Genomic DNA, 57,671 nt, shown 5'->3' on the forward strand with positions numbered 1-57,671 from the left:
CAGCCGGGCATTACGGTGGGACACGAAGACCTCCGTGCGGTGCAGTCCTAGACAGCTCCACCACACCGGAGGTCTTCGCCATGATCAAGCACCGGGACATGTCAACAACGCTCGTGATCAATACAGCTAGGGCGGCGGATCGCGGCGGGCCCGGCAACCGCGCAGGTCCGGACAGCGGACCGCGCGGGTCCGGTTCGGCTCCCGGGCCTGTGCGCGGGCGGGTGGCGACGTACGATCAGCGGATGGCTGACATGACCGAAACCACGCCCGGCTGGCTGGCTCCCGACGAACTGGAGCTGACGCGCGCACGTATGCCGATCCTGTATGTCGACGCCGTGCCGGTGCGGGTGGACGACAGCGGGGAAGTCACCCACATCGGGCTGCTGCTGCGCATCGGGCCCGACGGGACGATCAGCCGCACGCTGGTGTCGGGCCGGGTGCTGCACCACGAGCGGGTCCGCGACGCGCTGCTGCGGCATCTGGAGAAGGACCTCGGCCCGGTGGCGCTGCCCCGGATCCCGGCCTCCCCGCAGCCGTTCACCGTCGCCGAGTACTTCCCGACCGAGGGGGTCACCGCGTACCACGACCCCCGGCAGCACGCGGTGTCCCTCGCCTACGTCGTACCGGTCGCGGGCGACTGCCGCCCGCGCCAGGACGCGCTCGACCTGGTGTGGTTCACCCCGCAGGAGGCGTCCTCGCCGCAGCTCCAGCAGGAGATGCCGGGCGGTCGCGGTGTCCTGCTCCGGCAGGCCCTGGCGAGCGTCGGCTGCCTGTCCTGACGGTCCGGTCCCGGCCCGCCGCCCTGTCATCTGTCAGGAGCGGCGGGCCGTTCCCCTTTCCTACGGTGCTGGTGGCGGCCTCGAAGGGCCGGTTCCGCGAGGAGAGGGAGAGCGACATGGGCAAGGTCATGCGGGGCGTGGCGGCGCTGGCACTTTCGGTGGCGGCCGTCGGCACGGTCGGCGCGGTGCGGGCCGACGCGGCGGGCGGCACGGTCCACGGCTGCCCGTACGGCGCCGTCTGCGTCTACCCGAACGACACGGACTGGGGCAACGACCACCCCAGCTTCGTGTACTGGAGCTACGGCGCCCACAACCTGAGCAATCAGTACGGGTGGCACGACGTGCTCAACAACCAGTCCGGGGGCGCCCGGGCGAGGCTGTGGACGGGCTACAACGGCACCGGCCAGGTCGTCGACGACCTGGTGGCGGGCGGCGCCTGGCACTACGACCTCGGCCCGGTCAACTCCATCACCCTGGAACGCCCCTGACAGTCCGTCAATTTGCTGACCGGGCCGCCGGGCACGTTCACAGTCCGCACCAGCCGGTCGAGGTCGGTGTACGCAGTCCGCGCACCGGAGACCGTACCGGACGTCGCACCGGAGGCCGTACGGGACGTCGTATCGGCGGCTGTGCCCGTGGCGTAGGTGTCGGTGTACGGGTGCGACCGGCCGCTGGCCGCCGCTTGGCCGTGTGCTTGCGCCAGCGCCTGGGGGCCACGGCGCCGAGGTAGGAGCGGGCCCGTGCCTGCCGCTTCTGACAGGTGACAGGGGTCGCCTGTACGGCGGCAGGGCGCGGCACGGGCCAACGGCCGGTCGTGCCGGGATTCCGGGTCGTGACGGCCCCCCGGAGCGGGCGGGGGGGCGCCCGCTGAACGGCTGCTGGGGCGGCGGCGGTCCTCAGAGCCGGTCGGCGTCCGCGATCACTTCCATGACGAACGCGCCGGTCAGCCGGAGCCGCCGCGCCCGGTCGGCGAGGTCCGGGTCGCGGGCGAGCCCGGCCGGAAGCGGCTCCGCGCGGCGATGGGCGAGGGCCGTGCGGATCAGCGGGTGCCAGCACGGCGCGAAGGTGTCCAGGGCGTACTCCCCCGCGCCCTCCTTGGAGACGATGTCCCCGGTGGCGACCGTGCGGTGCAGCCGGGACACCCCGAGCGCGCCCCAGGTGGTGAGCGAGCGTCCCGCCGAGCGCGCCGCGACCAGCGGCTTGCCGGGCGTCTTCCCGGCCAGCGCCTTCTCGGCCCAGGGGTGCCAGTAGCCGTGCAGATTTTCCAGATTCCACGCGCGCAGGCGTTCCGGTTCCGGGTCGAGCCCGAGGGTGCCGGGGGCCGGGCCGCGCAGCGGGATGCCGCGTTCACGCAGCACCTTCCACACCACAGGGTTGACGTCGAAGGCACGGCCGCGCGCGAAGGAGTTCCCGGTGTGCGAGGCCAGCGGGCGGATGGCCGTCACCGGTCGGCGGAGGTCGGCGGCCGACACGTAGACCGCGTTCACCGTGCCGGGGACCGTCACCCGCGCCCGCAGCAGCGCCCGTACGACGGGGGTGGCGTTGCCGACCGGGTGCAGCACCCGCAGCCGCCGGAGGTCCCCCGCCGTGAAGCCGCCGTCCACCGCCACGACGACGTCGATGTCGCTGCCGCCCGCGCGCCACGCCCCGAGCGCGGCCGAGCCGACCACGTAGAAGTGGGTGATCCGGCCCGGCAGCAGCCGGTCGGCGACGGACAGATAGCGGCGGGTGAGGCGGGCGGCGTCGGGATGGAGCATTCGGGGAGTCTGCCACGGGCGCCCCTGGGGCCGCGGTGCGCTGCCGGCCCGGCGTCCGGTACGAGGACGGCGGGCGGGCGGTCAGCAGGCGGTCGGTCAGCGGGCGGTCGATCGGTCGGGCGGTCGGTCAGCGGGCGTCCCGCCCGGCGGCGCGCCACTCCGGTGCGAGGATCGACCAGACCTCGGCGTCCTGCCGTACGCCCCGGTAGAGGTAGGTGGCGCGCAGCAGTCCTTCGCGGGTCATGCCGAGCCGCTTCGCGACGTTGACGCTCGGCGTGTTCTTGGGCGACACCATCCACTCCACCCGGTGGATACCGCGTTCGTACACCGCCCAGTCGATGATGACGCGGGCCGCCCGCGTGACCAACCCCCGTCCGGCGGCGGCCGGTTCGAGCCAGCAGCCCACCTCGCAGTTGCCCGCCGCCGCGTCGAAGACCTTGAACAGGACACCGCCGACGAGCAGTCCGTCGAGCCAGATGCCGTAGAGGCGGCCCGCGTCGGCCGCCGTCTTGTCGGCGTACGACTGGAGCCAGTTCCGCGCCGAGTCCAGGTCGGCGGTGGCGTCGGCCAGGCCGATGTGCTGTCCGACGTACTCGCGCCCGCGGTCCATGTGGGCCAGGAACTCCTCGGCCCGCCACGGCTCCAGCGGGCGCAGCTCGGCGTCGTCTCCCAGGGAAATCGCGAACATCTCGTCCTCCACGTCGGCATCGCACAGCGGCGCCGCTCCACGGCACGCGCCCCCGCAGACCTACCGCAAAGGGAGCCGCCGCGACCAGCGGTTTTCGCCCGGAGCGGGTCCGTACCCCTTCGGACGTACGGGGTCAGCGGTCGGCGCGGGCGCGCCAGGCGAGGAACGGGACCAGGGGCGACTGGCCGTCCAGGTAGATCCAGGGCATCTCGGTGGCCCGGTCCCCGAGGACCTGGAACAGCGGACGCGCGAGGCGGAGGTCCCCGGCGAGCGCGAAGGTCATCGCGAAGGTGTTGAAGGCCAGCGGCCAGTCCCGGCGGCGTACGAAGTCCGGGTGGTAGACCGAGCGCGCGGCGGCCTCGTTCACGGCGCGGACCACGTCGGCGTCGGCCAGATACGGCGACTCCGCGTCGCCGCCGAGTGCCAGCCACTCCTCCAGGTGGGCCTGGGCGACGAGGTGGCCCATCGGGCTACCGGCGGGGGCCGCCAGCATCGACTCGCGGGCGAAGGCGTGCGTCCGGGCCCACGAGCCGCCCCACTTCGGGCAGAGCTGCTGCACGTGCTGCCGGTGGGCGGCGACATGGCCGGGCGAGCGGCGGCAGGTCGCCGCGAAGCGGCGCTCCGCGACATCGGATCCGACGCCGAGACCGCGCCCGGTGATCTGGAGGAAGTACCAGGGCGCCGCCCAGGTCGGCTCGCGCTCGGCCGCCTCCAGCAGGTGGTCCTCGGCGACGGTCAGCCGGGTCCGGAAGAGCTCCCACTGCTCGTCCGACACGTATCGCGCCGCGAAACCCGTACGGGCGTGCCAGGCCCAGGCGACATGCCGGGCGCCGGAGACCAGCAGCGGCAGCGCGTCGTCCGGCTCGGCGGCGATCACGTCGCCGATCCACCGCTCCACCCCGGCGACGCTCTGCACGCCCTCCAGCAGGAAGGTCAGGTCCTCGCCGTCCGTCGCGGCGGCCAGTCGCGCGCGGATCAGCGGCCACTGCTCGACGCCCTCGCGCGCCGCCGCCCGGATCTCGGCGAGCCGCGCGTCACCGTAGGACAGGTCGATGCCGGGGACCCGCTTGCGGCGCAGCAGGAAGGTCTCCCCCTCCGCGCGGCGCACCCTCAAGAGGCTGGTCCAGGACATACGACGCAGAATACGCCGGGCGCCCGATCGTCGCCGGTCCGGTGGCCGCCTCCCGCCGGTACGGTGGCCGCCTCTCGCCGGTACGTGGCCCGTCCCTCGCCGGTACGTCGCCGGTACGGTGGCCGCCCTCGCACGCTCCTCGCCCGGTGCGGCCCGCACGGCTCATCCGGCCCCTGGACGTACGGCGTCCCCGGCCGGTCCGGCACGGCGCGGCCCCAGTCCGGGACCCGCGGACCGCGCCCGCGCCACCGGCGGATGCGGGTTGTCGGCGCGCCGGACCAGCGAGTGCGGGTCCGTCGCGGCCTGCTGGAACCTTCCCGCGTCGCTGACGGCGACGAAGGTGCGTACGGCGTCGAGATCCACGCCGACCGACGCTGCTCGCGGGGTACGACGCTCCCGCTCCCCGGCGGACGGCCGCCGCCGGAACCCGGTTGCCCCCGTCCCGAGGCCGCTGCCACAGTCGTCGCCATGACCGCCGACTCCACCGCGACCGCCACGGCCGCCACGAGTTCTTTCACCGCGCCCGACGGGACCCGGCTCGCGTACCACGCTCTCGGCGAGGGGCCGCCGCTGATCTGCCTGCCCGGGGGTCCGATGCAGGACAGCGCGTATCTCGGGGATCTCGGCGGTCTCGCCGCGCACCGGCGGTTGATCCTGCTGGACCCGCGGGGCACCGGCGGCTCGGCGGTCCCCCAGGACACCGGCTCCTACCGCTGCGACCGGCTCGTGGACGACGTGGAAGCCCTCCGCGTCCATCTGGGCCTTGACCGGGCGGATCTGCTCGGGCACTCCGCCGGTACGAATCTGGCCGTGCTGTATGTCGCCCGGCATCCCGAACGCGTCGGGCGGCTCGCGCTGATCACGCCGAGCGTCCGGGCGGTCGATGTCCCGGTCACCGGGGACACGCGGCGCGGGACGGCGCTGCTGCGCGAGGGCGAGCCGTGGTTCCCGGCCGCTTTCGCCGCGCTGGAGGCGGTCGTCGCGGGCAAGGGCGACGCCGGGACGTTCCGGGCCGTCGACCCCTTCTTCTACGGGCGTTGGGACGACGCGGCCCGCGCGCACCGGGACGCGGGCGAGGCGCGCAGGAACGCGGAAGCCGGGGAGGTCTTCGGTTCCGAGGGCGCCTTCGACCCGGCCGCCACCCGCGCGGCCCTGGCGCGTTTCACCTCCCCCGTCCTCGTACTGGCCGGGGAGGTCGACCTCAACACCCCGCCCTCCGCCGCGGCCGAGGTCGCCGGTCTGTTCCCGCGCGCCGAGTCGGCCGTCCAGCCCGCCGCCGGTCACTTCCCCTGGCTCGACGACCCGGCGCGTTTCGTGTCGACCGTGGCGGCCTTCCTGCGCTGACGAGCACGCGGCCGAAGGCGGCCGTCAGGCAGCGGACGTGATCGCCTCGTCGAGTACGTCCCTGAACGGCGTCGGCGGGCGGCCGATCAAGGTGGCGAGCGCCGGGTCGACCGCGGTGAACTCGCCCTGCCTGCCGGCCGCGAACATCCCGAGGAGCAGTTCCGCCTGCGCGGGTGAGGCGCCGTGCCCGACGAGGAGGTCCCGGTACTCGTCGTCGCCGATGACGACGCGCTTGACCGGGCGCCCGGACAGTTCGGCGGCGGTCTCCGCGACGTCGGCGAGATCGAGCGCTTCGGAGCCGGTGAGCGGCGCGGTCGGACCCGACGGGCGTACGGACCGGTCGTCGGCGGTCAGCACGCGCGCGGTGGCCTCGGCGAGGTCGGCGTGGGCCGTCCAGGAGATGGGGCCGTCCTCCGGCGCGGCCAGCTCGCCCGTACGCACGGCGGCGCCGAGCAGCATGATCGCCGAGCTGGCGTAGTAGCCGTTGCGCAGGGAGGTCCACGGCACGCCCGAGTCGCGCAGCGCCGCCTCGGTGGCGGCGTGGTCGGGCATGGGCGCGAAGAGGGAGGTCGGGCTCGCGCCCATGTGGCTGGTGTAGAGGATGCGGCCGGCCCCGGCTGTTTTGGCTCCGTCGATCGCGGCGTGGTGCATGGCGAGGGCGGGCTCTCCGGTGACGTCGGCCGAGACGATCAGCACCTGCGCGGCGCCCTCGAAGGCGTGCGCGAGGGTCGCCGGGTCCGTGAAGTCGCCCCGCCGTACGCGGACGCCCTTCTCCGCCAGGTCCCGCGCCTTGTCGGGGTCGCGGACGCTGACGCCGATCTCCTCGGCGGGGACGCGGGTGAGCAGCCGGTCGACGACGGCCCGGCCGAGTTTTCCGGTGGCTCCGGTGACGATGATCATGAGGTGTCTCCAGGTGGGTGAGGGTTTGCGCGGCCTCGGCGCACGGGCGACGCGCGGTCGACAGATCGACATGCCGATAGATGTCGCCGTACCGGTGGCGGCACAAGCAGCGCCGAATCACCGCTAACGACCTACACGCTAGCACCGATACTGAATCACCGCTAACGCGATTCCTGTTACCGTCGACACCATGAGCGTCGGAGACATCGCCCCTGAGGACAGTCCGCGCGAGCGCATCCTCGCCGCCACCGCCAAGCTGCTCGCCGAGGGCGGCCGGGAGGCCGTGTCGACCCGGGCGGTGGGCGCGGCGGCCGGAGTGCAGGCACCGACGATCTACCGGCTCTTCGGCGACAAGCAGGGTCTGCTCGACGCGGTCGCGGCCGACGGCTTCGCGGCCTACCTGGCCAGCAAGACGGACCTGGAGCCCGGCGCGGACCCGGTGGCGGACCTGCGGACCGGCTGGGACCTGCACGTCGGCTTCGGCCTCGCCAACCCGGCGCTCTACCAGGTCATGTACGAGCGGACCAGGGGCTCGGTGCTTCCGACGCCCGCCGAGGTCGCGGGCGTGGCGGTGCTGGCCGGGCACATCCGCCGGATCGCCGAGGCGGGCCGACTGCGCGTGAGCGAGGAACGCGCCTCGCTGCTCGTCCAGGCCGCGGGCCAGGGCATCACCAACACGCTGATCTCCCTGCCGCCCGACCGCCGCGACCCGGAACTGGCCGCCCTGGCCCGCGAAGCGGTCATCGCCGCGATCACCACCGACGCCCCGGCCGCCACCGACCCCGCCTCCGGTCCCGTCACCGCCGCCGTGGCCCTGCGCGCCGTCCTCCCCCGGACCTCCGCCCTCACCGCCACCGAACAAGCCCTCCTGCGCGACTGGCTCGACCGCATCGCCACCGCGAAGCCGCAGCCGTAGGCCGTAGGCCGTCCGCGCCCCGAAGGCCCGCCGTGGCTGGCGGCTGGCGGCTGGCGATCAACCCAGCCCTGAGTGTTCCGGTCGGGCGGTCCGGTGGTCGACGGCGGGGCGCAGCCAGGGCGTGAGTTGGACGATTCCCCAGGTGGCCTCGGCGGCGAGGAACAGCCACAGGATCCGCGAGGCGCCTTGGGCCAGCGCGTACGCCATCCACGCGGAGAACAGGGTGCGCGCGACGCCGTCGAGCAGGCCGTGTTCGGGCAGGGTCCGTACGATGCGGAGGGCGGCCCAGACGACCACCACAGAGCCCATCAGATTCGCGAACAGGGTCTGCCACACGTCGAGTTCGGGCAGGACGCCCCAGCCGAGCGCGTCGCCCGCCGAGGACAGCGCGTCGTGCACCCGCGCGTAGGTCCACGGTGTGACGAACCCCACGGTGACCGCGAGGTCGTACCAGGCACTCGCGCGTACGACGCGGAGATAGGCGGGGCGTGCGGGGGCGTGGAAACGGATCACGGGGAGGCTCCGGCCGGTTGGGGGGCTCAGCGACGGCCTCACGCTAAACAGTGGAGTACGGTCCAAGGTCAAGCTCATCGGCCGAGGGGGGAGACGCGGCATGCGTATCGGAGAGCTGGCCGCTCAGACCGGGATGACCAGGGACGCGATCCGGTTCTACGAGAAGGTCGGCCTCGTCACGGGCCGACGCCTCACCAACGGCTACCGCGACTTCCCGCCCGAGTCGGTGGCCTGGCTGCACTACGTCCGCACCGCGCAGACGCTCGGATTCTCCCTGGCCGAAATCGCCAGGACCAGCGAGGAGTTGCGCGCGGCGCCGGACCCCGCCGTAGCGCTCTCCGCGCTGTTCGAGGAGAAGATCCGCCTCCTCGACGCCCGCATGGCCGAACTCGCCACCCTGCGCGCCGAACTCACCGACCGCGTCGGCACAGGGTGCCCCCTCCGGGCGGTCGAACCGGACGGCGACGGTGCCACGCGCGTGACGGCCCGCCCCCTGGCTCACGCCATCCGGCCAGTCGTCTGAAGGACCGAGTGACACGGTGCCGGTGCCGGTGCCGGTGCCGATACGGCGGCAGGGCCCAACCCGGCCGCGACGAGCGTCTGTTCCGCGCCCGCGCCGTCATCGCCGCCGCCCCGTGCGTACCGTCCGCATCGGGGGACACGCGTAGGCGGGGAATCGGCGAGGCATATGCCCCTGGCTGTCCGGCAAAGGGGGGTGCGGGGGCGGGATGAGGGCCGCCCCGATCTCCCCTTGGTGCCCGGCCACCAGTACCCTCTTGATCCTCACGGCACCTCCTCCACGGTTCCCGGGCGAACCCCGGTCCCCTGTCGGCGTCTTCGGCGCTCGGCCCTCCCGTGGAAGGGGCAGTTCGGGCGGACAGCCGTGACCCCCGGCAGATCGGCCCGGCTGGCGGTGGGAAATCCGAGTACGGAACAGGGCGTCGAGGTGCCGCGCAGAGCGGCTCCTCCTCAAGGGGCAGCGCGAGGGGCGGAATCAGGTGGACGACGACAACGGCACGGGCATACCCGGCGAGGACGGCGCGACGGCCGGGGACGGCAAGCCGGCCGGACAGCGGCAGCCGGGCCCGAGGCCCATGGCCCGGGCGCGGAAGGCTGCGGCGCAGCCCCGTAAGCGCGCCCAGGCTCCCGCCCGGGCGGAAGCGGAGACGCCAGCGGACACGGCAGGGGGCACGGCAGGGGACACGGAGACGGTGGCGGACGCGCAGCCCGAGGGCGGCGCTCAGGAAGCCGCCCCGTCCAAGGCGGCGCCAAAGCCCGCGAAGCCCACGAAGGCCGCGCCGAAGCGCGCTGCCGCAAAGCCCGCCGAGAAGACCGTGGCGGCCGAAGTACCCGCCACCGCAAGCAAGGTGACGGAGCCTCAGAAACAGCCCGAGGCCGCCCCCATGGCAGCCGCGGCGGCGAAGGCGGCGCAGAAGCAGGTGGCGGAGAAGCCCGCCGTGAAGGCCGCCAAGACCGCGAAGACGGCGGCCAAGGCACCGGCCGGGACTCCGGCGAAGGCGCCCGCGAAGGCACCCGCGAGAACCGCGGCCAAGACGGCGCAGACACGGAAGACCGCGGCGGCGGCCCCGCCCGCGGGCGCGGCGAAGAAGGCGGCGGGGACCAGGCCCCCGGCGAAGGGGCGGAAGACGGCACCGGCCGCTTCGAAGGCGGCGCCGTCCCAGGCCGTGGCCGAGGCCCCGGAGCCCCAGGAGCCCGCGGCGGGGACGTCGAATCCGGTCAGCAGCACCGGACTTGTCGCTCTCCTCCAGGAGAAGGGCGCGCTCGCGCCCGAGGCGGCGCTCGTCGTCCTCAAGGGCTCGCTGGTCGCGCTCGCCGCAGCCCACGAGGCCGGTGGCGCCCACGGCGACATCGCGCCCGAGAACGTCCTGCTCACCCCCGAAGGCACGGTCCAGCTCACCGACGCCGAACCGGCGGCTCCCGCCCCGGATCAGCCGGAGGCGAACGCCGAGCCGGACGCCGTACCCCCCGGCACCCCCTACAGCGCCCCCGAACGGTGGGCGGGCGCACCGGCGACCGCGGCCTCCGACGTCTACGCGGCGACGGCCGTCTTCCACCAGAGCCTCACCGGCGCGCCGCCGTACGCGGGTGCCACGGCGGCGGAACCGGCGGCCCAGCACGCCGAGGCGCCGGTCCCGGCCGAGCAGGCCCCGGAGCCCGTACGGCCGCTGCTCGCACGCGGGTTGGCGAAGAACCCGGCGGAACGGCCGCAGAGCGCGGCCGAGTTCGCCGCCGAGGTCGAGACGGTCGCCGTCGCCGCCTACGGCGAGGACTGGGAGGAGCGCGGGCGCGGTGAACTCGCCGCGCTGGTCGTCCTGTTGGCGGCGCCGTCCGGCGATGCGGCGGCGGAAGCGGCCCAGCAGCCGCAGGCCGCCGCCGTACCGGTCGCCGTGGCCGCGTCCGCCGCGTCCGGGGCTGGCGCGCCGCCCGTACCGCCCAAGCACGCGCCCCACCACGCCCCCGCGGGCGGCCCCGAGGCTCCCGCACCCCGCTTCAGCCGACGCGCGAAGGTCCTCGCCGTCGTCGCGGCGGCCGTGATCATCGCGGGCGCGGTGACCGTCACGGCGGTGGCGACCGGCAACAAGAGCGACGACACCCCCGTGGCGGGCCCGACGCCGACCGCCGTCACGTCGCTGACCGCCACGACGCCGACCACCGCGCCCGCCAACCCGTCCCCCACCGTCAGCCTGTCGGCGTCGCCCACGGTCAACGTCTCGCCGACCGGCACACCGACGACGGCGGTCACGCCCAGCAGGACCGTGTCGAGCACGCCCACCGGCACGCCGAGCACGCCGCCCACCACCGCGCCGACCACCCCTTCGGCCGACCCGACGACGACCGGGAAGCCCGCGGCCGGGCCGCACGTGGCGTCCATCGCCGTCACCGGTTTCGACTGTCCGACCGGCAAGCGCCGCACGGCGACCGCCACGGTGTACGTGACCTACGACGGCACCGAGGCGGGCACCTTGCACCTGACGTGGTGGCACAGCGCCACGGGCAAGCCGCAGGGCGCCGTCACGCTGGCCCGGCAGACCGCCCAGTTCCCCAAGGGCGCGCAGAGCTACACCTTCACGGACCGGTACACGTTCACCCCGGACCGCGATCACCCGTACGTCGGGCTGTCCGTCTCCAGCGACCCGGCCGCCGACTCCGGCAACGGCACCTACGGAGTGGGCTGCCGCTGACCCTCCGGTACGTGTCCGGCACCGCGCGGAAGGCGTCGCGCGGTGCCGGACACGTGTCAGTGCGGGCGCCAGGACAGCGCAGGATCAGGACAGCGCAGGTCTCAGGACGTTGCAGGCGTCAGGCAGGCTTCAGGACAGGCGCCAGGGCAAGTGCCGTGCGCTCACCGCGTGAAGATTCCGGCGACGAGGTTGATGGCGGTCGCGAGAATGCTCGTACCGAACAGATACGACAGCAGTGTGTGCCGCAGGACGACCGCGCGGATCGTCGAACTGGAGACGTCGGTGTCGGAGACCTGGTAGGTCATGCCGAGGTTGTAGCTGAAGTAGAAGAAATCGCGGTAGGCCGGGGCCTCGTCCTCGGAGTTGAAATCGATCCCGCCCTCGGACTCCTCGTAATACAGATACGCGTACCGTGCCGCGTACATCAGATGCAGTGCGGCCCAGGCCATGAAGACGCCGATGAGCGCGGTCGCGGCGTGGGCGGTGTCGGAGTTGCCGAGCAGGAACACGACGATGCCGATGAGGCCGCAGAGCGCGACCGCGACGACCACGATCTCCTCGGCGAGCGGTCGCAGGTCCTCGCGCCGCGAATTGCGGCGGGTCGCGGCGGCGTCCATCGGCCACAGCACGCACCAGCCGACCACGACGAAGAACGACTCGGTGGCCGCGATGGCCGAGAGAATTCCCAGCGGCGTGTCGGTCGACGACCCCACGCACGCCCCGACCACCGCCCCGAAGGCGACCGAACCGGCAAGGCGCGGAGCCGCGGACGGCGAAAACCGGATACTCGTACTCACAGGCCGTAACGCTAGTGGTTCACCGCTGTCGGCACGGCAATGGCCGCGCAAAAGTGCCGTGCCGGATCGGCGCCGGGGAATGGGTCCGGGGAATCGGTCCAGGGAATCGGCACGGGATCGCCTTCCCTACGTGTCGAGGCGGACGGTCATCTCCACCGTCACGTCGTCCCCCTCGGAAAGCCCCTCCGGTTTGCGCACGGCGTTCTTGAGCGGCAGCAGATAGCCGCCGTCCTTGGGAAAGAGCGAGGTCGCGAAATCGGTGCCGCCGATCCGGGCCAGCACCGGGATCACCCCCCACCCGTACGAGGCCGTCGTCGCCACCTCGCGGATGTCCGCGGACTCCTCCTCCGGCACGGGCACGAAGTAGTACGGCGCCGGTCCGCGCCACTCCACGACCCGCCCCGCGAACACCAGCTCCACGCCCTCAGCCCCTTCTCCCACGTCCTACGTCCCGCGTCCCGCGCGTCCGTCGGGGACAGCCAGGCTAGACCAGTACGGGTTACGTCTCGTCCGCGCCCGCGCCAGGAGCGGACCCAGCGGGCGGAGGGGGCGGGGCGGGCGGGGCGAAGTGGATGGGGGCGGTGAAGTTGGCGCGGCGGGCGGCGCGGCGGAAGGTGATGAGGGCGGCGGGGCCGGCCAGCAGGATGGCGACGAAGTTGGTGACCGCGCGGCCGGTGTCCCAGCCGAGGGAGGTCGCCACGTCGAAGGCCAGGTAGCGGTGCCACTGCTCGGTGAAGGGCAGGCCCGGCAGGTAGGCGATGGAGCTGCCGGGGTCGAGCGAGAAGGGCCAGAAGGAGAGGTTGAGCAGGAAGCCGAAGAGGTAGCCGGACGCCGAGCCGTAGGCCGCGAGCATCAGGATCTCGGCCTTGCCGCGGGCGCGCGGGAGGAGCCCGGCGAGCATCCCGACGAAGGCGCAGCCGAACATCTGGTACGGCATCCAGGGTCCGACACCGCCGGTGAGCAGCGCGGACGCGAAGAGGGACGTGCAGCCGAGGGTGAAGCCGAAGCCGGGGCCGAAGACGCGGCCCGCGAGCACGAGGACGAAGAAGACGGTCTCGACGCCCGCGGTGCCCGCGCCGAGCGGGCGCAGGGCGGCGTTGACGGCGGACAGCACGCCGAGCATGGCCAGGGCCTTGGCGTCGATGCCGCCGTCGGCGATCTGGGCGAAGACCACGGCCAGGACGAGGATCAGCAGGACGCCGAAGATCAGCGGCGGCGCGTAGGAGGTGCCGAAGCGGCCGGGGGCGACGACGAAGGGCCAGAAGAAGGCGACCAGGCCGATGAAGGCGGCCAGGACGATGGTGACGACGGCCGTCGCGTGCATCCGGACGGCGGTGGTACGGCCCGTCCAACGCCCGGCCGCGCCCTTGCCGTTGCCCGCGCCCCCGCTCGTGTCCGTGGCGCCCGTCCTGGTCGTGGCCATCACTTCGCCTCGGCTTCCGCGAGCGCGTCCGCGACCTGACCGACCGTCAGGTAGGGCAGCGGGGCGAGGATCTTGGCGGCCTGCGGTGCGAAGGCCGGTGAGGCGACGATGACATCGGCGGTGGGGCCGTCGGCGACCGTCTCGCCCTCGGCCATGACGATCACGCGGTCGGCGCTCGCGGCGACGAACTCCACGTCGTGCGTGGAGATCACGACGCTGCGGCCCTCGGCGGCGAGCGCGTCCACGATCCGGATGAGGGCCTGCTTGGCCTGGTAGTCGAGGCCGCGGGTCGGCTCGTCCAGCAGGACGACGTCGGGTGCGGTGGTGAGTTGGATGGCCAGCACGAGCGAGAGCTTCTGGCCTTCCGACAGGTCGCGGGGGTGGGTGTCGTCGGGGATGCCGGGCGCGAGCCGGTCGAGGATCGCCCGCGCGGCGCTCGGGGCCGCCCCGGCCGACTCCCGGTCGGCCTGGGCCAGTTCGGCGCCGACCGTCTCCAGGTAGAGCAAATCGGTGGGGGTCTGCGGGACCAGGCCGACGCGGCGGCGCTCAGGTCCCGACGTCGCACGCCGTCCGCCGAACCGCCGTGCCGAGGCCCCCGGCTCGGGTGCGGCCGGGTCCGCGCCCTGCGCGAACCGTACGGTTCCGCCCTGTCGCGGCCCGGCGCCGTGGATCGCCCACAGCAGGGACGACTTGCCCGAGCCGTTGCGGCCCATCAGCGCGGTGACCTCACCGGCCCGCAGCTCCAGGTCCACCTCGCGGACCGCGACCACGTCTCCGTAGCGCACGACGATCCCGCTGGCGGTCAGCAGCGGTGTGCCCGTGCCGTGCGAGACGCGGACCGGCGGCACCGGGCGTCCGGCGAGCCGTTCGCGCAAGGGAACTGCGGCGCGGCGGGCGTCGCGTACGGACAGCGGCAGCGGTTCCCAGCGGGCCAGGCGGCCGAGGTCGACCACGGGGGGCGCGACCGAGGCGGTACGGAAGGCGACGGACGGCGGCGCGGAGGTGACGGTGCCGTCGCCGGTCAGGTGCAGGACGCGGTCGGCGTACTGCACGACGCGCTCCAGGCGGTGTTCCGCGAGCACGACGGTCACCCCGAGGTCGTGCACGAGCCGGGTCACGGCGGCGAGGACCTCCTCGGCGGCGGTCGGGTCGAGCGCGGAGGTGGGCTCGTCCAGCACCAGGACCTTGGGGTGGGCGGTGAGGACGGACCCGATGGCGACGCGCTGCTGCTGGCCGCCCGACAGCTCGCTCAGCGCGCGGTGCCGCAGGTCGGCCAGGCCCATCAGATCGAGGGTCTCCTCGACGCGCTTGCGCATGACATCGGCGGGGACGGCCAACTGCTCCATGACATAGGCCAGTTCCTCCTCGACGGTGTCGGTGACGAATCCGGCGAGCGGGTCCTGGCCCACGACGCCCACCACGTCGGCGAGTTCACGCGGCGGGTACGACGCGGTGTCGCGGCCGTCGACGGTGACACGGCCCGCGAGTGTGCCGCCGGTGAAGTGCGGCACCAGGCCGTTGACCGTGCCGAGCAGCGTGGACTTGCCCGCGCCGGTCCTGCCAACGACCAGGCACAGTTCGCCTTCCTCCAAGGTCAGGTCCACGTCCCGCAGCACGGGCTGCTCGGAGCCCGCGTACACGACGCTGACCTGGTCGAATCGGATCACAGCAGGGCCTCGCTGGGCTTGTCGGCGGTTTCGGCGGTGGTGGCGGTCGCGGCGGCTCCGCCGGGCGGCACGGCGGAGCGCCCGGCCGTGGCGCTTCTCGCGCTCTTCGCGCTCTTCGCGCTCTTCGCTGCGGATGTGCGCGGCGGGGGCGGCGCGGCGAAGGCGGCGGTGCCCGCGAGCAGGATCGCGGCGGCGGGCAGCCACGGCAGTGACGGCCAACGCAGCGGATACAGGCTGGGGTTGAGGTCGGCGGCGTTGTAGCCGACGGTCAGGAACAGCACGGTGGCGGTGGCGACGCCGCACATCGCGACCACCCACTCCGCGGACCGCCAGGGGTCGGGTCGGTAGCTGGTGCGCCGTATCCGCCGCCCGCCGAGCGCGAGTCCGGCGCAGCACAGCAGCGACCCGCCGAGCATGGCGGGCAGTCCGAGCGCGCGCGGGGTGGTGCCGTCCAGCAGCCCGTAGATGCCGGTGCACAGGCCGAGCATGCCGCCGAGCATCAGGACGGCGGTGGTACGGCGTGAGGCGCGGGTCGCGGTGCCGGCCCGGCCGTAGCCGCGCGAGTCCATGGCGGCGGCCAGGTGCAGGGAGCGTTCCAGCGCGTCCTCCAGTACGGGGATGAGGATGCCGCGCAGCGCCCGCAGCCCCTTGGCCCGGTCGGCCCGCAGCCGTCGGGCGCGCGCCACCCGCTGGACGCTTTCGACGAGTTGGGGGGCGACGCTCAGCGACACCGTGACGGCGACGCCGAGTTCGTACAGCGCGCCGGGCAGGACGCGCAGGGCCCGCTTGGGGTTGGCAAGGGTGTTCGCGGCGCCGATGCAGCACAGCAGGCAGGCCAGCCGCAGTCCGTCGGTCGCGGCGGACAGGGTGGCCTCGAGCGACACCGGGCCGCCGAGCTGAATTCCCGCGTACCAGTGGGGAGTCGGGATGTGCGGCAGCGAGAACATGATGTGGTCGGCGGGTGTGATGCCGCTGGCGAAGACGCAGCGGAAGACGACGCGGATCGCGACGACCGTCAGCGCGAGGTACAGGTAGTACTTGAAGCCCTTCGCCCAGGGGGCGTCGGTGCGGCGCTCGGTGACGACGTAGCCGAGGACGACCAGGACCAGGCCGAGCAGCAGCGGGTTGGTGGTGCGGCTGACAGCGGTGGCCAGGGCGATGCCCCAGATCCACCAGGCGACCGGGTGCAGGGTGCGCGGGAGCCGCCGCCCGGTGTGCGGGGAGGCGGCGGCGCGCGGCGGTACCGCGGCGGCGTGCGCGGGACCGCCGGTCGGGGACGGAGGCGGGGCGGTGGACAACGCGCTACTCCGCGTTCCGCCGCCGCCGGGTCCTGACGACGATGAATCCGGCGATCACGGCCACGACGGCCGCGGTCAGGGCGAAGGGCAGGACCGAGCCGGACGAATGGCTCGCGGCGGCGGTCGGCTCCGCGTCCTGTGTGCGGGGCTGCCCTGGCGACGGCGTTGCGCCCGTGGCCGTGCCCGTGCCCGGCGCGGTGCTCGCGGGCGCGGTCCCGGTGGGGGTCGCGGTGGGCGGGGCCGAGGTGGTGGCTGGTGTCGTACGGGTCGCGGACGGCATGGTGGCGGCCGGTCGTGAGGTCTTCCCGGGCGCCGAGCCCGCGGTGGTGTGCGTACCGGCGGGCTTGGTCGGCCTGGGCGGGGCCGAAGTGGCGCCGCCGGACGTGGTGTTGTGCGCCCGGACGCTGTCGGGTGAGAACGTCGGACGGCCCTGCGTGCCCGCGACGTTGGTGGCGCCGAAGATCCACAGGTCCACACTGCCGGGCTTGGGGTGGTAGCTCATCGCGCCCAACTGGCTGTAGGACCAGGTGTTCTGCCCCGCGTCGGCGTGCCAGTACGACCAGTAGGCGGTCGCGGGCGGCGTCAGCACGCAGGGGGCGTCCTTGGACGTCGGATACTGCTTGCCGCCCTGGTAACCGGCGTAGCCGATCCGGCAGATGAAGGCCGGCCCGTCGTGCTGGGTGCCGGTGGTGGCCCAGCCGCCCTGGTTCAGCAGGGTGTAGCCGGTGGTGGGCGTGGTGCCGCAGGACCGCAGCAGCGGGCCGCCCCAGTGGCTGAAGTCCACCGCGAGCACGACGCCCTTGGTGGTCGTGCACGCGCTCATCGGCTGCGCGGTCGCCATCGCGGGCGCCGCGCCCACGGTGAGCCCGCCGCACACGGCGGCGAGCGTCAGCGCGAGCGCGGTGACCGTACGGGCGAGGACCGATCGTGCGCCGGGCCGCCGTGGGTGGCCGGACGCGCCTGCGACGGGCGCCGCCCGCCGGGCCGTTGACCGCATGCCATGGGCCGGCCGAATGCCGTGGATCACTGGTGCCTCCCGCCCTGTTGTGCGGTGCGCCGCCGCCGTACGGTCAGCGCGCTGCCCAGGGCCAGCAGCAGCGCGGCGAGACCGGCCGCCGCGAGCACGCCGGTGCCGGTGGCGGCCAGCGAGCCGCCGCTGCCGCCGGAGTCCGTGCCGCCCGCGGAGCCGGACGAGCCGCCGGAGCCGGAAGAACCGGACGATCCGCCGGTGGAGCCGCCGCCCGAGGGCGCGATGGGCGCGAGCGCGTGGGTGAGCGTGGTCAGCGGGGTGCCCGCGAGTGCCGGGACGGCCTGGGTGCTGGACCGCAGGTCGGAGTCGCCCGCCGCGGCGGTGATCCGGAAGCCGCCGTCCTTGTTTTGCGTGGTGCGCAGGAACTTCTGCCCGTCGCGCGCCTGTTGGGGCCGGATCTTGTCGGTGGCGAGCAGCGCCTGGACGGCGAGCGCGGTGGAGTTGCTGCTGACGCCCGCCGCGCCCTGGTAACCGCCGCTGGACTGCTGGGCCTTGACGAGATACGTACGCGCCTTGGTGACCGCGTCCGCGTGTCCCGGCACCAGGACGAGCGCCTGGAGCGCGTAGCCGGTGGTGTCCACGTCGGAGGCGCAGTCGGCGCCCGGCGCGTCCAGCGTGGAGGAGAAACCGCCGTCCGCGCACTGGAGTTGGAGCAGCCGGTCCACGGCGGCGGCGGGCGGGGTCTGGCCCGCGCGGGCCAGGGCGAGGACGCCGAGGGACTGGGAGACCGTCGAGTACGCCTGGTCGAAGTCGCCGGGGGCGGTGCAGGAACCGTCCTCGGCGGCGGCCGTGCAGACGTGGCCGCTGAGCGTGCCGATCAGGTCGAAGCCGCCGAAGTGCCGCGGGTCCTGGCCCATGACCTGGGCGAGCACCGCGAGTTTGGCGGTGGCGCCGCTGTACGGGCCGGGGTAGGCGGAGGTGCCCGCCGGGTCGGCGTAGTCCGCGACGTGTCCCGCGAGGTAGCCGGTGACCTTGGTCAGCGTCGGGTCCTGGCCGCCGGTGGAGGCGAGCGCGAGGGCGAGGTCGGCGGTCAGACCGTAGTCGGGGCCGTAGGTGCTGGCCAGGTGGTCGCTGCCGTCGAGCTGCTTGACCAGGTACGCGGCCCCTTCGGCCGCCGCCTTCTGGTCGGCGAGGTCGCGCAGCAGGGTGCCGAAGGAGGTGCCGACCGCGCCGCCGACGGCCTGCGTGGAGGCGCGTACGTCGGACTGCTTCTGGTCGGTGTCGGAGGCGACCCGGAAGCCGCCGTCCGCGTTCTGCTGCGCGGCCAGGAACGCGCGCGCCTTGGCGATCTGCGCGCGGTACCCCGTGCCGCCCAGGGTGAGGCCCTGGACGGCGAGGGCGGCGGAGTTGACGGAGTCACCGGCCGCGCCCCGGAAGCCGCCGTCGCCGAGCTGCTTGCTCGCGATCCAGGCCGCGCCCTTGGCGACCGCCTTGGCCGCGGCGTCGCCGGGCACCAGGTCGAGGGCCATGATCGCCATCGCCGTGCTGTCCACGTCCTGGTCGCCGGCGGCCGGGATCAGGCTCGGCCAGGCGCCGCTGGAGTCCTGGAGGCTCTCCAGGTACGCGACCGGCCCGGCCGCCTTGGCGGTGTCACCCGCGCGCAGTTGGGCGATGACGCCGAGGGACTGGGAGAACACCGAGGTGGCGTAGGCGTAGTTGTTCCTGGCCGCGCAGCCGCCCGAGGTGTCGGCCGCGGCGCAGACGGTGGCATCGAGCGCGGCGATCAGGTCGTGGCCGCCGAAGGCGCGCGGGTCGTTGCCGGTGACCTCGGCCGCGACGGCCTCCTTGGCGAGCGAGCCGCCCTGCGCGTAGGAGGTGCCGATCAGCGTCCAGTCGTCGATGCCGCGGCCGGAGCCGTCCTTGCCGTGCTGGAGGAAGTCGGTGATCCCTGCGAGGGTGTCGTCGGCGCCGCCGGTCGCGGCCAGCGCGAGCACGCCGTCGACGGTCAGGCCGAAGTCGGCGAAGCCGGTGTTCTGGCCCGCGCCGGACTCGTAGTAGTGGCCGTCCACGAGATTGCCGCGGTTGATGAGGTACGCGACGCCCTTGGCCAGGTCGGGGGTTGCCGCGGCCGGGGTGGTCGGTCCGGTCGTGGGCGGGGTGGTCGGCGAGGTCGTGGGCGGGGTCGTCGGCGCGGTGGTGGGGGGCGTCGTCGGCGGGCTCGTCGGGGTGTCGCCGTAGGTGAGGCTGCCGAGGTCGCTGGAGGTCACGGCGAGGACGGCGGCGGTCGAGGCGTACAGGTCCGGGTCGGTGCCGCCGGAGCCGTCGGAGGCGAAACCGCCGCCGTCGGTCTGCCGGGCGGCGAGCCAGGAGCGGGCGGCGGCGGCGCGGTCGGTCTGCGCCAGTACGGTCAGCGCCTGGGCCGCGGAGGAGGTCGTACCGGTGTCGCCGGAGGACGCCCCTTCGTACGCGAGGTAACCGCCGTCGGCGGACTGCGTCTTGGTGAGGTACGCCCGCGCCTTGTCCAGCACATCGCCGGTACCGGGCAGGTGCTTGAGGGCGACGACGGCGTCGGCGGTCGAACCGGGGTCGGACGTGCAGCGCTCGCCGGGCGAGAGCATCGAGCCGGAGAATCCGCCGTCGGCGCACTGCATCCCGGTGAGCCGGTCGACGGCGGGCCGCGGCACGGTGGCGCCGCCGCGGGCCAGCGCGAGCAGGGCGCGGGCCTGGGTGCCGGGCGAGAAAGCGCCGTGGAAGTCACCGGCCGCGGTGCAGTTGCCGAGGCTTCCGGCCGCCGCGCAGACGTTGTCCGTCAGGTCCTTGAGCAGGTCGTGGCCGCCGAAGGAGGTGGGGTCACCGCCCAGGATCTCGGTGAGCAGCGCCAGGTTGGCCGCCGCGGCCGGGCTCGGCACGGTGACCGTGGAGTCCGGGAGCAGGTAGTCGTCGGCGTGCGCCGTCAGAAAGGCGTCGATCGCGCGGATCGTGGCGTCGGGGCCGCCGGCCGCCGCGAGTGCGATGGCGGTGTTCGCGGTGGCGCCGAAGTCGGTGCCCCAGCCGTCGAAGACGTGGTCGCCGTCGGTGAGTTGCCTCGTCAGCCAGGTGGCCGCCGCCGCTGTGTCGGCCTGTCCGCCGGGACCGGTCGGGGGCGTGGTCGGCGGCGTCGTGGGCGGGGTGGTCGGCGGCGTGGTGGTGTCGTGGGCGCGGACGGAGTCCGGTGTGAACGAGGGACCGCCGGTGCTGCCGCCGATGTCGGTGGGGCCGAACACCCACGCCTCGACCTCGCCGTCCTGCGGGTGGTCGCCGAGCGCGCCGAGCGGGCTGTACGTCCAGGTGTCCTGTCCCGCGGGCGCGATCCAGAACGACCAGTACGCGTTCGCGGGCGGGGTCAGGACGCACGCCTCGTCGGCGGTCGTCGGGTACTGCGTGCCGCTGTCGAAGCCGTCGTTGCCGATCCGGCAGATGAAGCCGGGGCCGTCGTGCACGGTGCCGGTGGTGGTGAATCCGGCGTTGTGCAGCAGATTCATGCCCGTGGTGGGGTGCGCGTCGCAGCCGCGCAGCACCGGGCCGTTCCAGTGCCCGTAGTCCACCGCGACGATCGCCCCCGAGGTGGGTGTGCAGTCGCCGATCGGGTCCGCGCCCGCCGGGGTCGCCACCGAGACCAGTCCGGCCGTGAGGCTGCCGAAGGTCAGCGCCGCCGCGGTGAGCAGGACGACGATGCGCGGCCGTCTGTGACGGCGGCGCGGGACAAGACGAAGCACGGGTGGCCCCCCGGGTCGGCCGACGGGGAGGGCGGGCCGCGGAGGCGAGGCGGCCTGGCGGTTGACGCGGCCGTCCTGTCGTCCGTGCCGTAGTCCTCGACGGCGATCGTGACTTGCTGCTCAGCGCAGGTGATCCGGCTCGCCCGCCTCTCGGAGGGCCTACGGTTGCGGGTCAGCGCCGGACTTGGACCGGCTTCCCCTGGCTGCTGAATCGGAAATACGTTTCATAGCACCACGTCGGCGTGTGCCCCGTCAACGTGGCGGGCAGTTGCCTTCACCACTCCCCCGCGACCCTTACGTCACGCGCGTGCTGCGCTAGCCTCGGCTGGTCGCCGACTGGGGGAATCCGGTGAGAGTCCGGAGCTGACGCGCAACGGTAGGGGCCGCCTTCGCGGTGGTCCGAGCCCGATCACCCGCTCGGAGACGCAGCACGTGCGGAAGCCTGACCACGCGTTCGGGCGGCGACCGCCTCGGCGCGGGCCGGTCGTGAGGACAGCCGTGTGCCGGGGCGCGAGGCGCCCCCTTCCAAGGAGAGTCCTCCACTCATGACCGTTCCTGTGACCGTGCCCTCCCGCACCGCCCGGCGCCGGGCACTCGCCGTCGCCGTACCGCTGGCGGCCGGAGCCCTGCTGTTCACCGCGACCGCGCCCGCGCGGGCGACCTCGACCCCGGCGCAGATCGCCACGTCCAAGGCGAACGGCGTCGCCTATCTGAAGTCGCTTCAGGCCGCCGACGGCTCGTACGCGGGCAGCGGTCTGTCCAACGAGTGGGCGTTCAGCGCCTTCGCCGCCGCGGGCACCGCGGCGGCCGACGTCTCTCCCGGCGGCGACACCACGAAGAACGCCAGGACGGTCTACCGGAATCTGCTGGCCACCGCCGCGTGGCCGTCCGCGTCGCCGGTGGTGACGGACTACGAGCGCGGCGCGCTCAACGCGTACGCGGCGGGCATCGATCCGGCCCGCGTCGGCACCGGCCGCAATCTGATCGCGGACATCGCCTCGTACTGGCAGCCCGCCTCGCCCGGCTACTTCGGGCCCCCCGCCAACTTCAACGGCACCGTCTTCGGGCTGCTGGCGCTGGCCGGGGCGAAGACGCAATCGGGCGGGCAGCGCGTGCCCCAGGCCCTGCTCGACGCGTCGGTGGCGGTCGTGCGCGCCAACGAGCACACCGACGGCGGCTGGAACTACGCGAAGGCGGCGGGCGATCCGACGCAGCTCGGCGCCGCGAGCGACATCGACATGACCGGCGCGACCCTGGCGTCGCTGTGCTCGGCCGGGGTGCCCAACACCGACACGGCCGTCGTCGCGGGCAAGAACTTCCTCAAGGGCAAACTCGTCAACGCCACCGGCGCCTTCACCTCGATGTTCGGCGCGAACACCGACTCCAACGGCTGGGCCGTCTCCGGCCTGAACGCCTGCGGATTCAACGCGCAGGGCACGGACTTCACCACCGCGGCGCGCAAGACGCCGGTCGACTTCCTGCTCGCCCAACAGTTCGGTCCGGGCGGCGGCTTCCGCTACCTGCCCACCGACACGAGCCCGTCGGCGTACGCCTCGATCGACGCGGTCCGCGCGGTCGCGGGCGGCGGCTTCACCGCCACTCCCCCGGCCCCGGTCACTCCCGGCGCGCCCGCCTGGGCCGCCACCACCGACTTCACCAGCGGCTCCACCAGCAAGCTCGCGCTCATTGTGGACAACGGCGGCGGTTCGCTGAAGGTGTGCTCGGTGCCGGTCGCGGCGACTGGTACGACCACGACGCTCGGTACGGTCCTGGACGCGGCGGCGGCGTCCGCGACGCCCGGCGGCTGCGTCACCGCCGTCACGCCCGCTACCGGCACGGGCACGGTCACGGCGCTCAACGGCACCGTCAACTCCGGTACGGCGACGTGGAAGTCGAGCCTGGACGGCTCGGCGCCGATCGCCGCCTCGCGCGGCACGACCGTCCACCTCGGTGACACGGTCTACCTGCGGTACGGGAGCTGACCGGCTCCCGCCAGCGGGCGCGCTTCCGCGGCGGTGACCGGTTCCGCCGGTTCGACGCCGTGGAGCGCGTGGGCCAGGACTTCGGCGCCGCGCACGACGCGGGGTCCCGGCCGGTTGAAGTAGGCGGGTCCGTCCAGGACCCACACGCGCCCGTCACGCACGGCGGGCAATTGGGCCCATGAGGGGTGGCCGGTCAGCAGGCCGGCCTCCTTCAGGGTGCGCTCGGGCGGGAAGCCGCACGGCAGCAGCATGACCGCTTCCGGCGCGGCTTCCCGCAGCGCGGTCCACTCCATGGGCGCGGTGTGCTCGCCCGGTCGCGCGAGCAGGGGTTCGCCGCCCGCGCAGCGGATCTGTTCCGGGACCCAGTGCCCCGCGGGCCACAGCGGGTCCAGCCATTCGATGGCGGCCACCCGCGGCCGGGGGCGGCCCGCCACCCGCTCCCGTACCGCCGCCAGCCGCTCCTCCAGCTCCGCCGTCCTGCGGGCCGCGGCCTCGGGAACGCCCAGCACGTCACCGACCTGGCGCACGCAGGCGAGCACGTCGGGCAGGGTCTTCGGCTCCAGGCTGATCACGCGCGGTCCTTCGCCGTCCAGCACGCGTACGGAGTCGGTGACCGCGCCGTAGGAGACGGCGCAGACCTGGCAGAGGTCCTGGGTGAGGACCACGTCGGGCGCCAACTCGGCGAGCAGCGCGGCGTCCAGGGTGTAGAGGGACGAGCCCCGGTGCGCGGCGCCGCCGACGGCCCGCGAGATCTCCCGGCTGCTGAGCGCGTCCGGGTCGAATTCCGCGCCGGTCACCACCGGTACGTCGGCGACCACCTCCGGCGGCCAGTCGCACTCATGGGTACGGCCCACGAGGGCGTCGCCGAGGCCGAGTTCGACGACGATGTCGGTCGCGGCGGGGAGCAGGGAGACGATGCGCATACGGGGAACGGTAGCCGGGCGGCGGGTGGGGGCTCGCGCGGCCGAGGGGAAGCGGAGGACAGGGACAAGGCCGGGTGCCACGGGTTGATCGTGGCACCCGGCCTTGGCTCAGGGGGATTCAGCGGGGTTCAGGGTCTGCGGCGAGAGGCGTTCAGCCCCAGGGTCCGTGCCCGGCGGAGCCCACGGTCAGCGGTCCGATCGCCAGGCTCGGCCGCCCGCTGGTGCCGTGCACCGCGCCTGCCGGGACCCGGACCGTCACCTCGCCGTTCCCGCGCGGGGTGACGGTGAACGTCCAGGTCGTGCCCGCCGCGCCGACGCCGTTGGCGGTGAGGCCGGTGACGGTGCCGTTGGACACCCGCAGGTCGGCGGCGGTCAGGCCGGTGACCTGCTGGTCGAGGGTGAGCGTCACCGGGATGGGCTTCCCGCGTGTCGCGCTCACCGCCGTGGTGGCCAGCGAGCCGGTGGGCGTGTCGCCGACCCGGTACGCCCCGCCGCACACGCCCGTCAGCAGCGGGTCAGCGGTCACGGCCCGGCTGCCCGAGGTGCTGAGCACATGGCAGCCGACGCCGACGCGTACCGCGAGCCGGCCGTCGTCCTGCCGGGTCGCGGTCCGCGCACGGCCGTCCACGTACACCGTCGTGCCCCGGTATCCGTCGGTGACCGGCACGCTCACCGTGGCGACGGAGTTGCCCGGCACCGACACGCCGAGGTCGGTTCGGTCGCCGACGCGGTGGAAGGACGCGCCGACCGTGCCCTTGACGGTCGGTGTCGTCACCGAGCCGTACGTCTGGTCGCCCGGCTGCGGACGCACGGTGAAGGTGTCGTAGCCCGGCGTGGACGGCGCGATGCCGTACATGTCGCGCGGGATGACGTACGAGGGGGCGGTGGCCCACGGGTGCGACCACGTCATGTTGCTCTTCTCGGCCGGGTCCCACGCCTCGCCGGTGGCGCCCGCGCCGAGGTCGATCATGTGCAGCCAACCGTTGGTGTCGTGCGAGGTGAGCAGGTCGAGCGCCTCCTGCGCGTGGCCCGCGTTGTACAGCCCCTGGAGCAGGAAGCCCGAGCAGTAGACGCTGCACGCCATGCCGCGCGAGGTGAGGTACGACGCGACCGCGTCGTACTGCTTCCGGCTCACGGGGACGCCGAAGGCGGCGGGGAACGCGGTCGCCTGGACCGCGAAGTGCCCGGTCGGCTTCATGTCGGCGCTGAGCCCGTCGTCGTACGCGCCCTTGCCCGCGTTGTAGAACGCCGAGTTGAGGGTGGTGCGCAGCCGGTCGGCGATCACGGTGAAGTTCGCCGCGTCGGCGCTCTTGCCGAGGGAGGCGGCCAGGACCGCCATCTGCGAGAAGTTGCTGTACGACAGGGCGCCCAGGATGGTGTTCTTCGCGGCGAAGACATAGCCGTCACGGCTGCCCGCCGGCCAGTCCACGATGGCGTCCGACTGGTCGATGGTGCCGAGCGCCGCGTTGTAGTCCTTGCTGAGCAGCTTGGGCACGAGCGCGTCGTACATCCGCTTGACCTGGTCGGTGGAGCCGGTCTGCCGCCAGTTGTCGTAGACGGACGTGATCACGTAGAGCGGCCATTCCTGCGGCCAGGTGCGGTGGTTGGCGAAGTAGTCCATCGAGTAGACGCCGAGTGTCGGGTCGTCGCTGAGGTAGAGACTCGCCAACTGGTGGATGTAGTTGTCGGATTCGTAGGGTCCGCGCTCGCGGGTCCAGGAGTCGACGTAGAAGTTCTGGTTGGTGGTCTCCACGGTGTTCTTGGCGAGCTGCCAGACCGAGACGAGGTCGGGGTCGGACGAGGTGAGCTGGGCGCCGCTCTCGTCGAACGGGTAGACCATGGCGAGGGCCTGGAGATTGTCGGCCGTGACGGGGACGGGCGAGTTGAGGACGTCGAGGTAGCGGAAGACGCGCATGCCCCAGGTGTCGACGCTCTGGGTGCCGCCGCGCAGGGTGACGACGTCCTGGTACTCGTTGCCCGCGCGCAGCTTGTAGCGCACGGTCGTCGGGTCGGACAGTTCCTCGCCGTAGCGGAGGGTGACCTTGCGTCCCGCTGTGCCGGGCAGCGTGAGGTGGACGCCGCCCTGCCAGGTCTGGCCGAAGTCGACGAGGTAGTTCCCGCTGCCCTTGTCGGTGATCTTCACGGGCCGCCTGAGCTGTTCCCGGACCTTGCCGAACGGGGTCGGCCGCAGGTCGGCGAACGCGGTCTTCGCGGTGGCGGCGGGCCACGCGGAGTCGTCGTACCCGTAGCGGCCGAAGCCGTCCGGGTAGCGGCTCATCGTGATGTCCTCCTGCGGCATGTTCCAGTAGCTGGTCCCGGTGGACTTCGCGGACGGCCAGATGTCCGCCCCTGACATGCTCCTCCAGCCGGGTCCTGTGCCGACCGTGCTCGTGCTGCCGTCGGTGTAGCGGATCACCAGATACGCCTGGAAACGCTGGTCCTTGGTGGTGTACGCGACCGCCGACAGCGCGTGCTCGCCGCCGGACCGCAGCGCGGCCGTCACGTCGAAGCCGTCGTAGCGGGTCTCCTTGTCCAGCGCCTCGGTGGGGCCGAGACCCACGAACCGGCCGTCGAGATACAGCTTGTAGACGTACTGCTTGGCCGCGTCGAAGGAGGAGCCGGTCGCGAAGACGGTGGCCCAGGCGACCTGCTTGGTCCGCTTCCCGCTCTTGTCGAGCGTGAAGTCGTGGCGCAGCAGCGCCCAGTCGTTGGTGGCGTGGGAGCTGAGGCAGTCCGTGCTGGTGCCCACGGCGAGCGCGCCGTTCTGCACGGTGCCGCACGGGAAGGGCGCGCCGGTCGCGCCGAAGTCGTTGGCGTAGAGGGTCTTTCCGCTGTCGGCCGCCGCCAGGCTGGTGACGGTGACGTCGTCCGCGGTGCCCGTCTCGGTGCCGCCGGTACGGAATCCGATGCCGCCCTCGGCGAAGGCGGTGTCGGTCCTGGTGTCGACGACCTTGCCGTCGAGGAAGGTGGTGAGCGTCGAGCCGACCGCCTCGACGCGGACGTCGTGCGTGGTGCCGACGGCGAGCGTGGTGTTCAGCGGTACGGGCGTGCCCGCGCGGAAGGTGCCGTTGGTCTCGACGTGCGGGACAAGGGTGTTGGGGTTGCTGGTGTCCGACGCCCTGAACTGCCACATGTAGCCGTTGCGGACGTCGGGCGAGCGGAACCTCACCCCGAGCGCGACCTTGGTCACGGTCAGCTTCACGTCGAGGCGGTAGTCGGTCCAGGTGTCGACGGCGGGCGGCGCGGACCAGATCGGCGCGCTCGTGCCCCAGGTGGCGCCGGGTCCGGTGCCGAAGGTCGCGGGGGCCGACCACGCGGTGGCCCTGCCGCGCTCGTCCCAGACCCGCACCGACCAGGAGTAGCGCTCGGCGGTGCGCAGGGCGGCGCCGCCGTACGGGATCGCGGTCGCGGCGGCCGTGGCGACCTTCGCGCTGTCCCACACGACCCGGCCGCGGCCCGACTCGCCCTCGGTGACGCGGAGTTCGTAGCCGGTCTGGCGGCCGACCCCGGACTGCCAGCCGAAGCCGACGGTACCGGCGGGATCGACGTCCACGGGAGCGGACAGCGATCCGACCGTCAGGTGGGAGGGCGCGCCGCTGTTCCCCACGCCTGCCCGCTGCCCCGGGCCCGGCGCGCCCGGCGGCGCGGCGCTCGCGGGTCCGGCCAGCGGCTGGACCAGGACCAGGGCCGCGAGGGCCGAGGCCGTGGCCAAGAGGGACACCAGTCTTCGACGCATCGTCACAGTCCGTCCACGGAAGGGGATTGAATCGTTTCACTTCATCTGCTAGTGACGTTACGGACGCGTGAACGGGTGTGTCAAGACTCCTGACGCCGGGGGCCGGTGGGCGTTTGCGCCGGTCAAGGAGTCGGGGCACCGCGTGCTCGCGGGCGGGGGCTCGGGGCGCGGGGAATCGATTCAGTGGGGGTCGGATGGCCGTCGACGCCGAGGGGAGGGCCGCCCGGCGGCCTTCTTCGGCTCGGGTGGCCGTCGAAACCGCCGGGCGGGCCCGCCTTTGGCGCGCCTTCGGCTGTGTTCGTTCACGATCGAGTCGGTGCGCTGCCGGGCTCGGGCTTCGCCCGCTCGGTCGGGGTGCGGTGAGGCGGAGTCAGCGCAGCCCGCCCGGTCGGGGTGCGGTGAGGCGGGGTCAGCGCTCCCAGGGCCAGGACGCGGAGCGGCCCACGCGCCCCGAACGCGCCGACTGATTTAGACGTCGTTTCCTTTGGTGCTGGTTGTCGTTGAGCAGTGCATGACGGATCTGGTGGAACGGTTGGTGCCGGAGGACCTGTGGGTGCTGTTTCGGCGGGTGGTGCCTCCCACCGAGGTCAACCGTCATCAGGGCGGAGGCCGACGGCGGGCAGGTGACCGGGAGGCGCTGGCGGCGATCATCTTCGTGGCAACATCGGGCTGCACCTGGCGGCAGCTTCCGCCGGTCTTCGGCCCGGCCTGGCCCACGGTCTACCGGCGTTTCGCCCAGTGGAGCAAAGCGCGGGTCTGGGCCAGACTCCACCGCGTCATCCTTGAGGAACTGGGCGCTTGCGGTGAGCTGGACTGGTCCAGGTGCGCAGTCGAATCCGTCAGCGTCAGAGCCGCGAAAGGGGGTCTCTGACGGGACCGAATCCGACCGGCCGTGGCAAGAATGGATCGAAGATCCACCTTGTCACCGATCGCAACGGACTGCCCCTCTCCCTCGGAATCTCCGCCGCCAACCTCCACGACAGCCAGGGACTGATACCGCTCGTGCGCGGCATCCCGCCGATCCGCTCCCGGCGCGGCCCACGCCGCCGGCGGCCCGGGAAACTGCATGGCGACAAGGGTTACGACTACGACCACCTGCGCCGCTGGCTCGCCCTGCGCGGCATCCGCCACCGCATTGCCCGCAGGGGCATCGAGTCCTCACAACGCCTGGGGCGGCACCGCTGGGTGGTTGAGCGGACCGATTCCTGGCTGGCCGGCTGCCGCCGGCTCCACCGCCGCTACGAACGCACAGCCGAGCACTTCCTCGCCTTCACTGCCATAGCCGCCGCCCTGATCTGCCACCGCCGACTCGCACGACGCGCGTAAATTCGCTGGTCAGACGTATTCCTGGGCAGGCAGGATGCCCTCATGGACCAGCTCGCCACAGTCGCCTGGCAGTACGTCGTGCGTTTGATCTTCCCGGAGGACTTGCCGATGGCGGCGGCCCACCTGCTGGCTGACGGATACGACTCCCCCTCGCTGTGTGAACTGGCGGGCCTTTCCCGACGGGCGGAGACAGCAGAGATCGACGAACTCTTCGACCGGGCGATGGCGGAGCTCGGAGTCCGGATCCCCGATGGCGAGACCGCTGAGCGCTGTCTCCTGCACCACATGGCGACACGGCTATGCGCCGGTGCAGTATCGCCGAGGGTCGCAGCGGCTCGAATCTGGCAGGGGCTCGCGTCGCAGACGAAGGCCGAGCGTGAATTCGTCCAGGCCGTGGGCGAGGATTACTACCTCGACTACCTGTCTCCTGAAGGCCTCCGAGCCTGGGAGAACGCCGTACTCCTCACAGCACAGACCCTGGCCCAGGCAGCGTTTCCAGTCGCAGAGTGACCGAAGCCCCCAAGACGCCTGTCGCCAAATCGGCTCACACAGCCATAAGAAACGACGTCTAAGCCGCGCGGGCCGCACCGGCCGCGGCTCGCGGGTCGGTAAACCCGTCCGCCCGTGGTCCGCGAACCTGTGAGCCCGTCCGTCCGTGGGTCAGGACAGCACGCGGTGCCGGAAGTTGCGCAGGCCCAGGGTGAGGAAGACGGCGCAGGCGGCGATCAGGACCGGGTAGACGGCGAAGAGCGACATGTGGGTGGACTCGGTGAAGGCGGCGCGCATGCCCTCGGTGATGTAGATGAGCGGGTTGACCAGGACCAGGATCTGGAGCCAGTGGAAGCCGCCGAGGTGGACGAGGGAGAGCTTCGTCCACTGGTAGTAGGTCCCGCCGAGGAAGACCAGGGGCAGGACGACGAAGCCGAACATGACGCCGATGTTCTGCGGCTGGAAGGTGGTGCCGAGCATCAGGCCGAGCGAGGTCATGGCGACGCAGGCGAGCGGGATCAGGGTGACCACGATCCACCAGTGGACGGTGAGATGGGCGTGGACGCCGGGCGCGTGGACGACCGCGGCGATCGGGAAGACGATGACCGCCGAGATCAGGGCCTGGACGGCGCCGGACAGCACGCGGGCGACGGCGACCAGCCAGATCGGGCAGGGCGCCTGCACCCGGTCCTCGATCTCGCGGGTGTAGCCGAACTCCTGTGACATCTGGATCGCGACGGACTGGATGCCCTGGAACATGATGCTGATGGCGACGACGCCGGGCACGAGGACGGTGGCGAAGTCCGACTCGCCCGTCGAGCCCCCGGCGCCGCCGATGCCCTGCCCGATGGTGGGGAAGACGTAGAGGAAGACGAAGACCAGCAGGAACGGCTGGACGAGTGTCCGGGCGACGAACTGCCCGAAGCTCTTCCACAGCACCCGCAGGTCCCGCCGGACGAGCGCGCCGAGGGCGGTACGGCTGGCGGCGGCCACGGAACGGCTCGGCCGTACGGTGACCGGGCGGTGCGTCGGGGACAGCGGCTGCGAGGGTCCGGCCGGTGGTGCGGTCATTCCCTCAGCTCCTTGCCGGTGAGGCTGATGAACACGGTCTCCAGGGAGCTGCGCACGATCGACAGGTCGACCAGTTCGAAGCCGCCCCGCTCGGTGCTGGCGACCACGCGCGGCAGCAGGCGCTCGTCGCCCTGGATCTGGAGTTCGACGCCGCCGTCGACCAGCCGGGTGCGGACGGCGCCCTCAATGTCCCGGGTGAGGCGGGCGGCGAGGGCTTCGTGGTCGCCACTGGCCAGCACGGTGACGATGGTGTCGGCGCCGACTCCCTGCTTGAGGGCTTCCGGTGTGTCGAGGGCGAGGATCTTCCCGTGGTCGATGATCGCCACCCGGTCGCAGAGCTGGTCGGCCTCTTCCATGTTGTGCGTGGTGAGCACGATGGTCTGGCCGTCGGCGATGAGCCCGGCCAGGATCTCCCACAGCGCGAGCCTGCTCTGCGGATCGAGACCGGCCGTCGGTTCGTCCAGGAAGAGGACGGCCGGGCGGTGCATGATCGCGCGCGCCACCAGCAGCCGCTGCGCCATGCCGCCCGACAGGTTGCCCACAGGAGAGGCGGCCCAGCGCGACAGACTGAAGCGTTCCAACGACTCGTCGGCCAGTTCGCGCGACCGTCCGGCGGAGATCCCGAACAGCAGCCCGTGGTAGTAGAGGTTCTCCCACACCGTCAGCGAGCGGTCCAGGGTGTTCTGCTGCGTCACGACCGCGATGACCTGCTTGGCCAGCGCGGGCTGCGCGACGACGTCGATGTCCCCGACGTACGCTTTCCCGCCGGTGGGGACCACGCGCGTGGCGAGCATGCCGATGGTGGTGGTCTTCCCCGCGCCGTTGGGTCCGAGGAGTCCGAAGAACTCCCCGGCGTAGACCTCGAGGTCAAGGCCGTCGACCGCCATGACGGGCGCTTTGGGATACCGCTTGGTGAGCCCGACCGTACGGATCACCGGGGGCCGTCCGCCGCCGGGGCCCGTCCGCTCCACCGCCGCCTCGACCGCCATGTCCCACCTCCCGGCTCCGCTCGACCCGCATGCCCGTCCGCCGCCCGGCCCGCGCCCGTCGGCTGCCCGATCCGTGCGCCCGCCGCTCTCGTCATCGAAACACGCCCCCGCCCGCGCGGCCCGCGACAACGGTCCGACCGGGGGACGTCGGCCGACGCGGGCGGGGGCGTTTATGATGATCGCGAAAAGCGGACCGCCCGCCTCCCGGCGGGGTCCCCGACCGCCGTCGCGGGGGCTGTGAGCGGCCAGAGGAGCGGGGCCGGGGAACAGGACCGGCGCATATGCCCAATGGCCGCGGATTCCCGAAGTGGCAGTACACGGTTGCGAAGAGCCAGTAAAGGACCCATTCGGGAAACTCGTACAGGATTCAAGGGAATGACGGCGTGAATTCATTCATTCTCACACCATCCGGGTGTTCTGAACATTGATCCGGAGGCGGCCAATAGGGTCTCCGGCGGGTCCGGCCGAGGGCCGCGGGCCGGGCGGGCAGGGGGGACAGCGCATGACCGATACCCCACGGGCGGACATACCGGATTCGCAGCCGGAACGTCGCCGTATGTGACGGGGAAAGACGGACAGGACGCTACTTACGGGGAGTGTCGCGACACAAGGCGGCGGGTCGGCGCGCGGCGGGGATCGGCGCCGAAGTGCGGCCCCGGGAGGAAGTCGATGACGCACTCATGTCACACGCGCCCCACTCACCCCAGTGGCTCTCTTCGAAATCAACCATGCTGCTATGGACATCTTGATTTGTGCTGCGTCATGAATGAGAATTCGTCCAATTGAGCGGCACGGAGTACACGCAATAGAGGCCCGCCGCGCACACCGGGGCCTCGCGCGGCGGGACAGCGCACTCACCCGCTCCGTTACCGACAGTAGCCGGGGGTAAATCGTTGGAGTTCTGCATACTCGGGCACCTCGAAGTCTCGGCGAACGGGCGCCCGGTGCAACTCGGCGGTGCCCGCGAGCGGACGGTACTGGCGATGCTGCTCATCGAGGCCGGTCATGTGATCCCGGTGGAACGGCTCATCGACGCCGTGTGGGGCGACGACCCGCCGGCGACCTCGCGCGGGCAGATCCAGATCTGTATCTCCAACCTGCGGCGGCGCATCCTCGCGGGCGGCGGCGAGGACCTGATCGAGACCCGACGGCCCGGCTATCTGCTGCGGGTCCCCGCGGGCACGCTCGACCTGCACCGGTTCGAGGCCGAAGTCCACGAAGGGCAGGCGGCGTTGGCGGCCGGGGACCCGGCCGGGTCGGCCCGCATCCTGCGGGACGCGCTGCAACTGTGGCGCGGTCCCGCGCTCGCCGACGTGGACAGCACACTGGTGCAGCAGGGAGTGGGGCGGCTCAACGAGCGACGGCTCGCCGTGCTCGGCGAGAGCCTGAAGTCCGGGCTGATCGCGGGTGAACAGCACCGGCTGATCGGCGAGTTGACGTCCCTCGCGGCCGAGTATCCGCTGCACGAGCACTTCAGGGCGCTCCTGATGATCGCGCTCTACGCGGCGGGGCGGCAGGCGGAGGCGCTGGACGCGTACCGCAAGGTGCGTGAGGAATTGCAGAGCGAACTGGGCATCGACCCGGGCAGTGAACTGCGCGGCCTGCACCGGGCGATGCTCGCCGGTACGTTCTCGCTGCCGGGCGCGGAGCCGGACGAGACGACGTCGGGGCGTTCAACGAGCCGGGACAGCCGGGACCACGACGGTCAGGGACGTCAGCCGCAGCATCGCGAAGACCAGCGGCGCGACGACCAGCACCGTGACGACCAGCGGCGGGAGGACCAGCGGCGCGACGAACAGCGCCGGGACGACCAGCGGCGCGATGATCAAAGGCGCGACGACCCCCGCCGGGACGACTACCGCCGGGACGAACGCCGACGCGACGAGCAGCGCCGCGACGAACCCAGGCGGGACGAACACGGGCGGGACGACCCGCGCCGTGACGACTACCGCGCGGATGAACACCGGCGCGACGAACCCCGCCGCGATCCGTGGGACCGCATGGAGCGGGACCGCGACGACCGGTACGGAGACCGGGACGATCCGACGGGCAGCGCGCCCGCGGAGTCGGCCCGGCCGCCCACCTCGACGGGCGCCCCCATGCCCGGCGCCCGCGCCGACCCGGAGGGCGCCTCGGACCAGGCGCGCGGCCAGGCCGAAGGGCAGTCGCCGCACCAGCCGCCGGCCGAGGAGCCCAAGCGGCGCGCGCCGAGCCTGCTGCCCGCCGACATCCCGGACTTCACCAGCCGCAGCGAGACCGTGAACGACATCGTGCGGCAGATCGGCGGCGACCAGCGCCACCGCAGCGACCAGGCGGTGCCCGTCTGCGTGATCGTCGGACAGGGCGGCGCGGGCAAGACGACGCTGGCCGTGCATGTCGCGCACCTGCTCACCCAGGACTTTCCCGACGGCCAGCTCTTCGCGCACCTGCGGGTCGGCGACCGTCCGGCGAACCCGTCCGACATCCTGGAGCGCTTCCTGCGGGCGCTCGGTGTCGTCGGCCCCAGCCTGCCCAAGTCCCTTGAGGAACGCGCCGAGCTCTTCCGCGACCTGGTCAGCGGGCGGCACGTACTGGTCGTGCTGGACGACGCCATGACGGAGCGTCAGGTCACCTGGCTGCTGCCCGGAAGCGCCGACTGCTCGGTGATCGTGACGAGCCGTCAGCGGCTCACCGGACTGCCCACCGCGGGCCGGGTGGAGATCGGCGCGCTCAGCGAGAGCGGAGCCGCCGCGCTGCTCGCCCGCTACATCGGTGAGGCGCGGGTGGTCGCGGAGGCGGAGAGCGTCAGCGAACTCTCCCAGCTCTGCGGCCGGTTGCCGCTGGCGTTACGGATCTCGGCGGCGCGGCTGGCGGCCCGTCCGCACTGGAGCGTCGCCGACCTCGTCGACCGGCTGCTCGACGAGTCCCGCAGGCTGGACGAGTTGAACCACGGTGAGATGCAGGTCAGGGCCAGCATCTCGCTGACGTACGACAGCCTGCCGGACGACGCCCGGCTGCTCTTCCGCCGTCTCGCCCTGCTCGACGTGCCCAACTTCGCGGCCTGGGTGGGCTCCCCGCTGCTCCAGGTCGACGTGCTGCGCGCGCAGGAGGCGCTCGAAGTCCTCGCGGAGGCGTATCTGATCGACGCCACGCCCGGTCCCGGCGGCCATGTCCGCTACAGCTTCCACGACATCATGCGGCCCTTCGCGCAGGAGCGGCTGGCGGAGGAGAGTTCCGAGGAGCGGCTGGGCGCGCTGGAGCGCTGGCTCGGCGCGCTGCTGTCGCTGACCGGTGAGGCGCACCGCCGCGAGTACGCGGGCGGCTATCTGGAACGGCGCAGTTCGGCGGAGCGCTGGCGGCTGCCCGACCGGCTGGTGGAGCGGCTGCTGTCCGACCCGCTGGCCTGGTACGAGCAGGAGCGTACGTCGATCGTGGCGGCCGTGCGGCAGGCGTCGGCGGCCGGACTGGTCGAGCACTGCTGGGACCTGGCGCTCAGCTCGGTGACGCTCTTCGAGGCGTACTCGTACTTCGGCAACTGGCGCGAGACGCACGAGATCGCGCTCAAGGCCGCCTGCCGGGCGGGCGATCAGCACGGCGAGGCGGCGATGCGCTACTCGCTGGGCTCACTGCACATGTTCGAGCAGAGCACGGACCCGGCGATGCGGCAGTTCGAGCGGGCGCACACGCTCTACCACGAACTCGGCGACGAGCACGGCGCGGCGCTCGTACTGCGCAACATGGCCTATCTGGACCGGCTGACCGGTGACATCGCGTCGGCGCAGGAGCGGTGGGAGGAGGCGCTGGGCGTCTTCCAGGTCACCGGCGACCGGATCGCCGAGGCGCACGTCCTGCACAACATGGCCCAGGTGCACGTGGACTGCGGTGAAACGGCCACGGCGCTGCGGCTGTTGGAGCGCGCCGAGGCGATCTGCCACGAGGTCGGCAACCGCCGGGTCACCGCTCAGGTGCAGAACCGGCTGGGCGCGCTGCACCTGCGGGTCGGGCGGCTGGACGACGCGCATGTCGCCTACACGCGTGTGCTGGACAGTGTGCGGGTGACCGGCGACAAGGTCGGCGAGTGCTACGCGCTGCTGGGTCTGGCGACGGTCGACCTGCGCCGCGGCGAGCCGGGTTCCGCGCGGGCGATGCTGACCGAGGCGCTCGAACTGGCGGTACAGGCCGGCGCCCGCATGGTGGAGAGCCGGATCGCGCTGGCGCTCGCCGAGGCGCTGCTCACCTCGGACGTCGAGGCGGCGCCGGAGTACGTCGAGCGCGCGCTGACCGGCTTCGAGGCGATCGGCGCGACGTTGGACAAGGCGCGCGCGATGGTGCTGCGCGGCCGGGTGCACGCGGCGTCCGGCCGTCCGCAGGGCGCGCGTGCCGACTGGCAGGCGGCGGCGGGCATGCTGACCGGGCTGCGGACGGACAAGGGCGGTGTCGCGCTGGTCGAGGAGGTGCGGCGGCTGCTGCGTACGCTGGCCGACGGGGGCGCCGACGCGGGTGTCGCGGCGGCGCAGCTTCCGGCGGAGGCCGAGCTGCACAGCTGAACGGCTTAGGAGTCGCCGGGGAGTTGGGGGAACGCCAGCTCCCGGCAGGGGGCCTGCCGGGTCGGCGGTGTTTCCGGTCGGCGTGAAGGTGCGGCCGACCGGGCGTCGTGGAGCGGGGGCGCCCGCCGGTGCGGGCAGGGAGAATCCGGGCAGCCGGTAGCACCGGGTGTCACGGGGTGGAAGGCGCCCAGCCGTGTGGGCGGCCCAGGGTCACGGGCGTCATGGTGCGGAGGTACCCGAGAGCGCGGGCGGGTGGGGGTGCCGGATCTCCGACGGTGCGGGATGCCCGTGTCGGCACGGGCTTCGTGGGGAGACGATTCGCCGGATCGAACCGGGGCGCCGTGAGAGAGGGCTCATCCGGCCGACCGAGCGGCGGTCGTCGTGGGGTGGAGCTGGGGAAGCGGTGGTGCGCGGTGCGGTGGTACGGGGTGCCGGGCCGCGAGGGCCGCGGCGGAGGTCAGTCCCAGATGGTGTTGTCCGTGGAGGCGGTGGGGGTGGGGGTCGGCTTCGGCGTTCCGCCGTCGACACGTACGACCGAGGTGTGGCCGTTCGTGGACGAGTGCGTCGAGGTGACCGCGACGGCGACGCCGCCCGTGAGGGTGACGAGCAGGGCGGCGGCGGTGATGCTGCGGCGGAAGGCGCGAACCGTCATGATGCCATCTCCAAGTCTGTGGGGCCGCCGGTTCAGGTGTCCCGGTGGCTCGATGACTTCATGGTTCGGTGGACCGCTTTCGGTCCGTCCTCGCCCGGCTATCACGGTCGCTATCACGTCGCTCTCACCCGACCGCCGCAGGTCGGCGCGGGGCTCGGCGCGGCGGTCCGGCTCTCGCCCCGCCCTCGTTTCGCTATCGTCGGGGGCCGCCGGTCCTATCGTCCCGGGCCGCCGGAGCGATGGCGGAACGATAGGGGCATCCCCCAACGTCGTGGCCACCCAGGCGCGACACCGCAAAAGACGCGCCCGAACCCGGAGGCGGGACCCGTGAGTCTTTGCGTGCACATCGTGGACAGTGCGTTCGGCGTACCGGCAGCGGACGTCGACGTCCTGCTGCGCCAGCCCGCCGGAGACGACTGGCGTGAGCTGGTGCGCGGGCGCACCGGTCAGGACGGCCGGCTGGCGATGCTCGGTGACCGGAACATCCAGCCGGGCATCTACCAGGTGGTCTGCGACCTGGACGCGTACTACGCCGTCCTCGGCTCGCTGCCCCTGCACCCCCGGGCCATCGTCGAGTTCCGGGTGACCGAGTCCGACGCGGACATCCACCTGCCGATCGTGGTCTCCACGCACTCCTTCCTGAGCTACCGCGGCGCCTGAGGCACCGCGACTACCCCTTGGCGAGGGCCGGTTGACGCGGGAACAGATCGGCTCCCAGCTCCCCCCTCGCCCGTCCGTCGTCCAGCAGGGCGCCGACCGTGGCCTCCGGCTCGGTGGCCGCGCGCAGCGCCCCGAGCGCGATGGTCCGCAGGACGGCGGTGACATCCTCCTCGCCGAGCACGTCGGGGTCGGACCGCAGCGTCAGCTCCACCTGGTGAGCCCCTTCGGCGTTGACCCGGAGATAGAACGGGTGACCCGCCTCGCGGGCCGGGGGCGTCCAGGTCAGGGACGCGCCGGACGGGACATCGGCCCGGTCCCGCGCCCGTACGGGCGGCGGTGACGATGCCGACGGTACGTCGGCGGACGGCTCCGATTCCGCCACGTAGTTGAACCAGCAGTCGTGGACGAAGAGCGAGCCGTCCGGCCCCGGTGCCTCGGCGGCCAGCCGCGCCGCCGCGTCGACGTCGTAACTGCCGTGGCGGTAGGCCAGCAGCGAGCTGAGATGCGCGCGCTTGAGGAAGCCGGACAGCGGCGCGTCCGGGTCCACCGCGCAGAGCAGCGGCACCAGTTGGTTCATGGTGCTGACGACGGGCTGCCACAGCGGGTCGAAGCGGTTGGCGCACATCAGGCTCAGCATGATCCGGTTCCGGGACAGCACTCCGGAAAGGGCCGCGCCGGTCAGCGCGGTCAGAACGCTCTGCGGCGACACCCGGTGTGCGGAGGCGGCGTCCGCGACCAGCGCGGCGAGCCGCGGGGAGCGCAACGTCGCCTGGATGCGGCGCTCGTCGGAACCGGGCGTCCGGGCGGGCAGATTGCTCAGCGGGCCGCCCGCCACGATCTTCTTCCAGTACTTCTCGGCGCCGCGGCGGTGGCCCGCCCAGGCGTCGCCGTGCTGGAGGACGGCCAGCTCGCGCGGCGCGGGCCCCGGCCGGCCGTCGGCCGCCGGGTCCCCTCCGCCCCTGGCAGCCAACTCCTTGAGCTGCCTTTCCAGTTCGCGGATCGCCCAGACGTCCACCACCATGTGCGACATCGACACGGCCAGATAGCGGGGGCGGCCCGCGGCGCATATCAGCGTGCCGTGCCAGCCGGGGTCGCCGACGACGGGGAAGGGCCGCGCGTACAGCTCGCGCAGCACCCGCGCGCCGTCCTGCGGGGTCACCGACGGCAGGTCCAACCGGTCCAGCCGGAGCGGGACTTCGGGGTGGACGCGCTGGAAGGGCCGGCCGTCGGCATCGGTGTGGAACGTCGTCCGCAGGCTTTCGTGACGGTATGTCAGGACGCGCAGGGCGCGGTCGATCGCGGGCGCCTGAAGTCCCTCGACGTCCCACAGCGCGGGGACGTTCACCTCCATCAGCCGGTCGGTGGCGAAGGTTTCTATCGATCGCCAGGTCGACAACTGGCCGAAGGTGAGCGGGGCGTCGACGGGCATGGTCCCTCCGTGGCATGAGGTGGGGCACGAGGCGTGGCGTGAGGCGGTGGTCCGGCGTGGCGTGCGGCGGTCGTGCGCCGAAAAGCGGTCGGTGATCGGTGGTCGGCGGGCTGCGGGCTCCGGGCCGCGCTACGGGTTCGCGTACGGCCGTACGGCCCCTCCCCCCGCGCCCGTCGGCGCGGGGAGGAAGGTGACGAGCTGCGCGGCTCGTGGAACGCGACGGCTCAGCGACAGACGGTGCCGCGCGCGTGGCTCACGGCCGTGCAGACGACCCGGGTGCAGACCACCCGCGTACAGACCACCTTGCGCATTTGCTTCACCTCCTCCCGCACCTCGCTCCTGACGGTTTTCCGGCGGCCCTTTCGCCGCATCACACACTTATTCATGGGTCGCTTCTCCTTGTCCATACGCGCGCGTTGGCATCAAGTTCGCGGTATTCCCTGCCACCGCGTTCGGGGCGAACTTCCTTGACCCGCCAGGGCCGTGGAGTCCACGCTTCTGCCATGCCCGGAACAGCCAGGGCCACCGGTGAAGACCACGCCGGCCGCCCCGGTCGTATTTCCCGGTCCTGAGCAGCGGAATGCGTTTACCGAACCGTCAGGGCCCGCGAAGAGAAACACGAAGAAGAAATTCACGGCAATGCGCCGCAGTGCGTGCGATGCCGGGCGATGCGTTCTGGAACAGCCAATCCTCGAAAGGTGGGTCATGTCCGCTCTGACTGAACGGTCCACGGCCGCGGAGCCGGTCGCCGTCATCGGCATGTCCTGCCGGCTGCCCGGCGCGAAGAGCCCCGAGGAGTTCTGGCGGCTGCTGAGCGAAGGCCGCGAAGCGGTCGGCGAGGCCCCGGCGGACCGGCGCCAGGCGGACGGTACGGCGGGATCGACGGCGGACGGTGCCGCGGACGGCTCGGGCCGGGCCAGGCGCGGCGGATACATCGCCGACGTGGACCGTTTCGACGCCGCCTTCTTCGGCCTCTCCCCGGCCGAGGCCGCGGCGATGGACCCGCAGCAGCGGCTCGTCCTGGAGCTGGCGTGGGAGGCGATCGAGCACGCCCGGATCGTCCCCTCGACCCTGCACGGCACGGCGGCCGGAGTCTTCATCGGCGCCATCACCGGCGACTACGCGCTGGTCCACGACCGGCTCGGCGGCCAGGGGATCAGCAGGCACAGCGTCACCGGCACCCACCGCAGCATCATCGCCAACCGGGTCTCGCACCTGCTCGGCCTGCGCGGCCCCAGCCTCACCGTCGACTCCGGCCAGTCCTCCGCCCTGGTCGCCGTGCGGCTGGCCTGCGAGGAGCTGCGTCGCGGCACCGCGCGGACGGCGCTGGCGGGCGGGGTGAACCTGAATCTGCTCGGCGAGAGCGACCGGGCCCTGGAGCGCTTCGGCGCCCTGTCCCCCGACGGCCGCTGCCACACCTTCGACGGCCGGGCCAACGGTTACGTACGCGGCGAGGGCGGCGGTGTGGTGCTCCTCAAGCCGCTGTCGGCCGCGCTCGCCGACGGCGACACCGTGCACTGCGTCATCCTCGGCGGCGCCGTCAACAGCGGCACAGGAGAGCACCTGACCGTTCCCGACCCCGAGGCGCAGCGCGAGGTCGTCCGGCTGGCCTGCCGCGACGCGGGAGTCGCGCCCGCCGAGATCGCCTACGTGGAGCTGCACGGCACCGGTACGGCGGTCGGCGACCCGATCGAGGCGGCCGGTCTCGGGGCCTCGCTGGAGACCGAGTCCCGGGTGGCGCACGGCGCCCCGCCGCTGCTGGTCGGCTCGGCCAAGACCAACGTCGGCCACCTGGAGGGCGCGGCCGGCATCGTCGGTCTGCTGAAGGTGGCGCTCAGCATCGGCCACCGCACGCTCCCGCCCAGCCTGAACTTCACCTCGCTCCACCCGGCCATCGCGGCCGAGCAGCAGGGCATCGAGGTGGTCACCGCCGCCCGTCCGTGGCCCGGCTCCCCCGACAGCCGCCCGACCGCGGGCGTCAGCGCCTTCGGTATGGGCGGCACCAACTGCCACCTGATCCTGGCGGCGGCGCCCGAGACCGCGCCGAACGGGACTGCGGCGCCCCAGACCGTGCCGAACGAGACCGCGCCGAACGAGACCGTGGCGCCCCGGACCGTGCCGAACGAGACCACGCCGAACGAGACCGTCGCGGACGACAGCCCCGAGGTCCGCCGCGACTGCGACGCCGACGCGGCCCCGACCACCCCCTGGCTCCTGTCGGCCCGCTCCCCGCGCGGCCTGACCGCCCAGGCGGACCGGCTCGCCGCCCACCTCGCCACGCGCCCCGACGTACCGGCGCGGGACGTCGCGCTGTCCCTGCTGCGCACCCGCTCGGCCTTCGACCACCGCGCCGTCGTCCTCGGCGCGGGCCGCCCCGAACTGGACACGCTGCTCGGCGAGTTGGCGGCGGGCCGACCCCACAGCGAGGTCATCACCGGGCACACCGCGACCGGCGGCGTGGGATTCGTCTTCCCGGGCCAGGGCTCCCAGTGGTGGGGCATGGCGCGCGAACTGCTGGAGATCGACGGCCCGTTCGCCGACCGGATCGCCGAGTGCGCCCGCGCGCTGGCCCCGTACACCGACTACGACTTGGTGGACGTGGTGCGCGGTGCGCCCGGCGCGCCCGGCTTCGAGCGGCTCGACGTGGTGCAGCCCGCGCTGTGGGCCGTGATGGTCTCGCTCGCCGAGGTGTGGCGCGCGGCCGGGGTCGAACCGGACTTCGTCATCGGCCACTCGCAGGGCGAGATCGCCGCCGCGACCGTCATCGGCGCGCTCTCCCTGGACGACGGGGCCCGTGTGGTGGCCCTGCGCAGCCAGGTGCTGCTCCAGGTCACCGGCGGCCGGATGCTGTCGGTGTCCGCGCCGCTCGCCATGGTCGAGGAACGGCTGGCGGCCTACGGGGCCGCGACCCTCAGCGTGCTCAACAGCCCCACCTCCGCGGTCGTCTCCGGCCCCCTGGACACGCTCACCGAGCTGGCCGCGAGCTTCGACGCCGACGGCTTCCGCACCAAGGTCCTCAAGATCGACTACGCCTCGCACTCCCCCGCCGTGGAAGTCATCCGCGAGCAGGTGCTCGACGTGCTCGCACCGGTCCGGCCGGTCGCCGTCGACACCCCCTTCTACTCCTCGCTGACCGGCGGCCGGGTCGAGGACACCTCGGAGCTCGACGGCGACTTCTGGTACCGCAATCTGCGCCACGCCGTCCGCTTCACCGACGCCACCCGCTCCGCGCTCGCCGACGGCAACGGCCTGTTCGTCGAGTGCAGCCCGCACCCGGTGCTGCGGCACGCGATCGAGGAGACCGCGGAGGAGGCGGGCCACGAGGCCGCCTCCGTGCCCACCCTGCGCCGCGAGGAGGGCGGCCCCGCGCAGGTGCTGCGCGCCCTCGCCGGTGCCTACGTACACGGCGCCGACGTCGACTGGGCGCCCGTCGCGGCCGTACCGGGAGCCCGTACGACGGACCTGCCCACGTACGCCTTCCAGCGCGAGCGGCACTGGCTGGGCGGGGCGCCGATCCTCGGCGCGGCGGCCGGTCCCGGTGCCGCAGGCACCGCGGGCCCCTCGGACCCGGCCCCGGCGCCCGTGGCGGTCCGCACTCCCGAGGCCGTACGCGATCTGGTCACCGCGAGCACCGCCGCGGTCCTCGGGCACGCGGACGGCAGCGCGATCGACCCGCGCCGCAGCTTCAAGGACCTCGGCCTGGACTCGCAGGGCACCGTCGAGCTGCGCAACCGGCTCAAGGACGCCACCGGTCTGAAGCTGCCGACGACGCTGCTCTTCGAGTTCCCGACGCCGAAGCGGCTGGCCGAGCGACTGGCCGAGCTGACAGCGCGGTTGACGCCGCAGACGCCCGAGGCGGACGGCGCGGGCGTGCGGCCCGCCCCCAACAGCGTGACCAGCGACGGCACTTCCGCCGACACCGCTGCCGACACCGGTACGTCCGCCGGTTCCAGCGTCGACCCCGACGCGCCCGAGCCGATCGCCGTCGTCGCCATGAGCTGCCGCTACCCCGGCGGGGTCAGTACCCCGGAGGAGCTGTGGCAGCTCGTCGCGGACGGCACCGACGCGGTCACCGGGCTGCCCGCCGACCGCGGCTGGGACCTGGACGCACTGCTCGGCGCGGGCCCCGACCGGCCCGGCGCCCTGACCACCGTCGGCGGCGGATTCCTGCACGAGGCACCGGAGTTCGACGCCGCCTTCTTCGGCATCAGCCCCCGCGAGGCGCTCGCGATGGACCCGCAGCAGCGGCTGCTGCTGGAGACGTCGTGGGAGGCCGTCGAGCGGGCGGGCATCGACCCGGCCACGCTCGCCGGGCAGCCGGTCGGCGTCTTCTTCGGCTCGATGGCCTCCGACTACGGCCCCCCGCTGCACCGGCCGAACGGCGGCGGTGACGGCCACCTGCTCACCGGTACGGCGCTCAGCGTCATCTCCGGCCGGGTCGCGTACACCCTCGGCCTGCGCGGCCCCGCGCTGACCGTCGACACGGCCTGCTCGTCCTCCCTGGTCGCCCTGCACCTGGCGGTCCGCGCCCTGCGCGGCGGCGAGTGCCCGATGGCGCTGGCGGGCGGCGTGACGGTGATGTCGACGCCCGGCAATCTGGTGGAGTTCAGCAGGCAGCACGGACTCGCCGCGGACGGCCGGGCCAAGGCGTTCTCGGCCGACGCGGACGGCACGTCCTTCTCCGAGGGCGCGGGGGTGCTGCTGCTGGAGAAGCTCTCCGACGCCCGCCGCAACGGCCACCCGGTGCTCGCCGTCATCCGCGGCACCGCCGTCAACCAGGACGGTGCCAGCAACGGCCTCACCGCGCCCGACGGACAGGCCCAACGCGCCCTCGTGTGCCAGGCGTTGGCCGACGCGCGGCTCACGGCCGACGACGTCGACGCCATCGAGGCGCACGGCACCGGCACCTCCCTCGGCGACCCCGTCGAGGCCAACGCGCTGATCGACACCTACGGCAGCGCCCCGGGCGGCGGCGACCCCGCCGCCGCGCGACCGGTCTGGCTCGGCTCGGTGAAGGCCAACATCGGTCACACGCAGGCCGCCGCGGGTGTGGCGGGCGTCATCAAGATGGTGCAGGCGCTGCGCCACGAGACTCTGCCGCGCACGCTGCACGCCGACGAGCCCACGCCGCGCGCCGACTGGGACGCCGGACGGATCAGGCTGCTCACCGAGCAGCGGGCCTGGCCGCGCGGGGAGCGGGTCCGCAGGGCCGCCGTCTCCTCCTTCGGCATCAGCGGCACCAACGCCCACGTGGTCGTGGAGGAACCGGCCGCGGCCGACCTTCCCGCCGAACGGACGGACCGTCAGGAAATTCCTGCACAGAGCCTGTTGGCCTGGCCGGTCACCGCCCGCACCCCCGAGGCGCTGCGGCACCAGGCCCAGCGGCTGACCGGCGCCGTCGCCGACAGGCGTCCCGAGGACGTCGCCCGCACGCTGGCCGCCCGTACCGTCTTCGAGCAGCGCGCCGTCGTCCTCGGCGCCGGAACCGACGAGCTGATCGCGGGGCTGCGCGCCCTCGCCGACGGCGACCCGGCCGGGCCCGGCACCGTCTCCGGTACGGCCAGGGGCCGCGCCCGGACGGCGCTGCTCTTCACCGGGCAGGGCGGCCAGCGGCTCGGCATGGGACGCGAACTGCACGCCTCCTTCCCGGTGTTCGCGGCGGCGTACGACGAGATCTGCGCGGCCTTCGACCCCTACCTCGACCGCCCGCTGCGCGAGGTGCTGTGGGCCGAGCCCGACGGACCCGACGCGGTCCTGCTGGACGAGACCCGCTACACCCAGCCCGCGCTCTTCGCCTTCGAGACGGCCGCGTGGCGGCTGCTGCGCTCCCTCGGCGTCGAGGCCGACGTCGTGGCGGGGCACTCGGTCGGCGAGTACGCGGCGGCCTGCGCGGCCGGGGTGTGGCAACCGGCCGACGCCGTACGGCTGGTGGCCGCGCGCGGCCGGCTGATGCAGGAACTCCCGCGCGGCGGAGCGATGTTCGCCGTCGCCGCGAGCGAGGAGGAGATCCGCGGCACGCTGGCGGAGCCGCGGTACGCGGCGCGGGCCGTGGGCCTGGCCGCCGTCAACGGCCCGCTGAGCTGCGTGATCTCCGGCGAGGAACAGACCTGCGAGGCCATCGCGCGGCAGTGGGCCGACGCGGGCCGCCGCACCAAGCGGCTCACCGTCAGCCACGCCTTCCACTCGCCGCTGATGGACCCGATGCTCGACGCCTTCCGGCGGGAGATCGCCGCGACCACCCTCGCCGAACCCCAACTCCCCTACGAGGCCGCCCTGGGCGCCGACCGCTCCTGGACCGACCCCGCCTACTGGGTGGATCAGATCCGGGACACGGTGCTCTTCGCGCCGGTCGTGGACCGGCTGGCCGCCGCCGGTACCGGCGTGCTGTTCGAGGTCGGACCGCAGGCGGTGCTCACCCCGATGGCCCGCGAGAGCCTGGCCGGGCGGCCCGGCAGCGTCGTACCGCTGGTCCGGCGCGGCCGGGACGAACAGGACGCGCTCCTGCGGGGCCTGGCCGAGGCGTTCGCCGCCGGAGCCACCGTCGACTGGGCCGCCACCGCGGCGGACGGCGCCCGTACCGAGCTGCCCACCTACGCCTTCGACCGGCGCCGGTTCTGGCTCACCGACGCGGGGCCCGACGCGGGCTCGACCGCCCGCACCTCGCTGCTGCGCCGCGCGACCACCGTCGCGGCCGACGGCGGCCACCTGCTCGGCGGACGGCTCTCGCTGCGCTCCACGCCGTGGCTGGCCGACCACGCCATCGGCGGCACCGCCGTCGTCCCCGGTACGGCGCTGGTCGAATGCGCCCTCCAGGCGGCGGAGTTGGCCGGGGCCGAGGCGGTCGGCGGACTCACCCTGCTCACCCCGCTGGTCCTGCCGCCACTGGGCGCGGTCGAGGTCCAGGTCGCCGTCGGCGGCGAGGACGCGGACGGGCGGCGCGCGCTGTCCGTGCACGCCAGGCCCGCCGACGACACCGACGCGCTGTGGACGGCGCACGCCACCGGCCACCTGACGGCCTCGGCGGACGCCGCCCCCGACGACGGCTGGGCCGCGGTCTGGCCGCCGACCGGAGCCGAGGCGGTCGACCTCACCGACGTGTACGGGCGGCTCGCCGCCGCGGGGTACGGCTACGGCCCCGCCTTCCAGGGCCTCACCGGCGCCTGGCGTGCGGGCGACGACCTCTACGCGGAGGTCCGGCTGCCCGAGGGCGTACGGTCCGCCGCGGCCGACTTCGCCGTGCATCCGGCCCTGCTCGACGCCGCCCTGCACATCCTCGTCCTGGAGGCCAGGAACGCCTCGTCGGCGGGCCGCCCTGTCCCCTTCTCCTTCACGTCCGTCACCGTCCCCGCGCCCGGAACCGACGCCCTGCGCGTACGGCTCACCGCGAGCGACGCCTCCGGCGACGGCACCCGGATGTCCCTGTGCGACACGGCGGGACGCCCGGTGGGCGAGGTGACGGTGAGCATGCGCAACGCCCCCGAGGGTTTCGGCCTCGCGGCGACCTCGGCCCCCAAGGACATCGGCCTGTACGACATCGCCTGGGTCCCGGCCGCCGCGTCCCCGGCCCCGTCCTCCGAGGACTCAGCGCCCTGGGCGGTGCTCGGCTCCGACGGCGCCGAACCCGTGGCCGCGGCCCTGCGCTCCTCCGGCCGCCCCGCCTCGGTACTCGCCGACCTCGACACCCCCCGCACGGGCGCGGCCCCGGCCGTCCTGGTCATCCCCGCACCCGAGGGCCCGGCACACGAGGACCCGACGCCCGAGGGCCCGACATCCGACGGCCCGACATCCGAGGAACCGGCAGCGTCCGGCGGCCTCCCCTCGACCGTGCGCCGCGTCCTCGCGGACACCCTCGACCTCGTACGGCGACGCGTCGCCGACCCCGAACTGGCCGGCACCCGGCTGCTCTTCCTCGCCGACCCCGACTCGCTGACCGGCGGCCCGCTCTGGGGCCTGATCAGGTCGGCCCAGACCGAACACCCCGGCGCCTTCGCCCTGGCCGACGCGAGGGGTACGGCACCGGACGAATGGCCGCTGCTGGCAGCCGCGTTGCACCAGGCGGAGCCGCAGACGGCCGTCCGCGACGGCGCCCTGCTGGTCCCCCGGCTCACCCTCCGCGAGACCGAGACCCACACCAGCACCGGCACCGGCACCGGCACCGAGCCGGTCGACGGCGCGCGGACCGTGGACACCCCGGACACCGGAAGCGCCCTCGGCACCGGCACGGTCCTGATCACCGGCGGTACCGGCGGACTCGGCGCGCGCCTCGCCGCGCACCTCGTGGCACGGCACGGCGTGCGGGACCTGCTCCTGGTCTCGCGGCGCGGCCCGGCGGCCGAAGGGGCCGACGAGCTGGTCGCCGCGCTCGAAGCGGGCGGCGCGGCCGTACGGGTCGCGGCCTGCGACGTGGCGGACCGGGCGGCGCTGACCGCGGTGCTGGACTCGATCGCGGACGACAAGCCGCTGACCGCGGTGGTGCACACCGCGGGCGTGCTCGACGACGGCGTGGTCGCGCGGCTCGACGGTGAGCGGCTGGGGAACGTGCTGCGGCCCAAGGCGGACGCGGCGTGGCTGTTGCACGAGGCGACGGCGGACCTGCCGCTGGCGGCGTTCGTCCTGTACTCGTCCGTGGCGGGCGTGCTCGGGACCGCGGGGCAGGCGGGTTACGCCGCCGCCAACGGCTTCCTGGACGCGCTGGCCGTCCACCGCAGGGCGGCGGGGCTGCCCGCGACCTCGGTCGCGTGGGGCCTGTGGTCCGCGGAGGCCGGGATGGCCACGGCGCTGAGCGCGGTGGACCAGGCACGGCTGGCACGGATCGGCACGCTGCCGCTCGGCCAGGAGGAGGGTCTGGCGCTCTTCGACGCGGCGCTGGCCGCCGACCTGACGGGCGGCCGTACGGTGGCGGCCCGTTGGGACCTGACCGGGCTGCGGGCCCGCGCGGCCTCCAGCGGGTCACCCGTACCGCCGCTGCTGCGCGGCCTGGTGCCGGCGCCGCGCCCGGCCCGCGGAACGGCCTCCGTCCGGCCCGCCGCGTCCGGTGCGACGGCGCCCGCGCCCGCCGCGGGTCAGGGCGGACTCGCCGGGAAGCTGGCGGGGCTCGACCGGGAGGCGGCGCACGCGGTGCTGCTCGACCTGGTCAGGGAGCGCGCCGCGCTCGTCCTCGGGCACGACAGGGCCGACCGGATCGAGGTCGACCGGCCGTTCACGGAGCTGGGCTTCGACTCGCTGGCCGCCGTGGAACTCCAGGAGGGCCTGGGCCGGATGACCGGCGTGCCGCTCCCGGCGACGCTGACCTTCGACCACCCGACCGTCGCGGACGTGGCGGCCCGGCTCGCCGCGGACTTCGCACCGGCCGAGCCCGTACCGGTGGGCGACCGGCTGTGGGGCACCCTCGGCGACGCGCTGTCCGCGCTGCTCGACGGCGGCGCCGCGGCCGAGGGCCCGGCCGACCCCGACGAGCGCGACCGCACCGAGGCGCTGCTCCAGGCGGCGCTGAGCCGGCTGCGCGACGGCGGCGAGGGACCGGGGCGGCTCCTGAGCCCGGCACTGCCCGGCGGCGGCCTCGAAACCGTCTCGGACGAGGACCTCTTCGACTTCATCGACAACCAACTCTGACATTCGCGACAACCCGACTTCGTACTGGAGGACACGGCTATGACGAGCGAAGAGCGGCTTCGCGAATATCTGAAGAAGGTGGTCGGCGACCTGACCGACGCCCGGCGCAAGCTGAGCGAGGCCGATGACCGCGAGCACGAGGCGGTGGCCGTGGTCGGCATCGGCTGCCGCTACCCCGGCGGGGTCGAGGCACCTGACGACCTGTGGGAGCTGGTGGACTCCGGCACCGACGCGACCAGCCCGTTCCCGACCGACCGCGGCTGGGACCTGGAGAAGCTGTACGACCCGGACCCCGACACCCCCGGCACCAGCTACACCCGGCGCGGCGCCTTCGTGCACGACGCGGGCGACTTCGACGCCCCCTTCTTCCGGATCAGCCCCCGTCACGCGGTGAGCACCGACCCGCACCACCGGCTCTTCCTCGAAGCGGCCTGGGAGTCCTTCGAGCGGGCCGGCATCGACCCGGCGACGCTGCGCGGCAGCAGCACGGGCGTGTGGGCCGGGATGATGTACGAGTTCTACTCGGCGCGTTTCCTCGGCGCCGTTCCCGAGGACGTCGACGGCACCCTCCTGGTCGCCAGCACCCCGAGCATGCTGTCGGGCCGGGTCTCCTACAGCTTCGGTCTCGAAGGTCCCTCGGTGACCCTCGACACCGCCTGCTCGTCCTCGCTGGTCGCGGTCCACCAGGCCGTACGCTCCCTGCGCAGCGGCGAGTGCACGCTCGCGGTGGCGGGCGGGGTGACCGTCATGGCGGAGCCCGACATGTTCGCGGAGTTCTCCCGGCAGCGCGGTCTGGCCCCCGACGGGCGCTGCAAGCCGTTCTCCGCCGACGCCGACGGCACGGTGTGGGGCGAGGGCTGCGGTGTCCTGCTGCTGGAACGCCTCTCGGACGCTCAGCGCAACGGCCGCCCGATCTACGGCGTGATCCGCGGCACGGCCGTCAACCAGGACGGCGCGAGCAACGGGCAGACCGCGCCCAACGGCAAGGCGCAGGAGCGGGTGATCGCCCAGGCGCTGGCCGACGCCCGCCTGACGCCCCGTGACATCGACGCGGTCGAGGCGCACGGCACGGCCACGCCGCTCGGCGACCCGATCGAGGCCAACGCGATCCTGTCCGCCTACGGCAAGGACCACACGCCGGAGCGGCCGTTGCTGCTCGGCACGATCAAGTCCAACATCGGGCACACGCAGGCCGCCGCGGGCATCGCAGGAATGATCAAGATGATGCAGGCGATGCGGCACGGCAAGCTGCCGCGCACCCTGCACATCGGCACCCCGACCTCGCGGGTCGACTGGTCGGCGGGCACCGTACGGCTGTTGACCGAAGAGGAGCCCTGGGAGTCGCGCGAGGACGCGCCGCGCCGGGCCGCCGTCTCGTCCTTCGGGATCAGCGGCACCAACGCGCACGTGATCCTGGAGGAGCCGCGACCGGCCCCCACCGCAACGGAGTTGGAGACCGGGACGGGTTCCGAGACCGGCTCTGACACCGGGTCCGGCGCCGCGTCCGACACCGGGTCCGGCATCGCGTCCGACACCGCGTCCGACACCGGCAAGGCCCCGCTCGCCTGGGTGCTCAGCGCCCGCAGCGCCGACGCCCTGCGCGGCCAGGCCGACCGGCTCGGCCGCCGCGTCGCCGCTCAACCGGCGCTGCGCCCGGTGGACGTGGCCTGGTCGCTGGCCGCCACCCGCGCCCGCTTCGACCACCGCGCGGTCGTCGTCGGCCGCGACCGCGCCGAACTCCTCGACCGGCTCGACGGTTTCGCGCAGGGCAGGGACGGCTCCCCGGTGACCACCGGCGTGGCGTCCGGTACGGCCAGGACCGTCTTCCTGTTCACCGGACAGGGCGGTCAGCAGCCCGGCATGGGGCGTCAACTGCACGCCGCCTTCCCCGTCTTCGCCGCCGCCCTGGACGAGGTGTGCGACGCGCTCGACCCGTATCTCGACCGGCCGCTGCGCGAGGTGATGTGGGCGGAGCCCGGCACGCCCGAGGCCGCGGAGCTGGACCGCACCTACTACACCCAGCCCGCGCTCTTCGCCTACCAGGTAGCCGCCTTCCGGCTGCTCGGCTCGCTCGGTCTGGTCCCCGACAAGGTCGCCGGGCACAGCGTCGGCGAGATCGCCGCCGCCCATGTGGCCGGTGTCTGGGACCTGGCCGACGCGGCCCGGATGATCACCGCCCGCGCCCGGCTGATGCAGCAACTCCCCTCCGGCGGCGCGATGTTCGCGATCTCCGCCACGGCGCGGGAAGTCGCCGTCACGCTGGCGGGCAAGGAGAGCCTGGCGCAGGTCGCCGCCGTCAACAGCCCCGCGGACGTGGTGGTCTCCGGTGACGAGGAGACCTGCGCCGCCGTCGCCGCCCACTGGGCGGAGCAGGGCCGCCGCACCAAGCGCCTCACCGTCAGCCACGCCTTCCACTCGCCGCTGATGGAGCCGATGCTCGACGCCTTCGGCGCCGAACTGGCCGCGCTGACCTTCCGTCAGCCGACGCTGGACACCGCCGTCAACCTCGGCGCCGACCGGAGCTGGACCGACCCCGGCTACTGGACCGACCAGGTCCGCCAGGCCGTGGGCTTCGCCGACATGACCGCGCGGCTGGACGCGGCGGGCACGGACGTCTATCTGGAGATCGGGCCGCGCCCGGTGCTCTCCGGGATGGTCCGCGCCTGCCTGCCGGACGCCAAGGCCGTCGTGACCGCCGTGTCCCGGCGCACGCTGGCCGAGCCCGAGGGGCTGCTGACCGCGCTCGCCGAGGCGTACGCGGCCGGCGCGTCCGCCGACTGGAGCGCCGCGGCGCCCGGCGGACAGCCCGTCGAACTGCCCACGTACGCCTTCGACCACACGCGCTACTGGCTGCTGCGGACCCCGCCGCGCGGCGACGCCGACGCGCTCGGCCTGACCGAGCTGCGGCACCCGCTGCTGGGCGCGGCGGTCGCCGTCGCCGACGGCGGACTGGTCGCCACCGGCAGGCTGACCGCGGACGACCTGCCCTGGCTGGCCGACCACTCCGTGGGCGGCGCGGCGATCGTGCCCGGCACCGCCCTGCTCGACATGGTCGTCGAGGCGGCGGCGCAGGCCGGTTACGACCGGGTCGAGGAGCTGACGTTCGAGGCGCCGATGCCGCTGCCGGTGACCGGGTCGCTCGACCTCCAGGTCGCCATCGGCGGCGACGGCTCCGTCGGGGTGCACGCCCGGCGCGGCGGCGAGGAGAGCTGGACCCGGCACGCGTCGGGCAGCCTGGCCGCGGGCCCCGCGGAGCCCGACGGCTGCGCGTGGGCCGCCACCTGGCCGCCGCAGGGGGCCGCACCGGTCGACCTGGACGCGGTCTACGAGCGGCTGACGGAGCGCGGCTACGGCTACGGCCCGGCCTTCCGCGGGCTGCGCGGCGCCTGGCGCACCGACGGTGAGCTGTTCGCCGAGGTCGAGGTGCCCGAGGGCGCGGAGAACGACGGCTTCGGCCTTCACCCGGTGCTGCTCGACTCGGCCTTCCACCCGTACGCCGCCGAGGGCGAAGGGGACGAGCTGCGGCTGCCGTTCGTCTTCCGCGGGGTGCGGCTGACCGCGGTCGGCGCGTCCGCCCTGCGGGTCAGGATCGTGACCGAGGGCGCCGACCAGTTGTCGCTGACCGCGGCGGACGAGAACGGCGGACTGGTCCTGGACGCCCGCGACATGCGGGTCAGGGCGGTGCCGGCCGCGGCCATGCGGGCGCTCGCCGGAAGCGCGGCCTCACCCGAGGGCTACTACGGCCTGGAGTGGACCGAGACGACGCTTCCCGCGGTGAGCCCCGGCAGTTGGGCCGCGCTGGGCACCCCGGTCGCCGCGCTCCCCTTCCACACCGGCCCCGACGCGCTCGCCGCGTCCGGCGTCCGGCCCGACTACGTCCTGCTCGACACCGAGGCACTGGACACCGCCGAGGGCGCCGAACTCCCGCAGAGCGTCAGCGAGTTGACCGGGCAGGTGCTCGGCCTGCTCCAGCGGTGGGCCGACGACGCGGCCTTCGCCGCCTCCCGGCTGGTGATCGCCACCGACCCCGACTCGCTCCGCACGGCGGGGGTTTGGGGCCTGGTGCGGGCGGCGCAGGCCGAACACCCCGGCCGGTTCCTGCTGGTGGGCGCCCGCGGCGGCATCAGCGCGGCCCTCGCGGGTCCCGGCAGGGCGGTGGCGCTGCTCGCCGCCGCGGCCGAGGCCGACGAGCCGCAGGTGCTGCTGGAGGACGGCCGTACGCTGCTGCCGCGGGTCGCCCGCCGGGTGCCCGCACCCGCCGTCGAGCCGGCCTTCGGCGACGGCACGGTCCTGGTCACCGGCGGCACCGGGGCGCTCGGCGCGCTGGTCGCCCGGCGGCTGGTCGAACGCTTCGGCGTGCGGCACCTGTTGCTGACCTCGCGGCGCGGTCTCGCGGCCCCCGGGGCGCGGGAGCTGGCCGACGAGCTGACCGAGGCCGCCGGACCCGGCGCCACCGTACGGATCGAGGCGTGCGACGCCGCCGACCGCGGCGAGCTGTCGGCGCTGCTGGCCTCGGTGCCGCCGGAGCACCCGCTGACCGGTGTGCTGCACGCGGCCGGTGTCCTGGACGACGGCCTGCTCGCGGGCCAGTCGCCGCAGCGCCTGGCGGACGTGCTGCGGCCGAAGGCGGACGCGGCCTGGCTGCTGCACGAGCTGACCGCGGACCTGCCGCTGGCCGCCTTCGTCCTGTTCTCCTCCGTCGCGGGCGTGCTCGGCAACGCCGGGCAGACCACGTACGGAGCCGCCAACACCTTCCTGGACGCGCTGGCCGTCCACCGCAGGGCGGCGGGTCTGCCCGCGGTCTCGGTGGCCTGGGGACTGTGGTCGACGGCGGGCATGGGCTCGACGCTGACCGCGGCCGACGAGGCGCGGCTGGCCAGGATCGGGGTCGCGCCGCTCGACGAGCGGCAGGGCCTCGGGCTGCTGGACACGGTGCTGACCGACCCCGACGTCGAGGCCGCGGTCGTGGCCTCCCGCTGGAGCCTGAGCGGCCTGCGCGGCGCGCAGGACAGCGGCGAGCGGATTCCGCAGATCCTGCGCGGCCTGGTCCGCGCGGGGCGGCGGACCGCGGAAGGCGGCGGCGCCCGGCAGTCCGGCGCCAACGCCGCGGGCGGCCTGGCCAAGAAGCTCGAAGGACTCACCGGTGACGCCGCGAAGTCCGCGGTCGACACCGCCGTACGCCACCACGTGGCCGCGGTACTGGCCCATGGAGCGCCCGAAGCGCTCGACCCCGACCTGCCCTTCATCGACCTCGGCTTCGACTCGCTGACGGCGGTCGAACTGCGCAATCGGCTCCAGACGGACTCCGGTCTCGACCTGGCCCCGACGCTCGTCTTCGATCACCCGACCATCGGCGCCCTGGCGGAGCACCTGGCCATCGCGCTGGTCCCGGCCCCGAAGGATGACGTGACCACCATGGAAGAAGCCCTCGCCCGGATCACCGGCGAACTCAGCTCGTCCGCACCCGCGCTGCGGGACCGCATGGTCGTGGCCCTGCAGGACGCCCTCAACCGACTCGGAGTCCCGATGGACTCCCCCACCGCGGTGCTCGACGAGGCCTCCGACGAGGAGATCTTCGCCTTCATCGACGCCCAGGCGTAATCCCGCGCCGGGCGCACGGCCCGGCCACCGAGGTACAGCGACTCCCCGGCACTCCCACCGGCACTCCCCCGGCACATCGCCGGCGCACATCACCGGCACCACCGGCTCCCGGCACCGGGCAGTCCGTCACCACACCACGAATCGGCAGAGGGCAGGAAGATGGCAGGCGAGGACAGACTCCGCGAATACCTGAAGAAGGCCACGGTCGACCTGGGTGACGCCAGGCGCAAGCTGGCCGAGGCCCAGGCACAGACGCACGAGCCGATCGCAGTCGTCGGCATGTCGTGCCGCTTCCCCGGCGCCGGTTCCGTCGACGCCTACTGGGACCTGCTCGACCAGGGCAGGTCCGCGGTCCTCGACGAGGTGCCGGGCGGCCGGTTCGACCTCGCCCCGCACGTCGAGAACGACGGGGTCTACACCACCCGCGGCGCCTTCCTCGACGACGTGGCGGGCTGGGACGCCCGGTTCTTCGGCAGCTCCCCGCAGGAGGCGCTGCGGATGGACCCGCAGCAGCGGCTGCTCATGGAGCTGACCTGGGAGGCGCTGGAGGACTCCGGTACGCCGCCGCCGAGCCTGGCGGGCAGCCGTACCGGAGTGATGATCGGCTTCTCCGACGTCCTCCAGTACCTGCGTCTGGAGCAGGCCGAGGAAGGTCTGGGCGTGCTGCACGACCCGTACGGCGGCCAGGGCGGTTCCGCCAGCGTCGTCGCGGGCCGGCTCGCGTACCACTACGACCTGCGCGGCCCCGCGCTGACCCTGGACACCGCCTGCTCGTCCTCGCTGGTGGCCGTCCACCTCGCCGGTACGGCGCTGCGCCGCGGCGAGTGCGACCTCGCGGTGGCGGGCGGCGCCTTCCTGCTGATGCACACCGACATGTACGTCAACGCCTGCTCCACCTCGATGCTGTCCCCCGACGGCCTGTGCAAGACCTTCGACGCCCGCGCCGACGGCTATGTGCTGGGCGAGGGCGCCGGGGTGGTCGTCCTGGAGCGGCTCTCCGACGCGGTACGGCGCGGCCACCGGGTGCACGCGGTCATCCGCGGCACGGCCGTCAACCAGGACGGCCGCAGCAACGGCCTGACCGCGCCCAGCCGCAGCGCCCAGGCCGACGTCATCCGCCGCGCGGTGTCCGCTGCCGGGGCGACCCCCGACGACATCGCGTACGTCGAGGCGCACGGCTCCGGCACCAAGCTCGGCGACGCCATCGAACTGGGCGCGCTCACCGATGTGTTCGGGCGCCGCAGCGAGGAACGGCCGCTGCACGTGGGCGCGGTGAAGACCAACATCGGCCACACCCAGGCCGCGGCCGGGATGGCCGGTCTCATCAAGGCCGTCCTGGCCGTCAAGCACCGCACGGTGCCGCCGAATCTGAACATGACCGAGCCCTCGGAGACCGCCGTCGCCGCGGGCGCCGTCCGCCCGGCCTCCGAGTCCCGCCCCCTCCCGACCGACGAGGCGTCGCCGCAGCTCGTGGGCGTCAGCTCCTTCGGCTGGTGCGGCACCAACGCCCATGTCGTCCTGGCGGCGCCGTCGCCCGCGGCGGCCGGGACGGGCACGGCGGCGGGCGTCGGCGGCCCGGTCCGCGCCGGTCTCGCCACCACGGGAGGCACCTCGGCCGACGGCACCGCCGAAGGTTCCGTCGAAGCCGCCCAGGCGCCCGGCAGGGCCGAGCTGCTGCCCGTCTCCGCCGCCGACGACGGCGCGCTGACGGCGCGGCTGGACGCGCTGGCCTCGGTCGCCGGACGCACCGGCCTCGACGACCTGGCGTACACGCTGCAAAGCGGCCGCGCGGCGCTGGAGTTCAGGCGCGCGGTGGTGGCCGCCGACCCCGAGGACGCTGCCGCCGCGCTGGCGACCGCGGCGCGGGCCACCGGGGTCCGTACGGTCAAGGGCCGCCCCAAGCTGGCGTATCTGCTGCCGGGCACGGGCGACCACTACCGGGGCATGGCGCGCGATCTGCACCGTACGGAACCGGCGTTCGCCGAGGCCGTCGAGACGTGCCTGGCCGTCGCCGAGGAGCGCTGCGGCATCGACCTGCGGGACACGCTGCTCGGTGAGCCCGCGCAGGCGCCGGCCGACGCGGGGGCGGGCTTTCTGGCCAGGCCCGGCAGCGGGGCTGACCTGGCGGACGACCCGGACAGCCACGCGGAGATCGCGCACCTGTCGCTGTTCACCGTCGAGTACGCGCTGGCCAGGCTGCTGGCCACGCACGGCGTCACGCCCGACCTGCTGATCGGCTACAGCCTCGGCGAGTACGTGGCCGCGACCCTGGCCGGTGTCTTCGAACTGCCCGACGCCCTGTGGCTGGTGGCGCGGCGCGCCCGGCTGATCGAGGCGGCGCCCGAGGGCCGGATGCTGGCGGTCGCCGCCGACGCCGACCGGGTGCGCGCCGAACTGGCCGCGTGCGGCGCGGCGGTGGACATCGCCGCCGTCAACGGCCCGGCCATGACCGTCGTCAGCGGAGCGCCGGACGCCGTGGCGACCGCCGCCGCCCACCTGGCCGAACAGGGCCTGGCGGCACGGCAGTTGCGCTCCGCGCACCCCTTCCACTCGGCGCTGCTCGCCCCGGCCCGCGCGGAGCTGGCCAAGGCCGTGGCCGCGGTGCCCCGGCACGAGCCGCGCATCCCGGTCGTCTCCAACGTCACCGGCGCGCCGCTGACCGCCGAGCAGGCCACCGACCCCGGCTACTGGGCCGACCACCTGACCAGCCCCGTGCGGTTCGCCGACGGTCTGGCGGCCTGCGCGGATCTGGGCGTGGACGGCTATGTGGAGCTGGGCCCCGGCCAGACCCTGGGCGGCCTGCTCCGGCAGAACGACCGCAGCGGCGCCAACCCCACCGTGCTCGGCACCGTCCCCGCGCAGTGGGCGGCGGGCGGCCCCACCGACGGCCGCTCCCGGCTGCTGGAGACCTTCGGCCGGCTCTGGGAGCTGGGCGCCGACCTCGACTGGACGTCGCTGCGCGGCGCACGCCCCGGCACGCTCACGGAACTGCCCGCCTACCCCTTCCAGCGGACCCGCTACTGGCCGCGCACGGGCACGGGGACGGCCGCCGCGACCGGCACCGGCTCCACCGGCGGCGACGTCCGGCCCGACGACTTCTGCTACGCCCCCGCGTGGCAGCAGGACGTCACCCTGCCCGCGCCGACCGCCGTGGAACCGGCCGCGCCCCTGGTGGTGTTCGCCGACGGCGACGGTGTCGGGACCCGGCTGGCCGAGCTGGCCGCGGCCTGCGGCGCACCCGTCACCGAGGTCGTGCCCGGCGGCGCCTGGCGGCGCGACGGACGGCGGGTCGTCATCGACCCCGCCGACCCCGAGCACTACCGCAGGGTCGTCGCGGAAGCGCTGGCCGGGACCGCGGGACCGCTGCGCGTCGCCCACCTGTGGAGCCTGCGCGACCCGGCCCGCACCCCGCTGTTCGCCGAGGACGCCGAGCTGGTCAGGGCGGTCCGGCTGGGCTTCGACAGCCTGCTGCTCACCGTCCAGTCGCTCGCCTCGGCGGCGGCCGAACGCGGCGTGAAGCTGCTGACCGTGAC

General features: G+C 73.8%; 33 protein-coding genes and 2 riboswitches (1 of these 35 running past the window's edge). Of the genes, 14 read left to right on the forward strand and 19 right to left on the reverse strand.

Going from position 1 to position 57,671, the window contains the following annotated elements; translation table 11 throughout:
* The first annotated feature begins 251 nt into the window (after positions 1-251).
* Positions 252-779 carry an NUDIX hydrolase family protein gene (locus ACIOC1_RS24610; RefSeq protein WP_355341772.1) on the forward strand — a complete coding sequence of 176 codons (528 nt, stop codon included), beginning with the start codon at positions 252-254 and terminating at the stop codon, positions 777-779.
* A 71-nt stretch (positions 780-850) separates the two neighbouring features.
* Positions 851-1,267 carry a hypothetical protein gene (locus tag ACIOC1_RS24615; protein WP_401856361.1) on the forward strand — a complete coding sequence of 139 codons (417 nt, stop codon included), beginning with the start codon at positions 851-853 and terminating at the stop codon, positions 1,265-1,267.
* A 408-nt stretch (positions 1,268-1,675) separates the two neighbouring features.
* On the opposite strand, the gene ACIOC1_RS24620 is transcribed toward ACIOC1_RS24615, so the two are convergent.
* The 4 genes from ACIOC1_RS24620 to ACIOC1_RS24635 all read right to left on the reverse strand — a co-directional run bounded on the left by ACIOC1_RS24620 (position 1,676) and on the right by ACIOC1_RS24635 (position 4,719).
* Positions 1,676-2,536: an aminoglycoside adenylyltransferase domain-containing protein gene (locus ACIOC1_RS24620; protein WP_401856362.1), complete on the reverse strand. Its 861-nt coding sequence runs from the start codon at positions 2,534-2,536 to the stop codon at positions 1,676-1,678.
* 127 nt (positions 2,537-2,663) lie between these two features.
* Entirely contained in the window at positions 2,664-3,224 is a 561-nt protein-coding gene (locus ACIOC1_RS24625) for a GNAT family N-acetyltransferase (RefSeq protein WP_401856363.1), read from the reverse strand.
* A 133-nt stretch (positions 3,225-3,357) separates the two neighbouring features.
* On the reverse strand, positions 3,358-4,356 hold the full coding sequence (locus tag ACIOC1_RS24630) for a hypothetical protein (RefSeq protein ID WP_401856364.1): 999 nt from the start codon (positions 4,354-4,356) through the stop codon (positions 3,358-3,360).
* Positions 4,357-4,518: 162 nt separating this feature from the next.
* Positions 4,519-4,719 carry a hypothetical protein gene (locus tag ACIOC1_RS24635; protein WP_355341493.1) on the reverse strand — a complete coding sequence of 67 codons (201 nt, stop codon included), beginning with the start codon at positions 4,717-4,719 and terminating at the stop codon, positions 4,519-4,521.
* Positions 4,720-4,824: 105 nt separating this feature from the next.
* Here ACIOC1_RS24635 and ACIOC1_RS24640 point away from each other — a divergent pair, with 105 nt between their 5' ends.
* On the forward strand, positions 4,825-5,700 hold the full coding sequence (locus ACIOC1_RS24640; protein WP_401856365.1) for an alpha/beta fold hydrolase: 876 nt from the start codon (positions 4,825-4,827) through the stop codon (positions 5,698-5,700).
* A gap of 24 nt (positions 5,701-5,724) precedes the next feature.
* Here the strand turns inward: ACIOC1_RS24640 and ACIOC1_RS24645 are convergent, their stop codons facing one another.
* Positions 5,725-6,600, reverse strand: a complete 876-nt coding sequence (locus ACIOC1_RS24645; RefSeq protein WP_401856366.1) for an SDR family oxidoreductase — start codon at positions 6,598-6,600, stop codon at positions 5,725-5,727.
* Between the two features lie 190 nt (positions 6,601-6,790).
* On the opposite strand from ACIOC1_RS24645, the gene ACIOC1_RS24650 reads away from it, so the two are divergent.
* Positions 6,791-7,516 carry a TetR/AcrR family transcriptional regulator gene (locus ACIOC1_RS24650; RefSeq protein WP_401856367.1) on the forward strand — a complete coding sequence of 242 codons (726 nt, stop codon included), beginning with the start codon at positions 6,791-6,793 and terminating at the stop codon, positions 7,514-7,516.
* 57 nt (positions 7,517-7,573) lie between these two features.
* On the opposite strand, the gene ACIOC1_RS24655 is transcribed toward ACIOC1_RS24650, so the two are convergent.
* Positions 7,574-8,029, reverse strand: a complete 456-nt coding sequence (locus ACIOC1_RS24655; RefSeq protein ID WP_401718894.1) for a hypothetical protein — start codon at positions 8,027-8,029, stop codon at positions 7,574-7,576.
* Between the two features lie 100 nt (positions 8,030-8,129).
* Here ACIOC1_RS24655 and ACIOC1_RS24660 point away from each other — a divergent pair, with 100 nt between their 5' ends.
* Together ACIOC1_RS24660 and ACIOC1_RS24665 are read left to right on the forward strand one after the other, a co-directional pair.
* The gene (locus ACIOC1_RS24660; protein WP_401856368.1) at positions 8,130-8,552 is read left to right on the forward strand and encodes a MerR family transcriptional regulator; all 423 of its coding nucleotides are present in this window, start codon (positions 8,130-8,132) and stop codon (positions 8,550-8,552) included.
* An 844-nt stretch (positions 8,553-9,396) separates the two neighbouring features.
* A complete protein-coding gene (locus ACIOC1_RS24665) occupies positions 9,397-11,232 on the forward strand; it encodes a serine/threonine-protein kinase (RefSeq protein WP_401856369.1) in 1,836 nt (611 codons plus the stop codon).
* 161 nt (positions 11,233-11,393) lie between these two features.
* On the opposite strand, the gene ACIOC1_RS24670 is transcribed toward ACIOC1_RS24665, so the two are convergent.
* From ACIOC1_RS24670 to ACIOC1_RS24700, 7 genes are all read right to left on the reverse strand, one after another.
* Positions 11,394-12,029, reverse strand: coding sequence for a DUF1345 domain-containing protein (locus tag ACIOC1_RS24670; RefSeq protein WP_401856370.1), 636 nt, complete (start codon positions 12,027-12,029; stop codon positions 11,394-11,396).
* 126 nt (positions 12,030-12,155) lie between these two features.
* On the reverse strand, positions 12,156-12,449 hold the full coding sequence (locus tag ACIOC1_RS24675) for a DUF1905 domain-containing protein (protein ID WP_355341469.1): 294 nt from the start codon (positions 12,447-12,449) through the stop codon (positions 12,156-12,158).
* A gap of 79 nt (positions 12,450-12,528) precedes the next feature.
* Complete coding sequence (locus tag ACIOC1_RS24680; protein WP_401856476.1) at positions 12,529-13,353, reverse strand: ECF transporter S component; 825 nt, start codon at positions 13,351-13,353, stop codon at positions 12,529-12,531.
* A 98-nt stretch (positions 13,354-13,451) separates the two neighbouring features.
* On the reverse strand, positions 13,452-15,119 hold the full coding sequence (locus tag ACIOC1_RS24685) for an ABC transporter ATP-binding protein (RefSeq protein WP_401856371.1): 1,668 nt from the start codon (positions 15,117-15,119) through the stop codon (positions 13,452-13,454).
* Positions 15,116-16,309 (reverse strand): CbiQ family ECF transporter T component, encoded by a 1,194-nt coding sequence (locus ACIOC1_RS24690; protein ID WP_401856477.1) that lies wholly within the window; start codon positions 16,307-16,309, stop codon positions 15,116-15,118. The genes ACIOC1_RS24685 and ACIOC1_RS24690 overlap by 4 nt, the downstream gene beginning before the upstream one ends.
* Before the next feature lie 112 nt (positions 16,310-16,421).
* Positions 16,422-17,414: a hypothetical protein gene (locus tag ACIOC1_RS24695; RefSeq protein ID WP_401856372.1), complete on the reverse strand. Its 993-nt coding sequence runs from the start codon at positions 17,412-17,414 to the stop codon at positions 16,422-16,424.
* 26 nt (positions 17,415-17,440) lie between these two features.
* Positions 17,441-21,142, reverse strand: coding sequence for a prenyltransferase/squalene oxidase repeat-containing protein (locus ACIOC1_RS24700; protein WP_401856373.1), 3,702 nt, complete (start codon positions 21,140-21,142; stop codon positions 17,441-17,443).
* 106 nt (positions 21,143-21,248) lie between these two features.
* Positions 21,249-21,382: riboswitch (cobalamin riboswitch) on the reverse strand.
* A gap of 50 nt (positions 21,383-21,432) precedes the next feature.
* Positions 21,433-21,578: riboswitch (cobalamin riboswitch) on the forward strand.
* 109 nt (positions 21,579-21,687) lie between these two features.
* Between ACIOC1_RS24700 and ACIOC1_RS24705 the strand changes: the two genes are divergently transcribed.
* Entirely contained in the window at positions 21,688-23,124 is a 1,437-nt protein-coding gene (locus ACIOC1_RS24705; RefSeq protein ID WP_401856374.1) for a hypothetical protein, read from the forward strand.
* On the opposite strand, the gene ACIOC1_RS24710 is transcribed toward ACIOC1_RS24705, so the two are convergent.
* Positions 23,103-24,047 carry an ABC transporter substrate-binding protein gene (locus ACIOC1_RS24710; RefSeq protein ID WP_391045976.1) on the reverse strand — a complete coding sequence of 315 codons (945 nt, stop codon included), beginning with the start codon at positions 24,045-24,047 and terminating at the stop codon, positions 23,103-23,105. The genes ACIOC1_RS24705 and ACIOC1_RS24710 overlap by 22 nt on opposite strands.
* 151 nt (positions 24,048-24,198) lie before the next feature.
* The gene (locus ACIOC1_RS24715; protein WP_401856375.1) at positions 24,199-27,759 is read right to left on the reverse strand and encodes a family 78 glycoside hydrolase catalytic domain; all 3,561 of its coding nucleotides are present in this window, start codon (positions 27,757-27,759) and stop codon (positions 24,199-24,201) included.
* 535 nt (positions 27,760-28,294) lie between these two features.
* On the opposite strand from ACIOC1_RS24715, the gene ACIOC1_RS24720 reads away from it, so the two are divergent.
* Both ACIOC1_RS24720 and ACIOC1_RS24725 read left to right on the forward strand, forming a co-directional pair.
* A protein-coding gene (locus tag ACIOC1_RS24720) for an IS5 family transposase (protein WP_401856376.1) occupies positions 28,295-29,109 on the forward strand; the annotation gives its coding sequence in 2 pieces (ribosomal slippage) (positions 28,295-28,649 and positions 28,649-29,109; 816 coding nt in all).
* Between the two features lie 42 nt (positions 29,110-29,151).
* Positions 29,152-29,619, forward strand: a complete 468-nt coding sequence (locus ACIOC1_RS24725; protein ID WP_401856377.1) for a hypothetical protein — start codon at positions 29,152-29,154, stop codon at positions 29,617-29,619.
* A 150-nt stretch (positions 29,620-29,769) separates the two neighbouring features.
* On the opposite strand, the gene ACIOC1_RS24730 is transcribed toward ACIOC1_RS24725, so the two are convergent.
* Together ACIOC1_RS24730 and ACIOC1_RS24735 are read right to left on the reverse strand one after the other, a co-directional pair.
* Positions 29,770-30,669 carry an ABC transporter permease gene (locus tag ACIOC1_RS24730; protein ID WP_355341444.1) on the reverse strand — a complete coding sequence of 300 codons (900 nt, stop codon included), beginning with the start codon at positions 30,667-30,669 and terminating at the stop codon, positions 29,770-29,772.
* On the reverse strand, positions 30,666-31,658 hold the full coding sequence (locus ACIOC1_RS24735) for an ATP-binding cassette domain-containing protein (RefSeq protein ID WP_401856378.1): 993 nt from the start codon (positions 31,656-31,658) through the stop codon (positions 30,666-30,668). Before ACIOC1_RS24735 ends, ACIOC1_RS24730 begins: the two co-directional genes overlap by 4 nt.
* Positions 31,659-32,551: 893 nt before the next feature.
* Between ACIOC1_RS24735 and ACIOC1_RS24740 the strand changes: the two genes are divergently transcribed.
* Positions 32,552-36,184 (forward strand): BTAD domain-containing putative transcriptional regulator, encoded by a 3,633-nt coding sequence (locus ACIOC1_RS24740; protein WP_401856379.1) that lies wholly within the window; start codon positions 32,552-32,554, stop codon positions 36,182-36,184.
* A 457-nt stretch (positions 36,185-36,641) separates the two neighbouring features.
* Here the strand turns inward: ACIOC1_RS24740 and ACIOC1_RS24745 are convergent, their stop codons facing one another.
* Entirely contained in the window at positions 36,642-36,836 is a 195-nt protein-coding gene (locus tag ACIOC1_RS24745) for a hypothetical protein (RefSeq protein ID WP_188281614.1), read from the reverse strand.
* 60 nt (positions 36,837-36,896) lie between these two features.
* Between ACIOC1_RS24745 and ACIOC1_RS24750 the strand changes: the two genes are divergently transcribed.
* Positions 36,897-37,496, forward strand: coding sequence for a hydroxyisourate hydrolase (locus ACIOC1_RS24750; RefSeq protein ID WP_355341434.1), 600 nt, complete (start codon positions 36,897-36,899; stop codon positions 37,494-37,496).
* 10 nt (positions 37,497-37,506) lie between these two features.
* Here ACIOC1_RS24750 and ACIOC1_RS24755 read toward each other — a convergent pair whose 3' ends face one another.
* Positions 37,507-38,925, reverse strand: a complete 1,419-nt coding sequence (locus ACIOC1_RS24755) for a condensation domain-containing protein (protein ID WP_401856380.1) — start codon at positions 38,923-38,925, stop codon at positions 37,507-37,509.
* Between the two features lie 705 nt (positions 38,926-39,630).
* Between ACIOC1_RS24755 and ACIOC1_RS24760 the strand changes: the two genes are divergently transcribed.
* The 3 genes from ACIOC1_RS24760 to ACIOC1_RS24770 all read left to right on the forward strand — a co-directional run.
* Positions 39,631-48,537: an SDR family NAD(P)-dependent oxidoreductase gene (locus tag ACIOC1_RS24760; RefSeq protein WP_401856381.1), complete on the forward strand. Its 8,907-nt coding sequence runs from the start codon at positions 39,631-39,633 to the stop codon at positions 48,535-48,537.
* Between the two features lie 39 nt (positions 48,538-48,576).
* On the forward strand, positions 48,577-54,138 hold the full coding sequence (locus ACIOC1_RS24765; protein ID WP_401856382.1) for a beta-ketoacyl synthase N-terminal-like domain-containing protein: 5,562 nt from the start codon (positions 48,577-48,579) through the stop codon (positions 54,136-54,138).
* Between the two features lie 159 nt (positions 54,139-54,297).
* Positions 54,298-57,671, forward strand: partial view of an SDR family NAD(P)-dependent oxidoreductase gene (locus ACIOC1_RS24770; protein ID WP_401856383.1) — the 5' portion only. Its footprint extends 1,513 nt past the window's final position; the window shows 3,374 of its 4,887 coding nt (coding positions 1-3,374); its start codon is at positions 54,298-54,300; its stop codon lies off the right edge, out of view.

Origin of the sequence: Streptomyces sp. NPDC088197 (assembly GCF_044741185.1) — a bacterium.
In the GTDB taxonomy this organism is placed as follows: Bacteria; Actinomycetota; Actinomycetes; order Streptomycetales; family Streptomycetaceae; genus Actinacidiphila.

Coding starts and splice junctions, on each gene's coding strand:
- ACIOC1_RS24640 (WP_401856365.1), top strand. CDS start 4,825: ATGACCGCCGACTCCACCGCGACCGCCACGGCCGCCACGAGTTCTTTC.
- ACIOC1_RS24730 (WP_355341444.1), bottom strand. CDS start 30,669: ATGACCGCACCACCGGCCGGACCCTCGCAGCCGCTGTCCCCGACGCAC.
- ACIOC1_RS24745 (WP_188281614.1), bottom strand. CDS start 36,836: ATGACGGTTCGCGCCTTCCGCCGCAGCATCACCGCCGCCGCCCTGCTC.
- ACIOC1_RS24725 (WP_401856377.1), top strand. CDS start 29,152: ATGGACCAGCTCGCCACAGTCGCCTGGCAGTACGTCGTGCGTTTGATC.
- ACIOC1_RS24735 (WP_401856378.1), bottom strand. CDS start 31,658: ATGGCGGTCGAGGCGGCGGTGGAGCGGACGGGCCCCGGCGGCGGACGG.
- ACIOC1_RS24760 (WP_401856381.1), top strand. CDS start 39,631: ATGTCCGCTCTGACTGAACGGTCCACGGCCGCGGAGCCGGTCGCCGTC.
- ACIOC1_RS24645 (WP_401856366.1), bottom strand. CDS start 6,600: ATGATCATCGTCACCGGAGCCACCGGAAAACTCGGCCGGGCCGTCGTC.
- ACIOC1_RS24705 (WP_401856374.1), top strand. CDS start 21,688: ATGACCGTTCCTGTGACCGTGCCCTCCCGCACCGCCCGGCGCCGGGCA.
- ACIOC1_RS24755 (WP_401856380.1), bottom strand. CDS start 38,925: ATGCCCGTCGACGCCCCGCTCACCTTCGGCCAGTTGTCGACCTGGCGA.
- ACIOC1_RS24610 (WP_355341772.1), top strand. CDS start 252: ATGACCGAAACCACGCCCGGCTGGCTGGCTCCCGACGAACTGGAGCTG.
- ACIOC1_RS24630 (WP_401856364.1), bottom strand. CDS start 4,356: ATGTCCTGGACCAGCCTCTTGAGGGTGCGCCGCGCGGAGGGGGAGACC.
- ACIOC1_RS24765 (WP_401856382.1), top strand. CDS start 48,577: ATGACGAGCGAAGAGCGGCTTCGCGAATATCTGAAGAAGGTGGTCGGC.
- ACIOC1_RS24680 (WP_401856476.1), bottom strand. CDS start 13,353: ATGCACGCGACGGCCGTCGTCACCATCGTCCTGGCCGCCTTCATCGGC.
- ACIOC1_RS24625 (WP_401856363.1), bottom strand. CDS start 3,224: ATGTTCGCGATTTCCCTGGGAGACGACGCCGAGCTGCGCCCGCTGGAG.
- ACIOC1_RS24710 (WP_391045976.1), bottom strand. CDS start 24,047: ATGCGCATCGTCTCCCTGCTCCCCGCCGCGACCGACATCGTCGTCGAA.
- ACIOC1_RS24695 (WP_401856372.1), bottom strand. CDS start 17,414: ATGCGGTCAACGGCCCGGCGGGCGGCGCCCGTCGCAGGCGCGTCCGGC.
- ACIOC1_RS24650 (WP_401856367.1), top strand. CDS start 6,791: ATGAGCGTCGGAGACATCGCCCCTGAGGACAGTCCGCGCGAGCGCATC.
- ACIOC1_RS24750 (WP_355341434.1), top strand. CDS start 36,897: ATGGTTCGGTGGACCGCTTTCGGTCCGTCCTCGCCCGGCTATCACGGT.
- ACIOC1_RS24620 (WP_401856362.1), bottom strand. CDS start 2,536: ATGCTCCATCCCGACGCCGCCCGCCTCACCCGCCGCTATCTGTCCGTC.
- ACIOC1_RS24660 (WP_401856368.1), top strand. CDS start 8,130: ATGCGTATCGGAGAGCTGGCCGCTCAGACCGGGATGACCAGGGACGCG.